This window comes from Parabacteroides faecalis, from assembly GCF_022809355.1.
GTDB classification, from domain to species: Bacteria; Bacteroidota; Bacteroidia; order Bacteroidales; family Tannerellaceae; genus Parabacteroides; species Parabacteroides faecalis.
Window position 1 is genome coordinate 1 of record NZ_JAKZMM010000033.1, and the last position, 49,014, is coordinate 49,014.

47 protein-coding genes and 1 pseudogene are annotated in these 49,014 nt (G+C 43.5%); 20 read left to right on the top strand and 28 right to left on the bottom strand.

Annotated features, from left to right (window positions below; all coding sequences use genetic code 11):
* Window positions 1-370: 370 nt before the first annotated feature.
* Window positions 371-1,417, top strand: coding sequence for an asparaginase (locus MUN53_RS12455; protein WP_243325758.1), 1,047 nt, complete (start codon window positions 371-373; stop codon window positions 1,415-1,417).
* An 84-nt stretch (window positions 1,418-1,501) separates the two neighbouring features.
* Here the strand turns inward: MUN53_RS12455 and rnc are convergent, their stop codons facing one another.
* The 3 genes from rnc to MUN53_RS12470 are packed head-to-tail and all read right to left on the bottom strand — an operon-like array spanning window position 1,502 to window position 3,956.
* The gene (gene rnc / locus MUN53_RS12460) at window positions 1,502-2,428 is read right to left on the bottom strand and encodes a ribonuclease III (protein ID WP_243325761.1); all 927 of its coding nucleotides are present in this window, start codon (window positions 2,426-2,428) and stop codon (window positions 1,502-1,504) included.
* A 1-nt stretch (window position 2,429) separates the two neighbouring features.
* Window positions 2,430-3,695 (bottom strand): beta-ketoacyl-ACP synthase II, encoded by a 1,266-nt coding sequence (gene fabF, locus MUN53_RS12465; RefSeq protein ID WP_243325762.1) that lies wholly within the window; start codon window positions 3,693-3,695, stop codon window positions 2,430-2,432.
* A 24-nt stretch (window positions 3,696-3,719) separates the two neighbouring features.
* On the bottom strand, window positions 3,720-3,956 hold the full coding sequence (locus MUN53_RS12470; protein WP_022454585.1) for an acyl carrier protein: 237 nt from the start codon (window positions 3,954-3,956) through the stop codon (window positions 3,720-3,722).
* A gap of 153 nt (window positions 3,957-4,109) precedes the next feature.
* On the opposite strand from MUN53_RS12470, the gene purN reads away from it, so the two are divergent.
* Window positions 4,110-4,682 (top strand): phosphoribosylglycinamide formyltransferase, encoded by a 573-nt coding sequence (gene purN, locus MUN53_RS12475; protein ID WP_243325764.1) that lies wholly within the window; start codon window positions 4,110-4,112, stop codon window positions 4,680-4,682.
* On the opposite strand, the gene MUN53_RS12480 is transcribed toward purN, so the two are convergent.
* The 3 genes from MUN53_RS12480 to MUN53_RS12490 all read right to left on the bottom strand — a co-directional run bounded on the left by MUN53_RS12480 (window position 4,666) and on the right by MUN53_RS12490 (window position 7,766).
* Window positions 4,666-5,073, bottom strand: a complete 408-nt coding sequence (locus MUN53_RS12480; protein ID WP_022454583.1) for a PaaI family thioesterase — start codon at window positions 5,071-5,073, stop codon at window positions 4,666-4,668. The two genes, purN and MUN53_RS12480, sit on opposite strands and share 17 nt — an antisense overlap.
* A gap of 81 nt (window positions 5,074-5,154) precedes the next feature.
* A complete protein-coding gene (gene cysS / locus MUN53_RS12485; protein WP_243325765.1) occupies window positions 5,155-6,636 on the bottom strand; it encodes a cysteine--tRNA ligase in 1,482 nt (493 codons plus the stop codon).
* Between the two features lie 428 nt (window positions 6,637-7,064).
* Window positions 7,065-7,766 (bottom strand): M48 family metallopeptidase, encoded by a 702-nt coding sequence (locus tag MUN53_RS12490; protein ID WP_243325767.1) that lies wholly within the window; start codon window positions 7,764-7,766, stop codon window positions 7,065-7,067.
* A 211-nt stretch (window positions 7,767-7,977) separates the two neighbouring features.
* Between MUN53_RS12490 and gpmI the strand changes: the two genes are divergently transcribed.
* From gpmI to nadB, 7 genes are all read left to right on the top strand, one after another.
* Entirely contained in the window at window positions 7,978-9,495 is a 1,518-nt protein-coding gene (gene gpmI, locus MUN53_RS12495; RefSeq protein ID WP_243325768.1) for a 2,3-bisphosphoglycerate-independent phosphoglycerate mutase, read from the top strand.
* A 61-nt stretch (window positions 9,496-9,556) separates the two neighbouring features.
* A complete protein-coding gene (locus MUN53_RS12500) occupies window positions 9,557-10,153 on the top strand; it encodes an ORF6N domain-containing protein (protein ID WP_243325770.1) in 597 nt (198 codons plus the stop codon).
* Window positions 10,153-10,752, top strand: a complete 600-nt coding sequence (locus MUN53_RS12505) for a DUF3109 family protein (RefSeq protein WP_243325813.1) — start codon at window positions 10,153-10,155, stop codon at window positions 10,750-10,752. Before MUN53_RS12500 ends, MUN53_RS12505 begins: the two co-directional genes overlap by 1 nt.
* Before the next feature lie 37 nt (window positions 10,753-10,789).
* The gene (gene mtnA, locus MUN53_RS12510) at window positions 10,790-11,860 is read left to right on the top strand and encodes an S-methyl-5-thioribose-1-phosphate isomerase (protein ID WP_394803077.1); all 1,071 of its coding nucleotides are present in this window, start codon (window positions 10,790-10,792) and stop codon (window positions 11,858-11,860) included.
* Between the two features lie 24 nt (window positions 11,861-11,884).
* Window positions 11,885-14,161 (top strand): GH92 family glycosyl hydrolase, encoded by a 2,277-nt coding sequence (locus MUN53_RS12515; RefSeq protein ID WP_243325772.1) that lies wholly within the window; start codon window positions 11,885-11,887, stop codon window positions 14,159-14,161.
* A 192-nt stretch (window positions 14,162-14,353) separates the two neighbouring features.
* Window positions 14,354-15,457, top strand: a complete 1,104-nt coding sequence (gene ychF / locus MUN53_RS12520; protein ID WP_022454609.1) for a redox-regulated ATPase YchF — start codon at window positions 14,354-14,356, stop codon at window positions 15,455-15,457.
* A 58-nt stretch (window positions 15,458-15,515) separates the two neighbouring features.
* Entirely contained in the window at window positions 15,516-17,093 is a 1,578-nt protein-coding gene (nadB, locus tag MUN53_RS12525) for an L-aspartate oxidase (RefSeq protein WP_022454608.1), read from the top strand.
* An 89-nt stretch (window positions 17,094-17,182) separates the two neighbouring features.
* On the opposite strand, the gene MUN53_RS12530 is transcribed toward nadB, so the two are convergent.
* The 6 genes from MUN53_RS12530 to MUN53_RS12555 form a co-directional block, all read right to left on the bottom strand.
* Window positions 17,183-17,416 carry a DUF2442 domain-containing protein gene (locus MUN53_RS12530; RefSeq protein ID WP_022454607.1) on the bottom strand — a complete coding sequence of 78 codons (234 nt, stop codon included), beginning with the start codon at window positions 17,414-17,416 and terminating at the stop codon, window positions 17,183-17,185.
* Between the two features lie 12 nt (window positions 17,417-17,428).
* Window positions 17,429-17,680, bottom strand: a complete 252-nt coding sequence (locus MUN53_RS12535; RefSeq protein ID WP_243325774.1) for a DUF4160 domain-containing protein — start codon at window positions 17,678-17,680, stop codon at window positions 17,429-17,431.
* 79 nt (window positions 17,681-17,759) lie between these two features.
* Window positions 17,760-19,058 (bottom strand): sensor histidine kinase, encoded by a 1,299-nt coding sequence (locus MUN53_RS12540; protein ID WP_243325776.1) that lies wholly within the window; start codon window positions 19,056-19,058, stop codon window positions 17,760-17,762.
* Complete coding sequence (locus MUN53_RS12545) at window positions 19,049-20,419, bottom strand: sigma-54-dependent transcriptional regulator (RefSeq protein ID WP_243325778.1); 1,371 nt, start codon at window positions 20,417-20,419, stop codon at window positions 19,049-19,051. Before MUN53_RS12545 ends, MUN53_RS12540 begins: the two co-directional genes overlap by 10 nt.
* The gene (rhuM, locus tag MUN53_RS12550) at window positions 20,416-21,318 is read right to left on the bottom strand and encodes a virulence RhuM family protein (protein ID WP_243325779.1); all 903 of its coding nucleotides are present in this window, start codon (window positions 21,316-21,318) and stop codon (window positions 20,416-20,418) included. The genes MUN53_RS12545 and rhuM overlap by 4 nt, the downstream gene beginning before the upstream one ends.
* A gap of 12 nt (window positions 21,319-21,330) precedes the next feature.
* A complete protein-coding gene (locus MUN53_RS12555) occupies window positions 21,331-22,818 on the bottom strand; it encodes a TolC family protein (RefSeq protein WP_243325781.1) in 1,488 nt (495 codons plus the stop codon).
* 260 nt (window positions 22,819-23,078) lie between these two features.
* On the opposite strand from MUN53_RS12555, the gene MUN53_RS12560 reads away from it, so the two are divergent.
* Window positions 23,079-23,534: a hypothetical protein gene (locus MUN53_RS12560; RefSeq protein WP_243325782.1), complete on the top strand. Its 456-nt coding sequence runs from the start codon at window positions 23,079-23,081 to the stop codon at window positions 23,532-23,534.
* Window positions 23,535-23,792: 258 nt separating this feature from the next.
* Here MUN53_RS12560 and MUN53_RS12565 read toward each other — a convergent pair whose 3' ends face one another.
* The 10 genes from MUN53_RS12565 to MUN53_RS12610 all read right to left on the bottom strand — a co-directional run bounded on the left by MUN53_RS12565 (window position 23,793) and on the right by MUN53_RS12610 (window position 36,670).
* Window positions 23,793-25,049 (bottom strand): ABC transporter permease, encoded by a 1,257-nt coding sequence (locus tag MUN53_RS12565; protein WP_243325784.1) that lies wholly within the window; start codon window positions 25,047-25,049, stop codon window positions 23,793-23,795.
* Window positions 25,050-25,076: 27 nt separating this feature from the next.
* Window positions 25,077-26,378 carry an ABC transporter permease gene (locus MUN53_RS12570; RefSeq protein WP_243325786.1) on the bottom strand — a complete coding sequence of 434 codons (1,302 nt, stop codon included), beginning with the start codon at window positions 26,376-26,378 and terminating at the stop codon, window positions 25,077-25,079.
* Window positions 26,379-26,475: 97 nt separating this feature from the next.
* The gene (locus tag MUN53_RS12575; protein WP_243325787.1) at window positions 26,476-27,753 is read right to left on the bottom strand and encodes an ABC transporter permease; all 1,278 of its coding nucleotides are present in this window, start codon (window positions 27,751-27,753) and stop codon (window positions 26,476-26,478) included.
* Between the two features lie 4 nt (window positions 27,754-27,757).
* Entirely contained in the window at window positions 27,758-29,026 is a 1,269-nt protein-coding gene (locus MUN53_RS12580) for an ABC transporter permease (protein WP_243325789.1), read from the bottom strand.
* A 105-nt stretch (window positions 29,027-29,131) separates the two neighbouring features.
* Window positions 29,132-29,800 carry an ABC transporter ATP-binding protein gene (locus MUN53_RS12585; protein WP_022454595.1) on the bottom strand — a complete coding sequence of 223 codons (669 nt, stop codon included), beginning with the start codon at window positions 29,798-29,800 and terminating at the stop codon, window positions 29,132-29,134.
* Window positions 29,801-29,818: 18 nt separating this feature from the next.
* The gene (locus tag MUN53_RS12590) at window positions 29,819-31,078 is read right to left on the bottom strand and encodes an ABC transporter permease (RefSeq protein WP_243325791.1); all 1,260 of its coding nucleotides are present in this window, start codon (window positions 31,076-31,078) and stop codon (window positions 29,819-29,821) included.
* Between the two features lie 233 nt (window positions 31,079-31,311).
* Window positions 31,312-32,592, bottom strand: coding sequence for an ABC transporter permease (locus MUN53_RS12595; RefSeq protein WP_243325793.1), 1,281 nt, complete (start codon window positions 32,590-32,592; stop codon window positions 31,312-31,314).
* A gap of 112 nt (window positions 32,593-32,704) precedes the next feature.
* Window positions 32,705-33,898, bottom strand: coding sequence for an efflux RND transporter periplasmic adaptor subunit (locus MUN53_RS12600; RefSeq protein ID WP_394803078.1), 1,194 nt, complete (start codon window positions 33,896-33,898; stop codon window positions 32,705-32,707).
* Between the two features lie 644 nt (window positions 33,899-34,542).
* On the bottom strand, window positions 34,543-35,121 hold the full coding sequence (locus MUN53_RS12605; protein WP_243325797.1) for an FKBP-type peptidyl-prolyl cis-trans isomerase: 579 nt from the start codon (window positions 35,119-35,121) through the stop codon (window positions 34,543-34,545).
* 1 nt (window position 35,122) lies between these two features.
* Complete coding sequence (locus MUN53_RS12610) at window positions 35,123-36,670, bottom strand: glycine--tRNA ligase (protein ID WP_022454590.1); 1,548 nt, start codon at window positions 36,668-36,670, stop codon at window positions 35,123-35,125.
* 180 nt (window positions 36,671-36,850) lie between these two features.
* Between MUN53_RS12610 and MUN53_RS12615 the strand changes: the two genes are divergently transcribed.
* Window positions 36,851-38,287 (top strand): Gfo/Idh/MocA family oxidoreductase, encoded by a 1,437-nt coding sequence (locus tag MUN53_RS12615; protein WP_243325799.1) that lies wholly within the window; start codon window positions 36,851-36,853, stop codon window positions 38,285-38,287.
* Between the two features lie 83 nt (window positions 38,288-38,370).
* On the opposite strand, the gene MUN53_RS12620 is transcribed toward MUN53_RS12615, so the two are convergent.
* The 4 genes from MUN53_RS12620 to MUN53_RS12635 all read right to left on the bottom strand — a co-directional run bounded on the left by MUN53_RS12620 (window position 38,371) and on the right by MUN53_RS12635 (window position 40,219).
* Window positions 38,371-38,781: a type II toxin-antitoxin system VapC family toxin gene (locus tag MUN53_RS12620; protein ID WP_022454580.1), complete on the bottom strand. Its 411-nt coding sequence runs from the start codon at window positions 38,779-38,781 to the stop codon at window positions 38,371-38,373.
* Window positions 38,782-38,785: 4 nt separating this feature from the next.
* Window positions 38,786-39,028, bottom strand: a complete 243-nt coding sequence (locus MUN53_RS12625; RefSeq protein ID WP_022454581.1) for a hypothetical protein — start codon at window positions 39,026-39,028, stop codon at window positions 38,786-38,788.
* 128 nt (window positions 39,029-39,156) lie between these two features.
* Window positions 39,157-39,933 carry a DUF6261 family protein gene (locus tag MUN53_RS12630; protein ID WP_243325801.1) on the bottom strand — a complete coding sequence of 259 codons (777 nt, stop codon included), beginning with the start codon at window positions 39,931-39,933 and terminating at the stop codon, window positions 39,157-39,159.
* A 19-nt stretch (window positions 39,934-39,952) separates the two neighbouring features.
* Window positions 39,953-40,219: a hypothetical protein gene (locus MUN53_RS12635; protein ID WP_243325803.1), complete on the bottom strand. Its 267-nt coding sequence runs from the start codon at window positions 40,217-40,219 to the stop codon at window positions 39,953-39,955.
* A gap of 323 nt (window positions 40,220-40,542) precedes the next feature.
* On the opposite strand from MUN53_RS12635, the gene MUN53_RS12640 reads away from it, so the two are divergent.
* Window positions 40,543-40,923: a hypothetical protein gene (locus tag MUN53_RS12640; protein ID WP_243325805.1), complete on the top strand. Its 381-nt coding sequence runs from the start codon at window positions 40,543-40,545 to the stop codon at window positions 40,921-40,923.
* The gene (locus MUN53_RS12645) at window positions 40,920-41,309 is read left to right on the top strand and encodes an META domain-containing protein (RefSeq protein WP_243325806.1); all 390 of its coding nucleotides are present in this window, start codon (window positions 40,920-40,922) and stop codon (window positions 41,307-41,309) included. Before MUN53_RS12640 ends, MUN53_RS12645 begins: the two co-directional genes overlap by 4 nt.
* A 295-nt stretch (window positions 41,310-41,604) precedes the next feature.
* Here the strand turns inward: MUN53_RS12645 and MUN53_RS12650 are convergent, their stop codons facing one another.
* Window positions 41,605-42,525: a ketopantoate reductase family protein gene (locus MUN53_RS12650; RefSeq protein ID WP_243325815.1), complete on the bottom strand. Its 921-nt coding sequence runs from the start codon at window positions 42,523-42,525 to the stop codon at window positions 41,605-41,607.
* 20 nt (window positions 42,526-42,545) lie between these two features.
* Window positions 42,546-44,659: pseudogene (locus tag MUN53_RS12655) on the bottom strand (DUF4838 domain-containing protein).
* A gap of 84 nt (window positions 44,660-44,743) precedes the next feature.
* Between MUN53_RS12655 and MUN53_RS12660 the strand changes: the two are divergent.
* From MUN53_RS12660 to MUN53_RS12690, 7 genes are all read left to right on the top strand, one after another.
* Window positions 44,744-45,400: a TatD family hydrolase gene (locus MUN53_RS12660; protein ID WP_243325807.1), complete on the top strand. Its 657-nt coding sequence runs from the start codon at window positions 44,744-44,746 to the stop codon at window positions 45,398-45,400.
* A gap of 239 nt (window positions 45,401-45,639) precedes the next feature.
* Window positions 45,640-45,969 carry an ArsR/SmtB family transcription factor gene (locus MUN53_RS12665; protein WP_243325808.1) on the top strand — a complete coding sequence of 110 codons (330 nt, stop codon included), beginning with the start codon at window positions 45,640-45,642 and terminating at the stop codon, window positions 45,967-45,969.
* A 63-nt stretch (window positions 45,970-46,032) separates the two neighbouring features.
* On the top strand, window positions 46,033-46,269 hold the full coding sequence (locus MUN53_RS12670; protein WP_243325809.1) for a thioredoxin family protein: 237 nt from the start codon (window positions 46,033-46,035) through the stop codon (window positions 46,267-46,269).
* A gap of 2 nt (window positions 46,270-46,271) precedes the next feature.
* Entirely contained in the window at window positions 46,272-46,673 is a 402-nt protein-coding gene (locus tag MUN53_RS12675) for a nitrophenyl compound nitroreductase subunit ArsF family protein (protein ID WP_243325810.1), read from the top strand.
* A 2-nt stretch (window positions 46,674-46,675) separates the two neighbouring features.
* Window positions 46,676-47,389: an aromatic aminobenezylarsenical efflux permease ArsG family transporter gene (locus tag MUN53_RS12680; RefSeq protein ID WP_022454847.1), complete on the top strand. Its 714-nt coding sequence runs from the start codon at window positions 46,676-46,678 to the stop codon at window positions 47,387-47,389.
* The gene (locus MUN53_RS12685; protein WP_243325811.1) at window positions 47,386-47,844 is read left to right on the top strand and encodes an arsenate reductase ArsC; all 459 of its coding nucleotides are present in this window, start codon (window positions 47,386-47,388) and stop codon (window positions 47,842-47,844) included. The genes MUN53_RS12680 and MUN53_RS12685 overlap by 4 nt, the downstream gene beginning before the upstream one ends.
* A 13-nt stretch (window positions 47,845-47,857) precedes the next feature.
* Window positions 47,858-48,826 (top strand): permease, encoded by a 969-nt coding sequence (locus tag MUN53_RS12690; protein ID WP_243325812.1) that lies wholly within the window; start codon window positions 47,858-47,860, stop codon window positions 48,824-48,826.
* The last annotated feature ends 188 nt before the right edge of the window (window positions 48,827-49,014 follow it).

Here is a 49,014-nt window from a genome sequence, read left to right on the forward strand (position 1 = left end):
AAATGGCAGGATGGAATTCTGATTTCCTCGTAGAACTACTTGATGCAGACTGGAATCCTCCTTGTAATAAAATTGATTCCAATAAAAAATGATTGTAATGCGTCAGCCCTGTTTGTCGTATCCTCCTATATTTTTGACAAATGTGCTAAAGCTTTTCCATATATATAGTAAAGCTTTTTGACAAATATGGTAAAGCTTTTCGACAGAAGCCAAACAATCCAAACCTAACGAGAAAAACACGACTTTCCAACGGGGAAAAGATCAGAATGAAAGAGCAACATCATAAAATAATGAATTAAAAAGGCCTATATGTTTCAAAATGATAGTTATCTTTGCAGCATTAAACAGTTAAGTGCAGTTTCTTATTGACATGAAAGAGAAAAATAAACCAGCATCCATCCTTTTAATATACACAGGCGGAACTATCGGAATGATACAAAACCAGGAAACAGGCTTACTTGAGCCATTCGATTTCCAGCATTTATCCCGATTTATTCCTGATCTGAATGCTTTGGATTGTTCCATCACAACCATTCAATTCGAAAACCCACTTGATTCTTCAGAGATCGGACCGGAAGTATGGATCAAAACAGCACAAATCATAGCCGAAAACTATGCTTCGTTTGATGGTTTTGTCGTCTTACACGGGACAGATACGATGGCGTTTACTGCTTCTGCCCTAAGTTTCATGCTAGAGAACTTGAGCAAACCGGTTATTCTGACCGGTTCACAACTACCATTAGGTATGCTTCGTACGGATGGAAAGGAAAATCTGATTACAGCCATTGAGATTGCTGCGGCTCACGATGGTGATTCACCGGTAATTCAGGAGGTTTGTATTTTCTTTGAAAACGACTTGATGCGAGGAAACCGGACCAGCAAGACAAGCGCCGACAACTTCAACGCTTTCCATTCCTATAATTACCCGGTACTGGCTCATGCAGGCATCAGTATTCATTATAATCTGCCTCACATTTACCGGTCTAAACTGAAAAAGCCTTTGAAACCACATTATACGTTCGACAACAACATTGCCATACTCAAGCTATTCCCGGGAATGTCGCCATTGGTTGTCGAAAACCTGTTGAAGACTCCGCAATTAAAAGGCGTCGTCATGGAAACTTTTGGTAGCGGTAACGCTCCTTCATCCGAATGGTTTCTGAAACTTATCCGGGAAGCAACCGACAAAGGCATCGTGATTGTCAATATCACCCAATGTCATACCGGAAGTGTAGAAATGGGACGTTATAAAACCGGTCATCACTTATTGGAAAATGGAGTAATCAGTGGTTACGACAGTACAACCGAAAGTGCTGTTACCAAACTGATGTTCTTATTTGGTTCCGGATTAAGTTCGGAAGAAGTAAAAGAATACATGCAATGTTCGTTGATTGGGGAAATCACGGTTGAAGATTAAGAGCGAGAGAAACAAACATAAAAATGGCATACAGAATAAACTACCATTCCGGTATCTGTATGCCATTCCTTTATTGTCAATTATTCAAGAAGCACTTTCTGTCATTGCTTCCTTTTGTTCAGTTGAAATCTCAACTTTATCTGTTTCAGGCACGGTATTATTCACTTCGGTATTTTCCTCGGCTTTCTGCTCATTTTCCTCACGTGCCTTTTTATCTTCCCGAACCTTCTTCTTCAAACTTATAATATATTGTTGAAAACTCCGGTCCGTACGTATTTTCTTCATAGCCATCTGAGCTGCATTTTGCTGCGACTCCTTCTTAGAATATCCAATCCCGATTCCAATATGTTCGCCGGTTTCGAGCAGAACTGCCGCCGTTTGGAATACCGGATTGCATTGTTCATCCTGGAAAGATTCAATAATCTCGAATGATACCGGCAACCGATTCTTCTGTCCCCATTCAATAAGGTTCGACTTGAAGTTGACTTCCGTTTCCGATATTTTATCAATATCAATATGTTTCTTGATCAATACATCCCGGATAAAACGATAACACGCATCAAATCCTTGATCCAGATAAATCGCACCAATCAAAGCCTCCAATGCATTTCCCAACATATTGCTGTTGTGTGACTCATGTAAAGTAGAGGTATTAACCGAATATCTCAACAGAGGTTCAATTCCCAAACTCAAACCAATCCGGTTCATTGAGTCGCGGGAAACAATCTTAGAGCGTGTATTCGTCAGAAATCCTTCTCTTTTATTCTCGAAATGCTTATAAACAATATCGGCCACTACGGCACTCAGTATCGCATCACCCAAGAATTCAAGACGTTCGTTATTCAACCATTTTCCATCATCATCTTCTATCGACTGCGACTTATGCAGAAAAGCCTGCTTATACAAATCCGGATTATTCGGATAAAAGCCAACAAGCTTATAAATAGACGAATAAGGCTCCTTGCCTTTACGCGTAAGGAGCCTTATTTTCTTGTATAGTTGTGATAACACGTTACTTTACAAATTTTTTAACGATGACACTGGCATTATGACCACCAAAACCGAATGTATTTGATAAAGCAGCATTTACCGTACGCTTCTGAGCTTTATTAAATGTAAAGTTCAAATTGTAATCAATTTCCGGATCATTATCACCTTCAACATGGTTAATTGTCGGAGGAACGATATCTTCCTGTACAGCTTTGATACTTACAATCGCTTCTAAAGCACCAGCAGCACCCAGCAAGTGTCCTGTCATTGATTTAGTTGAACTAATATTCAATTTATAGGCGTGTTCACCAAATACTTTCTGGATAGCTTTCACCTCTGAAATGTCTCCTACAGGAGTAGAAGTTCCGTGAACATTGATATAATCGATGTCTTCCGGTTTCATTTCAGCATCTTCCAATGCATTCTTCATTACCAAAATAGCGCCTAAACCTTCCGGATGAGAAGCTGTTAAATGATAAGCATCGGCAGACATTCCAGCACCCACAACTTCAGCATAAATCTTTGCTCCACGAGCTAAAGCATGTTCCATTTCTTCCAATACCAGACAAGCAGCACCTTCACCCATAACAAAACCATCACGGCTTCCGCTAAACGGACGTGAAGCAGTTTCGGGAGAATCATTGCGTGTTGACAAGGCATTCATTGAATTGAAACCACCAACACCCGGAGCAGCAATAGCAGCTTCAGCACCACCCGTTACAATTGCATTCGCTTTTCCTAAACGGATATAATTGAATGCATCTGCAATGGCATTTGTTGAAGATGCACAAGCTGATACAGTTGCGAAATTAGGACCACGGAATCCGTAAATCATAGAAATATGACCTGCTGCAATATCAGCAATCATTTTCGGGATAAAGAACGGATTGAACTTCGGGCCTATTGTATCTTTGGTTTTTGCATAACCCAGCACTTCATCTTCAAATGTCTGGATACCACCGATACCGGCAGCAAAGATAACACCAATACGATCTTTATCTTCGCTCTCCAAATCCATTGCTGCGTCTTCAATTGCTTGCTTGGCAGCACCAATGGCTAACAAACTATAACGATCGCATTTACGTGCTTCTTTACGATCTACATATAAAGAAGCATCGAAGTTTTTCACTTCGCATGCAAATTGCGTCTTAAATTTACTTGCATCAAAATGAGTAATAGGTCCTGCCCCACTCTTCCCATTGAGAAGACCCTCCCAAGTTTCTGTGAGGGTATTTCCAAGAGGAGTAATAGTTCCAAGACCTGTTACTACAACTCGTTTTAATTCCATACCTTTTTATATAAAAAGGGTTGATTACTTCGCGTTAGCTTCGATATAAGCGATAGCGTCACCTACAGTTGTAATCTTTTCTGCTTGATCATCAGGAATAGAGATACCGAATTCTTTTTCAAATTCCATAATCAATTCTACTGTATCAAGAGAGTCTGCTCCTAAATCGTTAGTAAAGCTTGCTTCGTTTGTAACTTCTGATTCTTCTACACTCAGTTTATCAACGATGATATTCTTTACTTTTTCAGCTATTTCAGACATAACTTTTGAATTTAGATTAATAATTACAATATTACTTTTTATTTTTGCACTGCAAAGAAACGAATTTTTTGTGTTACAATACAAATTTAATGACCGAAAAATGAGATAAATTGCACATTTTTTATTTTCTTGTGCACTAAAACTGAGATAATCATGAAGAATATAGCCATTTTTGCCTCCGGAACAGGTACAAACGCGGAAAACATCGCCGAATATTTTTCTAAGAATGAAAAGATTAATGTGGCACTAATCGTGTCTAACAGATTGAAAGCGGGTGTACACGAACGGGCCGCCCGTCTGCACATTCCTTCCATTACGTTATCAAAAGCTGATTTTGAGGCAGGCGATCCGGTTCTCAACGTATTGCAGGAATATCATATTGACTTCATCGTTTTAGCCGGCTTCATGAGTAAGATTTCTGATCCGCTCATTCAGGCTTTCCCGGAAAAGATTGTCAACATTCATCCTTCGTTATTACCTAAATACGGAGGAAAAGGCATGTATGGTATCCATGTACACGAGGCTGTCGTTGCGGCCAGAGAAAAAGAATCAGGCATTACGATACATTATATTAATGAGCATTACGATGAAGGAGCTATCATCTTCCAAACTTCCTGTAAGCTATTGCCGACAGACACAGCTGAAGATGTAGCGACCAAAGTTCACACCTTGGAATATACTCATTATCCTCGGATAATCGAGCAATTGCTTACTCAAGAGGCTTAAAAGGCAATTCGGTATCTTTCCGATAGCCTGTTCCGTTGAAAGTAGCAATCAGTTCGCCGGCTTCGTTGGTAATACGTACTTCACAGTTGGCAAGACGCTTATGACTGAATGCTTCATGGGCTTCGGCATACAGAAAACCTTTGCTTTCTGATTTGAAGAAGTTAATACTGGATGTAATGGAAAAGGTCAGGCGAGCATGACTATTCGTTGCTGCTGCAAAAGCCAAATCGGCCAAGGTAAAAATAGCTCCACCCTGACACACGCCACCACCGTTCAAGTGTTCGGGTTTGATTTCCATGCGGGCTTTTGCATAACCATTACCCGTTTCCAGTAATTCAACACCGGCTAAGAGGGCAAATTTATCCCCTTGTAAAAACTCTTGTATAGTCATAGGAAGTTAACGAGTTAACCAATTAATAAGATGACGAGTTGACAACGTTTGAAATCTTTGTCAACTCGCCCTCTAAAATTCTTATTTATTCAATTTCCATTCGGCACCTTCTTTGGTATCCTTAATTTCAAAGCCCATCGCTGTCAATTCATTCCGGATCTTATCCGAAGTAGCCCAGTCTTTATTGGCTTTAGCCTGCTGGCGGATCGACAACAGTAAATCTACCGCTTTACTGAATGCTTCCACACTGCCGTTATCAGCTCCGCTCCGTGCTTCGTCTTTCAATCCCAGCAGATCAAATACAAACAACTGGAATACTTCCTGCAAATCCTTCAGATCGGCTTCCGAGATCGTATCCTTTCCATCCTTAATCGAATTGATGGCACGGGTAGCATCAAACAAATGAGAGATGACAATCGGAGTATTCAGGTCATCATTCATCGCGTCATAACATTTCTGCTTCAAATCCTTCAAATCGACTGTCGATGTAGCTGCCGGTTTCAACTTCAGCAAACTTGCATAAGCATCAAGCAGACGTGCCAACCCTTTTTCAGAAGCTTGCAAAGCATCGTTACTGAAATCGACTGTACTCCGATAATGAGCCTGCAGAATAAAGAAACGGATTGTCATCGGAGAATAAGCCTGTACCAGCATTGTATGATTACCGTTAAAGAACTCATCCAACGTAATGAAGTTACCCAATGACTTACCCATCTTCTGACCATTAATGGTAATCATATTATTGTGCATCCAATAATGTACCATATCATGTCCTTGAGAAGCGACTGCCTGAGCAATTTCACATTCATGATGCGGGAATATCAAGTCCATACCGCCACCGTGAATATCGAAGTTTTCACCCAGATATTTCTTTCCCATGGCCGTACATTCGCAATGCCATCCGGGGAAACCATCACTCCACGGAGAAGGCCAACGCATGATATGTTCCGGCTGTGCACATTTCCAAAGAGCAAAGTCTATCGGATTGTGTTTCTCTTCCTGTCCGTCAAGAGCACGCGTTGTATTGAGCATATCCTCAATATTCCGTCCCGACAAGATTCCGTACCGATGATCTTTATTATACTTCTCAACATCGAAGTATACCGAACCCTGGCTTTCATAAGCATATCCGTTATCCAGGATTTTCTTTACCAAATCAATTTGTTCGATAATATGACCGGAAGCATGCGGTTCAATACTGGGAGGCAATACGTTCAGTGCGTCCATTGCCTTATGATACCGGTTCAAATAATACTGAACCACTTCCATCGGCTCCAACTGTTCCAGGCGTGCTTTCTTAGCGATCTTGTCTTCTCCACTGTCGGCATCATGCTCCAAGTGACCAACATCCGTAATATTACGTACATAACGCACTTTATATCCCAGATGTTTCAAATACCGAAACAAGACATCAAACGTAATCGCCGGACGCGCATGTCCGAGATGCGCATCTCCATAAACCGTTGGTCCGCAAACATACATGCCGACAAAAGGTTCGTGCAACGGAACAAATTGTTCCTTTCTACGGGTCAACGTGTTGTAAATATGCAAAGGATGTTCCATAATTCAATCATTTAATATCGCAAAGGTAATATTTATCATTTCATTCCCGCCAGAAAGATAGGAATTTCTTTGCTTTTAATTCAACAGTAATGATTTCATCACATTCAATTTATCTTCAAAGGAATCACGCTTTATCCTCTTTACCCAACAGCCTAAACCCACAATCAGCTCTTGCAAAAGCATTGAGAACTATTACAAATCCGTTATAAATTCCTATTTTCATGCCAACAAATTAATTGCATCACTAATATGAATCAATTAATTCACATAGGTAATGTAATCAATTCATTATGGTGATTCAATTACATCACATGGGTGAATTAATTAAAATATAGTAGGGAAAAGAGGAATTGTTCTTTGTAAATACAAGAATAAAAGTAGGCTATTCTGGAGTTAAGAAGGAATTTATTAACAGATGGCCTCAATCCTTATTTCAACATATGATATGATTTCAGTTCTGTTCGCAAGGCTTTTGCCTTCCCGTCTGTCAGTCGGTCCAACAAATTCCAGAAGTGTTCGTTATGACTCATTTCCTTCAGATGACAGAGTTCATGCAAGAGAACATAGTCAATCAGATGCCAGGGAAGAAGCATTAAGTAGAGAGAAAGGTTGATATGCTTGCTTGATGTACATGAGCCCCAATGCGTCTGACTGCTATTGATTTTTACTTGTTTATAAACAAAGCCGTATTTCTGAGCCCAAGCCGATAAACGTCCGGGCAGGTATCGCTTGGCTTCATGGCGGAATGCACTGGCCAGCATTTGTTTGAGGAGTTGTTGGACTTCGTCGTCAGCGAAGTTGGTGACCTGAGGACAGGAGATTTGCAAGACACCATCCTTGAGGGCCATGTAGAAATTATCCCTTTCGGTACGGACAATTCGTACCCGAAAAGTAGCCGTCTGCCAATCGGTCTGTTCATTCAATAAAGGTCTGGCCGGATGTTTCTTCAAAGCCGCCTTGATTTTCTCCCGGTTACCGAGGATAAAAGTCAGCATTTTCTCTTCGCTTCCCCGAACCGGCATGGTTGCAAATACCTGACCGTTGGTTATTTTGAGCGTATAATTACGTGCCCGCTCGCTGTAACGTATAACGACCCGTCCTAATTCCTTATCATCAAAATACTTTTCCATAATTCTTAGGCAAAAGTAATACTTTGAATCTAACAATAATACATCCGAATTTGTTATCTTTGCAGGCGAATTGAAAATAAGGACAAACATATATAAGTAGATAAGTTTGTTAGTTTTCGGGCGACTAAGTTGGATGCTTACAGTTACTTAGAAACGAACAAACTAAAGAAACGAAATAACAGATTACTTATCATATATAAAAATTACAATTATGGCTAAGAAAGCACTTTTAATGATTCTTGACGGTTGGGGTTGTGGCGACCACAAAAAAGATGATGTCATTTTCAACACTCCAACACCGTATTGGGACTCTTTATTGGCAAACTATCCTCACTCTCAGTTACAGGCCAGTGGTGAAAACGTAGGTCTTCCCGACGGCCAGATGGGTAACTCTGAAGTAGGTCACTTGAATATCGGAGCCGGTCGTATTGTTTATCAGGACTTGGTAAAGATCAACCGTGCTTGTGCCGACAATAGCATTATGCAGAACAAAGAAGTGGTTTCAGCTTTCTCGTACGCCAAAGAAAACGGAAAGAATATCCACTTCATGGGTTTGACTTCCAATGGTGGTGTTCACTCTTCTTTCGATCATTTGTTCAAATTGTGTGATATTGCTCAGGAATACGGATTGAACGGACGGACATTCATCCACTGTTTCATGGATGGTCGTGATACAGACCCGAAGAGCGGTAAAGGTTTCATCGAAGAACTGACTGCTCATTGCGAAAAAACAGCCGGTAAGATCGCATCTATCGTAGGTCGTTTCTATGCAATGGACCGCGACAAACGTTGGGAACGTGTGAAGGAAGCATACGACTTGCTGATCGAAGGTAAAGGCAAGCAAGCAGATGACATGGTAAAGGCTATGCAGGAATCGTATGACGAAGGCGTTACCGACGAGTTCATCAAACCGATCAACAACTCAACCGTAGACGGAACCATCAAAGAAGGTGATGTAGTTATCTTCTTCAACTACCGTAACGACCGTGCTAAGGAATTGACAATCGTACTGACACAGCAGGATATGCCGGAACAGGGCATGAAGACAATCCCGGGCTTGCAGTATTATTGCATGACTCCGTATGATGCTTCATTCAAAGGCGTACATATCTTGTTCGACAAGGAAAACGTACAGAACACACTGGGCGAATACCTGGCAAACAATGGCAAGACTCAGTTGCACATTGCCGAAACAGAAAAATATGCACACGTAACCTTCTTCTTCAACGGTGGTCGCGAAACTCCGTATGAAAACGAAGACCGTATTCTGGTTCCGTCTCCGAAAGTAGCAACTTACGACTTAAAACCGGAGATGAGCGCTTACGAAGTAAAAGACAAACTGGTAGAAGCTATCGGTACACAGAAATACGACTTCATCGTTGTCAACTATGCTAACGGAGATATGGTTGGTCATACAGGTATTTACGAAGCGATCGAAAAAGCAGTCGTTGCTATCGACAACTGCGTAAAAGATACTGTTGAAGCAGCCAAGGCAAACGGTTACGAAGTAATCATCATTGCCGATCATGGTAACGCTGATCATGCCCTGAATGCAGACGGTACTCCGAATACAGCTCACTCACTGAATCCGGTTCCGTTTGTTTACGTAACAGAAAACAAAGCTGCCCAAGTAGAAAATGGAGTATTGGCAGACGTAGCTCCTTCTATCCTGCACATTTTAGGTATGGCACAGCCGGCTGAGATGACAGGAAAGGATCTGATTAAATAATCATTCATCAAAACCATAAAGGGGCGTGCCGAATTCCCTTTGGCGCGCCTTTATTTTATCTATGGAAATACAAGTCATCCAACATAAAATCTACGAGATCAGGGGCTATAAGGTTATGTTAGACTTTGATCTTGCCAGTTTATACGGAACAGAAACAAAAGTATTAAAGCAAGCTGTCAGACGAAATCTCAGGCGTTTCCCTTCCGACTTCATGTTTGAACTGACACCTGAAGAGTTTGATAGTTTGAGGTCACAAATTGTGACCTCAAACAAAAGAGGAGGTACGCGATACATGCCTTTCGCTTTTACCGAACAAGGAGTAGCCATGCTCTCCTCCGTATTAAACAATGAAACAGCCATCGAGATTAACATCTCTATCATGCGTGCCTTTGTTTCCGTACGTCAATATGTCTTATCGGCAGATACAACCATTCAGGAAATCCGCGAATTAAAACAACGGATGAAAGCCTTAGAAGAAGGTAATGAAGATACAATGGCTACCGTTAATGATCTGAGTGAGGATTTCCGTAAAGAGTTGGATGATATTTACCTGGCATTATCTCAGTTGGCCGACCAACACAAGAGACAAGCCGAGCAAAAAGAACGTCGGCCCGTAGGATTCATTCATTATAATAAACCGAAAGAAAAAGAATTATGATGATTCAAATAGAGGACATCGTTGTTTCAAGCGATATCCTGACAGAAAAATTTATATGTAACCTGGAGGCTTGCCAAGGTGAATGCTGTATCGAAGGCGACGCCGGCGCTCCCGTCGAGAAAAACGAAGTTGCCGAACTGGAAAAGGTTCTTCCGGTTGTCTGGGACGAACTTTCTCCGGAAGCACAAGCGGTCATCAAGAAGCAAGGAGTTGTTTATACCGATCAGGATGGTGATCTGGTAACTTCCATCGTGGGTAACAAGAATTGTGTCTTTACTTGCTACGACGAGAAAGGCTGCTGTTATTGCGCCATCGAGAAAGCCTACCGTGAAGGGAAATGTAACTTCTATAAGCCTATTTCCTGCCATTTATATCCGATACGGATTGAGAATTACGGTCCTTATACGGCTGTCAATTATCACCGTTGGGATGTATGCAAAGCTGCCGTCATTTTAGGAAAGATGAAAGGTGTTCCGGTCTATCAGTTCTTGAAAGAACCTTTAATCCGGAAATTTGGTGCAGACTGGTATCAGATGCTCTCGGACTGTGCTGAGGAATGGACGAAGCAGAACCGAGGCGAGGATGAAGAAAAATATTGATAGCATGGAGAACTTCAAAGAAATAGGATTAGAGAAACTGGAACAGACATTTTCCTTGCCCGATGTGGTTTCTTTATGTGAGGAAGAAGACAGCTTGGTCATCCTCGACCAGACCCAGCTTCCTGCCCGAGAAGTCTTCCTCAAAATCGACAACGAAGAAGAACTCATCGATGCCATTGTCCGTTTGAAGGTCAGAGGAGCACCGGCAATTGGAGTAGCTGCTGCTGCCGGACTATATGTTTGTTTTGCCCGTACGTTGGCGAATATAACTTCTGCCCAACTTATGCAAACAGAATTCCAAGCTTTGGCCAACCGGATTCGCGCCAGCCGACCGACAGCCGTTAATCTTTCGTGGGCACTTGATCGGATGACCGTTCTATTCAAGCAATGGATAGCTGGTAAAGACAAGATAAGTTCAACCGATTTCCAAGAGATAAAAACGCTTTTACGGGTAGAAGCTGTCCGTATCAAAGAAGAAGACATCGAGATGTGTAAACAGATTGCCCAGCATGGTGTCGGATTAATTGCTTCAGGAAGTCGCATTCTGACACATTGTAATGCCGGACATTTGGCTGTCTCCCGCTATGGAACAGCCTTGGCTCCGATTTATCTGGCTCAGGCTTGCGGACTGAATCCCAAAGTCTATGCCGACGAGACAAGGCCTTTACTCCAAGGCGCCCGTCTAACCGCCTACGAATTAATGAGATTCGGAGTTGATACCACATTGGTCTGTGATAATATGGCAGCTTCGTTAATGAGTCAGGGAATGATCGACATGATCATGGTGGGTTGCGATCGGATCGCTGCCAATGGAGACGTAGCCAACAAGATTGGTACTTGCGGCTTGGCTGTTCTGGCCCATTATTATAAAATTCCCTTCTATGTATTAGGACCGACCAGTACTTTTGATCCGCACACACCGACAGGAAAAGATATTGTTATCGAACAACGGTCGGCTTCAGAAGTAACCGATTTGCATTATATACACCGGATGGCACCCGAGCATGTTGGAGTTTATAATCCGGCATTCGATGTTACACCGGCAGCCTTGGTAACGGCTTATGTTACAGAAAAAGGCGTATTCCGACAAATTCAAGATTTTCAGTAGAACAACGTTTTAATACCTTATACAATGAACACATTCACAAAACTTTCAATGGCAGTCCTCATCGGATGCCAGGCTTTATGGGCCGTTTCCTGCGCTTCAGGAGAAAAGAAGGCAGAAACTAGCAGCCCAGTTGTAGATTACACAGCGTATGTCGATCCGTATATCGGATCCGGAGAACACGGACATGTATTTGTGGGAGCCAGCGTTCCTTTCGGTATGATTCAGGCTGGTCCGCAGAATATCCACAAAGGATGGGACTGGTGCTCGGGTTATCATTATTCGGATAGCGTAATTATCGGTTTTAGCCATACACACCTGAGCGGAACGGGTTGTGCCGACTTAGGCGATGTGCTGGTTATGCCGTTCATGGGCGAAGTCCGTACCAAACGTGGAGAACAGGATAATATCGAAGGAGCTTGTTCTTCTTACTATTCACACGCGAATGAAAAGGTAGCACCGGGTTATTACTCTTTGCTGATGGATAACGGTGTGAAAGCCGAATTATCAGCTACCGAACGTGTAGCGATCCATCGTTATACCTATCCGGAAGGCGAAAGTCATTTACTGGTCAATCTGAAGGAAGGTAACGGCGACCGGGCATACGATACCTATCTGAAAAAGGTAGACGACAATACCGTCGAAGGTTATCGTTTCTCCAAAGGATGGAGCCCGCAGCACAAGGTATTCTTCGTGATGAAGTTCGAACAACCGATCCAGTCGCTGCAAATATTCAACGATGATACACCGGCAGGTAATGATGAATTAACAGGAGAATCCGTAAAAGGTGTATTGACTTTCAAGGATGCCCCGAAAGAAGTAAAATGCAAGATTGCCATTTCGTCCGTTAGTTGTGCCAATGCACAAGCCAATATGAATGCAGAACTCGCAGGATGGGATTTCGACCAAGTCTGCCAACAGGCAAAAGAAAAATGGAACGACCAGCTGGCCTGTGTTGATATCAATACCAACGACGAGCGGGCAAAGAAAATATTCTACACCAGCATGTTCCATGCCTTCATTGCTCCGACTTTATATTGCGACGTAAACGGTGAGTTCCGCGGACATGATGATAAAGTCTATAAGGCTGATTCTTGGAAGAACTACTCTACCTTCTCTTTATGGGATACCTACCGTACGTTGAATCCGTTGTTCACCATCATCAAACCGCAGTATGTTCCTGACTTCGTCAATTCTATGCTGAGCATTTACGACCAGCAGGGCAAATTGCCAATCTGGCCATTGGTTGGTGGAGAAACTGAATGTATGCCGGGTTATAGTGCCATACCTATCATTGCGGATGCTTATCTGAAAGGAATCAAAGGATTTGATGCAGAACGTGCTTTCAAAGCGATGACTTCTTCAGCTACATACGATAAGCAGAAAGGAGTTCCTTTCGTGATGGAAAAAGGATATATTCCTTGTGATAAAGTACACGAAGCAACTTCTATCGCCATGGAATATGCCGTTGGCGACTGGGGTATTGCCATGATGGCAAAGCAAATGGGTAAAGAGGCCGACTATCAGGAATTCTTCAAGCGCGGCCATTATTATGAACAGTATTTCGACAAGAGCATCAACTTCATCCGTCCGAAGATGGACGACGGTTCTTGGCGTACACCGTATGATCCGTTCCGTTCAGTACACGGCGTAGGTGATTTCTGCGAAGGCAACGGTTGGCATTATACTTTCTTCGTGCCCCAGAATCCGGAAGGACTGATTGCCTTGATGGGTGGCGACGATGCATTCAATGCCAAACTGGATTCTTTGTTCGTAGCCAATGGAGATATGGGTGAAGGAGCATCGGCCGACATCAGCGGACTGATTGGTATGTATGCACACGGAAATGAACCGAGCCACCATGTAGCCTATCTGTATCCGTATGCCGGACAACAATGGAAAACAGCCGAGAAAGTCCGTTACATCCAGGATGAGTTCTATACCGACAAACCGGAAGGTGTGATTGGAAACGAGGACTGCGGTCAGATGTCGGCTTGGCACATCATGTCGGCCTTGGGATTCTATCAGGTCAACCCGTCACACGGTATTCTGGTGTTCGGTAGTCCGCAGTTCAACGAAGCCACGATCCAGTTGCCCGAAGGCAAGACATTCGAGATCGTCGCTCACAACAATAGCCACGACAATATCTACATCCAGTCGGCTACCTTGAACGGACAACCTTACACAAAATCATACATCACCTACGAGGATGTCATGAAAGGCGGTAACCTGACCTTCGAAATGGGCAGCACACCAAACAAGGAGTTCGGAGCAGCTCCGGCTGACCGGCCGAAGTCTCTCTAATCGACTACCAAGACTTTCTATATTAAATCCCCAGAATCAGAATCTCTGCAATCCTGATACTGGGGATTGTTTCATTTATTGGATTATTAAACCGTGTCCAGCAAACAATCCTTAAACAAAAGAAGGTATTCCCAAAGAATTTGTATCTTTGCGATTTAAATCAACGGATCATAAAACGAATCATATCATACTATGGCATTACAATGTGGCATTGTCGGACTTCCGAATGTCGGGAAGTCCACTCTTTTTAACTGTTTATCGAACGCGAAAGCACAATCGGCCAACTTTCCGTTCTGTACGATCGAGCCGAACGTAGGTGTTATCACCGTGCCGGACGAACGCCTGAACAAACTGGCAGAAATTGAACACCCGCAGCGTGTCATCCCAACTACGGTCGAAATCGTAGACATCGCCGGACTGGTGAAAGGCGCCAGCAAAGGAGAAGGATTGGGAAACAAGTTCCTCGCCAATATCCGAGAGACAGACGCCATCCTGCATGTGCTGCGCTGCTTCGACGACGATAACATCGTTCATGTGGACGGTTCCGTAGATCCGGTAAGGGATAAGGAAATCATTGACATGGAACTTCAGATCAAAGACCTGGAAACAGTAGACAGCCGTATCGCCAAAGTACAGAAACAAGCTCAGACAGGTGGAGACAAGCAGGCAAAAATAGCCTATGAAGTATTATGCAAATACAAGGAAGCCTTGGAACAAGGCAAGAGTGCCCGTACCGTTTCATTCGAGACCAAAGAAGAAGAAAGAGTGGCACACGATCTCTTTCTCCTGACCAATAAGCCAGTGCTCTATGTCTGCAACGTGGATGAAGCCAGTGCCGTAAGCGGTAATAAATACGTAGAAGCTGTTCGCGAAGCTGTCAAAGAAGAGAATGCCGAAATCCTGGTGGTTGCCGCTAAAATAGAAAGCGAAATCGCCGAACTGGAAACTTACGACGAACGCCAGATGTTCCTGCAGGAAATCGGTCTCGAGGAATCGGGAGTAAACCGTCTGATCAAGTCGGCCTACAAACTGCTGAATCTGCAAACCTTCCTGACTGCCGGACCCGATGAAGTCCGTGCCTGGACCTTCCACAAAGGCTGGAAAGCTCCGCAATGTGCCGGTGTGATCCATACAGATTTCGAGAAAGGATTTATCCGCGCTGAAGTCATCAAATACGACGATTATATTTCATATGGTTCAGAAGCGGCTGTCAAAGAAGCCGGCAAGATGAGCGTCGAAGGAAAGGAATACATCGTACAAGACGGTGACATCATGCACTTCCGTTTCAACGTATAACAAACATACATCCCGTGTGTGCTTCACCAGCACCACGGGATTTCTTAAATATACATATATGGTACAGCGATTTGATTTCTTAGTTATTGGTTCCGGTATCGCCGGAATGAGTTTTGCCCTGAAAGTGGCACATAAAGGAAAAGTAGCCCTCGTCTGCAAATCCGGCCTCGAAGAAGCAAATACGTATTTTGCCCAAGGAGGCGTAGCGTCTGTTACCAACCTGCTTGTTGACAACTTCGACAAGCACATTCAAGACACCATGATCGCGGGTGACTGGTTGAGTGACCGGGCTGCCGTCGAACAAGTTGTCCGTAATGCTCCACAACAAATCAAGGAACTGATCAGTTGGGGTGTAGATTTCGATAAAGATGCAGAAGGGAACTTCGACCTGCACCGTGAAGGCGGTCACTCCGAATTCCGCATCTTGCACCACAAAGACAATACGGGAGCCGAGATTCAGGACAGTCTGATCCGCGCCGTACAGACACATCCTAACATCACAGTTTTCGAGAACCATTTTGCCATCGAGATTCTGACACAACACCACTTGGGTGTAACCGTTACCCGCCAGACACCCGACATTGAATGTTATGGTGCCTACATCATGGATATGAAAACGGGTAAGATTGATACCTTCCTATCCAAAGTTACCTTAATGGCTACCGGAGGTATTGGAGCCGTTTACCAGACAACTACCAATCCGCTGGTAGCAACCGGTGACGGTATTGCCATGGTTTACCGTGCAAAAGGAACCGTGAAAGATATGGAATTTGTTCAATTCCACCCAACGGCCTTATATCATCCGGGTGATCGTCCTTCATTCCTGATTACCGAAGCTATGCGTGGTTATGGAGGTGTTCTGCGTACAATGGATGGAAAAGAATTCATGCAGAAATACGACAAACGTCTCTCTTTGGCTCCGCGTGATATCGTAGCACGTGCAATCGACACGGAAATGAAGAATCGTGGTGACGACCACGTCTATCTGGATGTGACGCACAAAGATCCGGAAGAGACCAAGAAGCACTTTCCGAACATCTACGAAAAGTGCCTGAGCTTGGGTATTGACATCACGAAAGATTATATTCCAGTTGCGCCTGCCGCACATTATCTGTGTGGTGGTATTAAAGTCGATCTGAATGCCCGTTCGTCAATCAATCGTCTGTATGCCGTTGGTGAATGTTCTTGTACCGGATTACACGGAGGTAATCGTCTTGCTTCCAATTCCCTGATCGAAGCCGTAGTTTATGCAGATGCTGCAGCTAAACACAGTTTGAGTATCCTCGACTCACTTTCTTATCAGGAAAACATTCCGGAATGGGACGACGAAGGAACTCGCCTGCCGGAAGAGATGGTCTTGATCACCCAAAGCTTGAAGGAAGTCGGGCAGATTATGAGTACCTATGTAGGTATCGTCCGTTCAGACTTACGCCTGAAGCGTGCTTGGGATCGTCTGGATTTATTGTACGAAGAAACAGAAAGTCTGTTTAAACGGTCTATTGCTTCCCGTGAAATCTGTGAATTACGTAATATGATCAATGTAGGATATCTGATCACACGTCAAGCTATCGAACGTAAGGAAAGTCGTGGTTTGCATTATACACTGGATTATCCTCCTGTTCCTCACGAACATTAAGAGATTAAAGCAAGGAAATAAAAAGAGGCACGAAATCAGCTTTCCACATTACTGATTTCGTGCCTCATCCTTAAGATATTCAATCATATTTATGCCGTAATACCATTCTCATAAAGATACTCAGGAGCAATATCAGCCCCATTCGACCAAAAGATCGTATCTTGCAAACCAAACTGGATAAATTGGGCTTTGTCTTTTAATTCTTCAAATGCCGGATATTTCAATAAAGGAGCCAGGTCTACCTTTTTTCTTACACCATCATTGAAGGTACAAAGCAACACGTAATCACCCAAATATTCCACATCTGTAACTGTCAATAACATAAGCTATCATTTTTATCGTCTCACTTTTTCTATTTTCTCTCCTCGCTGAGCCTTATCCCAAATATCAAATAACTCAGCTTCGTGTTCATCAATAAATCGATTGATTAATTGAATAGCACTCGATTTTGCACGTCCTTCTACAATTCGATCTTTCAACGTAATTGTAAAATCACCGCTACCACTCCTAACATGAATATGTGGAGGATTATGATCAAACGCATAAATATAGATCAATAACCCTTGAATAACAAATATTGAACCCATAAGCTTATTTGCTGAATCACAAAAACAAAGATAGTACAAATATTTTCTAATAAGAGCTTTCCTCTGTTATGAAAATCTCCTAAAACCAAATCTTAAAACGAGTCACAGCATCCGAATAGGTTTTAAGAGAGAATGAACAACCATGCTTCTGCAATACTTCACGGATAAATATCAATCCGATACCTTGCCCGTTGGGTTTTGTCGAGAAGAAAGGACTAAAGAGTTTTGCTTCCGTCTCTTTTGAGATGCCTTCACCCGTATCTCCTATCTCCAGACAAAGCGGCTGTTTAGTTGTACGAATGAAAATGTCTCCATCTTCCCCTATGGCTTCTACGGCATTCTTGATGATATTAACCAATACTTGTTCAAATAGAATCGGATCCAGTTTAACCAAAGGCAAATCTTTTTCCAGTTCAATATGAATCCGGATCTGTTTACCAACACACTGATTTTCCATGAAACGCTTACAGGAAGAAACCAGCTCATTCAAGGAAACGGATTTAACTTGTGGCTCTGGAATACGGACTACATCAGCAAAATTCGTAATGAAACGGCTCATTCCATAACAACGTTCGATCAGCACCCGCAAGACATCGCTTACTTCTTCCATGTCGTCCATTCCACGAAATGACGATTCCAACGTATCCAGCGTAGAAGTAATCCCGGCAGTTGTGTTGTTCACCTCATGCGAAATCATGCGAATCACCTTTTCATACGCCTTTTTCTCTGCCTTAAATACCTCATGTGTTAATACTTCTATCAGATAGAATTCATGTCGCAGTCCCCGATCCATAAAGAAAGAATGCGAACATTTATAAATATTGGCATCATTCAACCGGATGCTCCGGGAGCTGTCAAGCGGTATGTTCCGGATTTCTTCCAATAAAGGCTGTGTACACAAAGCCAAGGGTAAACCAAGCAAATCTTTCTCATCAGCCAGATGCAGTACGCGGCAAACAGCCGGATTAACCGACAAGATCCGACCGTCAAAATCGAGGATCAGGACACCCATCGGAGAAGCTTGTATCAGCAAATCCAGGAAATGATTCTGTTCACGCACATGGAGGCGTTCGTTCTTCAGCTGTTCCATCATCCGGTTGAAGACATCCACAATACGATCGGTTTCCTTTTGCCCCACATGCCCCAATCGCGAACTAAAGTCCTGCTCTTTCAGCAGGTCCATACCATTACTCAAAGTATAAAGTGGTTTGATGATGCGACGATAGAAATAGTACAGATAAACCAATAGCAAGATAATCCACCCTTCGAGGGCAAAGAAAATCCACTCAGCGTTTTCCCCGCTCCATAGGAAGAAGATCAAGGCAAACAAGACTGCCAGCAACAGCAGGAATCCGAGGAAGATATTCTTTAATCGCATACCTTAATGCCATATTTTTCCAGCCGCCGATACAATGCAGCCCGACTGATGCCTAAGGCTTCAGCGGTTCGCGACAGGTTGTGTTCATATTTATCCAAAGCCTGGAGGATACTTTTTCGCTCCAGCTCTTCAAGCGTCAATCCTTCCAGTGAGGTAGAAGCGGATAAAGAAGATTGCGGCATTCCGAACTGCTCAAAGTCGGAAGCATCGATCCGCTGCCGTCCGGATACCAGCAACGTCCGTTCTACCAGATTCTTCAACTCGCGGATATTACCCGGGAAAGGCAATTGCTGTAAATAGGTAAATGCTTCGGAAGTAAATTCAACTGGCGGCAGGCCATTCGTCTCTGCCAGCTTTTGGGCAAAATGACGTACCAAAAGCGGAATGTCTTCCCGCCGTTCACGCAAAGCCGGTAAATGGACGGTGATCAGGTTAATACGATAGAGCAGATCTTCACGGAACGTATGTTCGCGTACCATAGCCGACAAATCCCGATTCGTAGCACTGACAACCCGCACATCCACTTTCCGTGGACGACTATCGCCCAACACCTCAAAGGTCTGGTCTTGCAATACCCGCAATAGCTTCACCTGACTGGACAATTCCAGGTCTCCGATCTCATCCAGAAAGATTGTTCCTTTATCAGCCATCTCAAAACGGCCGGTCCGATCCATGTAGGCATCGGTAAATGCTCCCTTCTTATGTCCGAACATCTCACTCTCGAACAGGCTTTGCGACAGACCGCCTAAGTTTACTTTCACAAAAGGCTCTTTTGCCCGGCGACTGTGTGTATGGACGGCTTCGGCAATCAGTTCCTTTCCCGTTCCGCTTTCTCCGGTAATCAAGACAGAGGCTGTTGTCGGAGCAATACGCGCCACGGTATCCAGCAGGCTTAGCAACGCCGGACTTTTCCCTATGATTTTATCAAAACACGGATGAGCACGCCCAGCATCCGATTCTGATGCTGCCGGTTCTGCCGGCGCATATAAATCCAAAGCATTACGGATCGCCTTCAGTAATACCAGATTATTCCATGGTTTCGTGATGAAATCGAAAGCGCCGGCCTGCATGCCTTGTACGGCCAAAGAGATAGAGCCCCATGCCGTCATCAGGATAACCGGCAAATCCGGGCGCAGCACTTTGACCTGCCTCAGCAGATGAATACCTTCTTCCCCGGTTGTTGTCAAGGTAAAATTCATATCCATCAGTACCAACCGGAATTCTTCTTCGCGAACCAGACGAAGTGCGTCCTTAGGTCCATCCACCGTTACTGGCAGATAACCTGCCCGCTTCAGCAGAAACGTCAGCGAAGAACGTACCACGGCATCATCATCAACTACCAGAATTTTAGTATCTGTCATATTATCTTTTCTTCTTTATTTATAACTTCTTCCTTTTCCTCGTCAGCTGCCAGCAAATCTGTAATAACTTTCGCCGGAATAGATAACCTGGAGAAAGCAAACATCCGCTTCCCCAAATCTTTCAACGACGCGCCGATGTGATAAACTGCCTGACCGTCGATCAGAAGGAAACGATCATGGCAACCCCGGTACGTCTTCACTTCAACCGGCGGATACTGGCTGTTATGCTTTTCCAAATCCAACTGCATCTGGGGCATGATCCGTTGTGTATAAATCACAGCCGATACATCCGTCCGGCGCTTACTCAACATCAACAGCACCGATTCATCTACATAATTGTCGATCAGTATCAGCGAATGCCTGGCCGACCGGATCAGATCTACAGCGAATTTATACGCATCAAAGATCTGACCATTATAGAAAATCCCTTCTACCGGAGGCAGGGAAGTCCGTACAAAGAAATCTACTTTATCAGTCAGTTCCCGGATCTGCCGGTCATGATCATTCAATCTTTCTTCTATCCGACGATGAGAATACGGGCTCATCGCATAACCTTTCAGTACGTAATCTTTCAGTATCTGATTGGCCCACTGACGGAAGCGGGTGCCCTGCTTGCTCTTTACCCGGTAACCCACCGAGATAATCACATCCAGATTATAATAATCCACCCGATATGTCTTTCCGTCTGACGCAGTATAGGCAAATTTTGCCCAAACTGAATCTTTTACCAGCTCTTCTTCCTTGAATATATTACGAATATGTTTTCCTATCACACTGATGTCTCGTCCAAAAAGTTGAGACATCTCTTCAATAGATAACCAGACGGTCTCATTTTTCAAATGAACTTCCAGTTTTATTATCTCATCCGGCTGATATAATACAATCTCCCCTTCATCCATGTAATATTCCGTTTATCTGACGATCTTCTCAAATTCTGCATCTAATGTACAATTATTCAGAAAATCATACAACGTCAGACTACGGATATTATAGAAATAACGCCAATAATAGTACAGCTCTTCAATGTGTTTCTGCTTGGCACTGTCCTTTGACGTTTGGGCATCATTTAATTCAAGAATATCTATTTTCCCTACCATAAAAGTCTCTATAGAAGTTTTATATCGGCTTTCTGCCAGAGAATCTACTTCCGAGGCAATTTCCAATTGGGCAGCCTGGTTATTGAAATTCTCTACCAAAAGGAAAATATTCTGATTGAAATCCATCTGTTCCTGACGGATTTTCGAAAGCACGACTTCCCGGTTCGATTCGGCAACTTTTACTTTTCCTTTCCGCTTGCCCCAATCCAGTATCGGAATCGAAACGCCTACTTGCACCACCTGATTATCTTTCAGCGGATTATAGGCTCCCGAAAAGGAAAGATCTTTCCCTGTATAACCAACCGAGGCAAACAAATTGATGCTTCGCTGGTTTCCTTTGGCCGTAGCTACATCATAATCGGCCTCCAACTGACGACGCAGAATATTCTTGGAGAAGGAATTATTCTCTTGAGCCCGTGCCAATACCTGCTGATAATCCAGACGCACACCGGTAATGGCTTCGGGTAAAACCGGCTCAATACGGTCCCGTTCACTTAATCCCAAGAAAGAGCGCAGCTGGAACATCATCGAATTCAGATTCGACTGTGCCTCCGTTACCTTTGCCTTTGCCTGCAAAGCCGACTGTTTGAGCTGCATCAGTTCGATTTCCGAGATATGGCCGATCTTCCGTTTGGCAATTGCTATCTCATAAAGCTTATTGGCATTCTCTAAATTCTGTTTACAAACGGCCAGGTTATCTTCCGCCAGCAGCAGATTAAAGTAATGCGTAATGGTTGTAATGGTCACCGTTTCTACACTTTCCATAAAAGCAGCCTTCGCTTCTTCATAACGGACCGGCTCAATACGCCGCTTCCATTTCTGATCGTTCACTCCGAATATCGGCTGCGTCAATGTGAGGCTGACCGGAACACTCATGAATTCATTGTAAGCACTTTTCCCCAATTGACGGGTAAAATCCAATGATGTATTCAAGGCAATCTTACCTCCTGTCAGGGCGATATTCTGCTCTATCGAAATTTCTCCATTAAGACCTAAGACATTATTCTGTACATACGTATAAGATCCGTCCGACTGCTGGTATTTGGAGTATTGCTTGCTGTACGAAGGCAATGTGCCGGTGAAGATAATCTCCGGCAATTGCTCCGCTTTGTGTGTCCGGTATTCCCAATAAGCCGTCTTCAATTCATTTAAGGCGACTGCCGCATCGACCGACTGCAATTGCGCTAACCGAATAGCATCTGTCAATGAAAGAGAGACAGTCCGAGTCTCCACGTCATCAGCATAGCCGTTATCACACATTCCTATGATATAAATTAAACACAAAATCCAAATTCGTTTCATATCCATTTCATTTTCCAAGATAGAAGCAAATGCTATGCCATAAATATATCTAACTGATTATCAATCCAAGGCGGAAAATCATAGTGTTCGGTTTCGGACAGTTGGTTCACTTTCGGACGACAGAGGATTTTTTTAAATATACTCATTAGATATATATAGTTAGTTTTATATCTTTGTATAATCCTAAGGATATTTATTCACAAATACACATCTCAAGCATTGACATGTCTCACATTTAAAGGATATGAGGAGATAAAAAAATGAATGGACGAGAAGATAAACAATTAAACGATTTGTTTTTTGTATGTAGCTTAATTGAGTATGTGGGGCGACAAACAAACAATGAACGGAAAACCATCGTAAACGCGTTAGGTCCAAAAGGGATAAAACATTATTACGAACTTGCAGAAGTCTATCACTGCGAAAATATAGACAAAGTAACCCACGAGATTGTAACAAAATATGGTATTACAAACGGCAATTACAACAACATTGCTGATGCTGAAGACAATATTCCGACTTATTGGGATATTGGAAAAGTAATGCAACGGCTTATCTCTGAAGTTGCCCGCAGGTCTCATAAAGATATTATCACTACTCTTATTGAGGTTTATAATTCATGGATTGTTCCTAAAATTGACAATTACAACAGCTCCATGTATTACGAAAATACCAGTTATCAATACGCATCTTATCAAGCAGGACATGCTTTATAACTTGAATCACATCATCTATCAGTCTTACAAAAAGATAGATAAAAGACGAAAGATGATTTGACAAACTGAAAGTAAAGTCACTTCCGGGATGATAAGAATACATAAAAATAAAAGTAACGAATATCCATTCCGATTCTCGTTACTTTCATTTTTGATTCTCGCGAGCTTTCAAAACAAAGGCTTAGTGTTTTGATTATTTCCCGGCGTATTTTCATCAAAAGCCGGCGTAAATTGACAAAAATACGCCGGCTTTTTACACTACTCTGCCCGCAAGGCATCGGCAGGTGCTATATGTGCTGCCTTTTGTGCTGGATACCAGACTCCTAAGACAATGATAAAGGTTAATAACAACCAGGTGATCAACGAGACTTCAAAGAAGCGGAGAAGTCGATCGTCGGCTGTCGAGGCTGATACCAAATCGGCATACACCAAGTTACCACAAATGAAGAGGGCGGGTAGCGCAGCCAGTGTAAGAAGTAGCAAACTTTCGGTGATGGTAAACCGAAGCAAACCGATACGCGACGAGCCCATCGCCATACGTAATCCCAATTCTTCCTTCCGGCGATTCACACGAAACCAGAATGAACCGATAACTGCCAGGAATACATTAACCAACAAGAAGAGCATCACCGACGAAATCACCTGTTGTCCGCTCGAATTGGAAGTCCTCTCCAGAAACTGCTCCCGAATATTGTTATAACTCTGTACATCAGACACCCAGAAATTCCCCGCCTGTAACTGATGACGCATCTCTTTCATAAAGCGTTCCTCAAAACCTGCCGTCTCGACATTCGGGCGGATACGGAAAGTGATTTGCATTTGAATGCATGTACTTTCCGGAACAATACCATCACGAGGAAACTCTATTTGGCTAAACGAAGCATAAGGTAACCTTTCATTGTATTCATCATTGCGGACAGATTCCGTGACAGCTACAATTTTAAGTGTATCCTCTCCTTGTATTAACTCTTCACCCACGACATTGGTCCGACCGAAAAAGGTTTCAGCCAAGTTTGCCGAGATAACCAATCCCGGTTGAACAAGTCGTTGCGCCAGTTCATCCGGAGAACCGCCTGCCGCCGGACGAATATCGAAGACACGGAAATAATCCGGACTGATATTATACCGCCGAATATTCCATAACTCTACACTGTCTTTCCGAAAGCCATACGTAGTATTGGAATGTGTATAGGGCAACGAGAACATCGATAAAGCCACAGCTTCCACATCCGGATGCTGCCGGATACGTTCCACAATACGATCAAAATTTTGTCTCGGCTCTTCACTGTTTTCCGGATAAACGATAAACTGAGGAGCATCAACAGATCTTTTGGATACGGTCACTTGATATACACGGTCTGTATCGAATCCAACCGGACGATGATAAAGAGTATATTGGGTGATGAAATAATCAGTCATAATCCATAAAGCGACAAACACCACCATCAACTCAGCCAATATCCACAGATTACTACGGAATTGTGCCTGTATAATCTTCAAAATATGTCTTATCATACGTTTTTAGAGTTTATGAGTTTGTTTTCATTTATTCAATGCGCTTACTATATTCTCCCTTATGGCATTCCAGACCGGAACCATCGACGAAAGCAGATTCAGTAAAAGGCATACAGTAACTGCATAAAGAAAAACCTGCCAGTTCATCAGCATTCCTGCTGACAATGTAATTACATCTGCATCTTCCGTTATAAATTGCTGGTAACTGTTTGCAAGTAATATATTCTTATACAGATCTACCAATCCATAAGAAAACAGCAAACCGGCAAGACTTCCCGGAAACATCAGGATCAGATTCTCCACAAAGATTTGCATAAACAAAGTTCCACGTGGAGCACCAAAGGCCTTACGGATACCAATCTCTTCCAGACGGTCCTGAATATGCGAAGCATTCAGTCCGGAAATATTCAGTGCCGGAACCAACAGAAAGAGTAAAAGGAAAAGAATAATCGCCAGATACGCCTTGGAACTACTCACTCCCATAATGGTCAGTGTAGCCGGTTTGATTTTAGGATCAGTAACCTGTCCCCCAACCAATGTTGTATTATACCTTTTTACAGCCTCTTCCAATTCTGCCTGCACGGCTGTAATATCATGCTTGTCGCGAAGCAAGATATTTGCCTGTAATTTACCTACCGTGTTTTCTCTTTCATCTACTGATTCTGTAATAACATTCGACATGGAAGTATAAGGCATCCATGCTTGTGAATAAGTATGCTCCAAAGTACCAGACACATCTTCTACCACACCACAAACACGATATTCCACCTCATTCAGCATTACTGTTTGCCCTATAACATCTTCTTTTCCGAACAATTTTCTCGCCATTGAACGACAAAGAACAACCGTTTTCAATCCTGATTCAAAATCAGACTCAGTAAAAGGTTTGCCATAGAGAAAATGAAATTCATAAACTTTCCAGAATACATCATTACAACCCATATATGAAATCTTCGCCTCATCATCATTTCCAGCTACAGAAGCAAACATTTCACCACCTTGGAAATACTGATATATTGGAGAAGTTGTTATGGCAATCGCTTCAGGTTTTTTCAATGTAAGAACCACATCTTTTACATAACGTATACCTAATGAGCTGCTGTATGAGCCATTACCTTCATTATACTTGTAGATGACAAAATCCAGATAGCACATCCTGTCCCGATGTATTTCCGGCGCTATATTAGCAGTACGAATATAATACACTACCGCCAGCACCATCACCATCGAAATCGCCAGTCCGGTTCCGATGATATAAACGGCACTGAAGAAACGGTTTTGTTTCATCAGTTGCCAGGCTTGTTTGAAATACAGATTTATGGTTATCATTTTAGTCCGTTTATTTAATTGTTTTATGTTTTCGAGGTAGCAAGCCAACAAAGTGACAAGTTTTTTATAACCTTGTTAACTTGCTCTCTTGTCAACCTTATTCATCTTTCAAGGCTTCTGTCGGATTTAACCGAGCTGCCTGTTTTGCTGGAAATACGATACCCGCTACAATCATCATGGCCAATGTCAGGAAAGCCATCAGGAAACTATACACAAGACGATCTACCATAGAAAGATCCATCGAAGTAGCAGTCAGTACATCCAATTGAGCCAAATTAGCATAAATCAACAAGGCCGGTAGAGTGACAACAGCCAGCAGCATCAAACCTTCTCCTATCAATTGGATAAAGATAACGGATCTGGAAGCTCCTACCGCCATGCGCAAACCAATCTCCGGAATACGCTGCCGAGCACGGAACCAGAATGTTCCGACAACACCCAGCAAGACATTAAACAACAGGAAACATACACCAACCACATACAAACGGATATTATCCAAAGCAGAGCGCAGTACTTCTTCCCGATAATAACTCATAGGAGTGACATCTGACAGATATATGTTTCCCAGCCTCAGTTGCTGTTCCATATCTTTCCTGAACTGCTGCATAAGCTCAGGTTTGTCTGCCGAAGGTTTCATACGCACGAACAAGTTTATATTCCCTGAAAGTATTTCAATACCGTATTTCTTCAACTCATCCCGTCCGCCGAGATTCCGGTAATAAGCATAATCGTAAGAGGAAAATTCCTGATACCGCTGAGGTTCGCAAACCTCACCAATGTGATAGACGATACTATCTGCATCACCCTGATTGGTAATCCAGATATCTTTTCCTCGTCCTTCAACCGGACTACCATAATAAGCCTTGGCTACAGAAGAGGTGACAACGATGCCATTGTTCTCCAAGGTTTTCTCAAGTTTCTCCCACGATTGTCCGTCGGCAGTCTTTACCTTGAAAACACGGAAATACGAAGGATCCACGTCACGTACATAACCATAACGCTTTAGACCTTTGCCATGAAAAGTAGCGAACCGGTTGAAATACATATAATGGAAATGATTACCGGAAGTATAACCTACAGTTTCCACACGCGAATCCTTCTCCAAACGGTCTACGATTGTGAAGAAATCATCCATTCCATTCGTCGTGTGCACGGCGGTTGTATCATAATCCGCACTCGTTTCCGGCACAACACCCAACCAGACTTTATACACATGCGAAATGTCAAATCCCAAAGGCTGTTTGTATTCCTTGTATTTCACATACAGATAATCTGCCGCATAGAGCAGACAACTGAAGACAACCAGCAGTTCCAGCAGAATCAGCACATTGGCTTTCCGCTCGTTCCACATCTGTCGAATCATTGAAGCGATCATACCATTAACTGTTTAAAGCCTCGGAGATTTGCTGCCGAGTCGCTTTCCAGGCCGGGAATACAGCCGAAAGCAGGTTTAACAATAGACAAAGAATAAAGACGGCGATAAATACCCAACCGTTTACCATCTGGAGCGAAAGCTGTTCCTGTCCTAACGAAGTAATCATCAGCCAGTCGCCCATGCAGGCAAGAGCAAGATACGAAAGTATAAATCCCAACAAGCCGCCAATCAATGTCACTAACAGATTCTCTAGCAGGACTTGCGACATAATACGTTGTCTCGTTGCTCCATAAGCTTGTCGTAAGGCAAATTCAGGAATCCGTTTACGTGTCCATGCCAGAATAATACCGGAAATATTCAATGCCGGCACCAACAGGATGATAAACGCGATCACCCCAAACCGCAGAAACACTTTTCCTACCGATACTTCCGAATTTTCTCCACCCATCCACTTCTCCAGATGAGAGAAAGGCTGATGCAGGATGTTGGCCCGCACATCCGAAAGACCGGCATTGAAGTTATCAATACGCTTCAGCAGTTCCTGCTGCAAATCTTCCCGGTTATGTCCTTTCTTCAAGAGCATATAGCATTCGAAAGATCCTCCTATTCCTTCCATGTTATAAAACAGATGCGTTCCGGCTGTATAAGGAATCCACACATCTGCCCAGGCTTTGTCGGCAAAGCGCGATACATCTTTCACCACACCACACACCCGATACACTTGGAAGTTAATCTTCAGCTCTTTTCCTACTACCTGTTCGGTGCCGAATATGGAACGGGCCATTTTTTCACTGATAACAGCCTCGTGCAACCCACTCTCAAAAGTAGCTTTCGAGAAAGGATTTCCTGCTACAAAGTCAAAATTATATACATGCCAGAAAGCCGTATCAGTTTCCAGAATAGAGGCAGTAACTGTATTCCTTCCATCCATCGACAGCAAGATTTGTTTCTGCCAGATGTCACGCACCACTGCCGTGACAGCTTCGGCTGATTGCAACGGATAAAAGCATTCTTTGATAAAAGGCAAACCTAAGCCCGTCATGGCGATGCGTCGCCCGTCAGCTTTTCCTTCCGTCTTTACATACGTGACGTAATAGGTATCCGCACGGTGGCTTTCCGGCTTAAAGGCTGCTGTATTGGCTATAAACAAGATCACAAAGACCATGATCATGCAAATCGCCAAAGCTGTTCCTAAGATGGAAAGCAAGGCCGCCAGCCGATTTTGCCGCAGCAACCGCCAGGATTGTTTGATATATGAGTTTATGCTTGGCATACTTGGTAAGTTTTTAAGTTTGTCAGTTTGTTAGTTTATCCGTTAACAAGAAGGCACTTTATCCGATAGCTTGTATCCTTGTCAACTCGTCAACTTCTACCTCAGTTATTGAATCTGACGTCCATCAAAGAAATGCACAATACGTGAAGTCTGCTTTGCCTGGTTTTCATTGTGTGTTACCATGACAATGGTACGCCCGTCTTCCTGATTCAGCTTATGCAGAATTTCCATAACTTCCGCTCCCATCTTGGAGTCCAAGTTACCAGTCGGCTCATCGGCCAGGATGATTTCCGGATTCCCGATAATGGCACGGGCAATAGCGACACGCTGGCACTGACCTCCGGAAAGCTGTGTCGGGAAGTGACGCATACGGTGTGACAGACCGACTTTCTCCAAGACGGCGATGGCTGCTTCCCGGCGTTCCTTGGCTGATACATGCGGCCGGTACAAAAGCGGCAGCTCTACGTTATCCAGTACATTGAGGGAATTGATCAGATGGAAAGACTGGAAGACAAAGCCCAGTGTCTTGTTACGGAAGGCCGCCAGTTGCTTATCGTCCATCGATGCGGTTTGTACACCGGCAATCTCTACCGTTCCGCGCGTTGGCTGATCAAGCAATCCCATAATATTCAGCAGGGTTGACTTTCCGCAACCGGATGGTCCCATAATACTCAGGAATTCACCTTTATCTACTGTCAGGTTTACATTTTCCAATGCTACAGTTTCAATCTCTTTTGTCCGATATACTTTCTCTAAGTTTGTTAATGTGATCATATTGTTTAAGTTTTAAAGTTATTCATAATGCAATGTTTCTGCCGGATTCATCCGGGTTATCTTGTTGGCCGGAATGCGGATACCCAAGTAAATCATACCGCCCATCAACAGATAGGAAACCGATAAGGTAATCAGGAAGCGCCACCAGGTATAAGCCAGCCGATACGTATCGGGCATATCCAGATACAACATATTTATCAAGAAGATCAGCAGGAAAGGTAAAGTCAGCGCCAACAGGAAAAGCCCTTCGAGGAATAATTCCCGGCGTAACTGTGCTTTTGAGGCACCGACAGCTGCCCGCAACCCGATTTCTGCCCGCCGTGACTGCGTGCGTAACCAGAAGGTACCGACAATCCCAAAGAAGATATTCACCAGCATGAACCCGACCATGGCAATCTTTTTCTTCTGATTGTCCAAACGAGGCTTCAACATATCAGCCCGATATTCACTGATGGGTTTTACGCTCGACACATATACATTTCCTACTTGCAAACGCTCGCTTTCTTGTTGCAAGAAGGCTTCCATTTCTTGTTGTGAATAATCCTTTTTCATGCGGAACAAACAATTATAAAATCGAATATCATTTTCCGCAACCTCATCCAAAAAGTCCTGTTCTGTTCTCCACACGTAATAATAAGTAGGTTGATAAGTGTCAAAATCCATTTCTTTCAGTGGTGCTGAAACAGCGGAGACTTTCATGCTCTCCGTAGATTTCGGACCCCATTTCACTTCTCTTTGAGTACGCCCCGAACCTTCCGGAAAGAAGATCTCATCCAAGGTTTCAGAGAGCACAACCTCTCCGGGATTCTTCAGAACTTGGTCATAAAGTGGACGACCCTCTTTATCCCTGACCTTAAATACACGAAAATACTCCAAATCAACATACCGTACCCTATATGCATATGAGGCACTGGCTGTATCCTCAACCGGCATCAAACCAGACCAACCACGATTATAGGTATAAGGTGTTGCTATTTTGGAAAGACAAACCGCTTCTACCTCCGAGCATTGCCGTAAATTTCCAATTAATTGTAACAAATCTTGGGTTGCTTGGTTATTTCGTTCTATGTCCATTTCAGTCACATCATCTGTCAATCCAAAAGAAAGAAGATACGTGTGCTGCGTATCCACACCTATCGGTTGCCGGTAAGTGTACGTATCAACCAATAAGGAATCGGCCATTACCCACAACATGGCCGTTACCAATAGTAATTCCAGGAAGATCCAAACATTCCCGTTTCGTTGGTTCCAAATCAAAGTCAAAAGATGCTTTATCATATATACTGTTTGTTCTAATTGTTTACTACATGTGTTACTCTTTCTCCTTCTCTGTCGATACTTATTATTCCAAGAAAGATATAGAATTATTCTTAGAAGGATATTTATTTATTCTAAGAAGAATATTTATTTATTCTAAGAAGAATATTTAATTATCTTTAGAAGGATACTTACTTATCCTAAGTGGAATATGAAGTATAGACAGATCGGGAGAACCTGTTTGATACAGGGCTTTACTTGTTGGTCTCCTCTCCATTCTTCAAGGCCTCACAAATTGGCTTACGCGAAATCCACCAAGCGGGTAATCCTGCCGAAAGCAGATTGATCAACAGACAAAAGAGCAAGGCAAGGACGAAAGCCTCGGGGCGGAACAACATTTCGGCACGTAATGTTGTATCGCTTGCCTTGAGCAGGAAATCCTTACATAACGGGAATAACGACCATGAGAGAACCAATCCGATCATACCTCCCAGCAAAGACATTAACCCATTCTCGTATAAAACCTGCCGGACAATATTCCCACTTGTAGCTCCAAAGGCTTTACGGACTCCAATTTCCGCCTGCCGCTTCCGGATGGACGATTGCGTCACGCCCAACAGGTTCAGTACCGGAACAAGCAACAAGAAAAGCATCGCTCCGCCTGTTTCCAGCCAAAAGTCTTTCCAGTCCACAAAGTTCTGTCCATCTGTTCCCATCGCCTTGTCCCATTGCGTGATGGGATTCTCGAAGAAGGAGATTTCATACTTTTCTTTGGTAGCATTGTAACGAGTGATCTGCTGCTTCAACTCCTGTCGGATCACGTCAAAATCCCCCTGTGCTTTGGCCAATAGAAGAACCCTAAATGAACCTACCATATTTTCATTAAAGGAAGATTGACAAGATTCGTTCGTAGTATAAGGAATCCAAACATCGGCAAAAGCAGATGCAGCCGCTTTACTGACTTCTTCCACGACTCCACATACCCGGTAAGGTTTCACATCCAAGCGAATTTCTTTTCCGATAATATTATCAATCGTACCAAACAGTCGCCGTGCCAAAGGTTCCGTAATAACAGCCTGCGGAACTCCAGAAGCTACATCGGCTTCCGTAAAAGGCGCACCTGCCACAAAATGAAAAGAGAAGACTTTCCAAAAACCCGTGTCAGTCAGTTTCACCGGATGCGCCATGTAATTCCGCTTGTCCGGCAGCGACACCGTGAATTCCGATATCGCATAAGCAGTCACAAACTCAGGGGACTGTAGCGTATAGAAACATTCCTTCACGGCTTCTATCGACATATTACCGGAATTCCAATTACCCGTATTCTCCTTCATCCTCACCAGCGTTCCATTCTCCACATAAAGCATCCGGTCGCGGTGTTCCTCCGGATAATAATTGGCCACCTGTACTTGCAACACCAGCACGACCATCATGATCATCGTAACGGAAATGGCCGTTCCCGTAATCGAGATCGTACTCACCAGCCGGTTCTCTTTCAGCATCTGAAATGCCTGTTTGATGTATTGTTTAAGCATATATGTTAAGTTGATAAGTTTATAAGTTTATAAGTTAACCAGTTGACGAGTTGACAAGGTTTTGAATACCTTTCTGACCTTGTTAACTTGTCAACTTGTTTCTTTGTTTCCTCTATTTCTCCAATTTCATCTTTCTCTTATTCTTATAATTGCTCATGTCTGAAACAACGACCTGATCGCCGGGCTTCAGTCCGCCAACGACTTCTACCAGTTCATAATTGCTGTCGCCCAGCTGGACTTTCCGCTTCAACAACTCATTTCCTGAACGGACAAACAGTTCGTATTCACCCGGACCAACGTAATAACTGCCGTTGGCAACACGCATCACCGAATCCTTCACGGCCGTCAGGACATACACATCCGTTTTCAAGCCCGAACGAAGCCGCTTGTGATTATCCTGTTCCAAACGGACTGAGAAAGACATCACGCCATTCTTTGACAACGGAGTAACATCCGTTACCGTACCCGCCAATTCTTCCTTCCCGACTTTCACCACAGCCCGGCTGCCGGCAGCAATCCGGTCGCCATACGTATCCGCAATCTCGCCTTCAATCTTGAAATGCGACAAATCCGATACAATCGCCACTTTCTCTCCTTGCGCTACCTGCGCCCCGATTTCCGTATTGACATACGTCAGAATCGCTTTCCGAGGCGCTTTGATCCGGGCATCGTCGAGGGTTCGTTTGGTTTCTGCCAACGTCTTGCGGGCAATATTCAGTTCCAGTTCTTTCACCTTGAGGTCGGCATCTGCTGTCGCCTGTTCGTTGATAAACTTCTGTTCATCCTCTTCCAGTTTCAGTTTACTCACATTATAATCCAGTTCTACCTGACGAACCTTGTCGGTCGTTCCGGCACCCAGACTATCCAAGTACTGTTCGTTACGCAGTTCCACCGCTTTCCGGTTCAGTTCCATCCGAGAGACTTTCAACTGCATTTCCATTTCCGACAACTTGCTCCGGTTCTGGATTCGCAGCTGTTCCAACTTCAGCTCATTCATCTGTACTTCATCCAACTGCTTCTTATAATCTGTTTCCGCACTCAGTAAATCCAGACGTAAGATCGGTGTTCCGATCTCTACCGAATCTCCTCCTTTCTTATACACTTCCAATATGCGGGAATTGATGGGGGAATTGATAATCTCCTCGAATGCCGGAACAACCTTACCCGAAGCACTCACCGACACATCGATACTGCCCTCATCCACTACCGAGAAGACAATATCCCGTTCGTGCAGACTTTCCTGCATCAGCTGCATCAAGGCAATCACGGCTACTATACCAACTACCACGGTTCCGCCCCATTTCATCCACATCCGACGTTTCTCCCGATTCCGTTGTTCTTTTGATATTTCTCTATCCATACGACTTTCTTCTTAACTGATCTTGTTTGCCAACCATGAGGCAAAAGCCGTGCCAAAAAGATAAAGCACTGATATACAAGAGGAGCATTTCCAACAAGTGTTCGGAAACGGACAATGTTCAATTGAGAATGGACAATGAACAACCAAGAATCATGAATTTTCAATCTACATATTGATCATTTTTCGCGCGGGCGCGCTACTCTCTCTCTCAATAATAAATATACTTTTCTCTTCTTTACTTTACTATACTTTACTTTGTGCACTTTTCACGGTTAAAATCGAAGTTTTAACTGCGCAAATGAGGATTTCAGCAGTGATAATATGGATGTTGAAAAAAGCCGGCGTGTTTTGATAAAAAGGTAGGCATAAAATGATGAAAACATAGGCATGAATTCATCAAAAGATAGGCATGAATTTTTAGGTTATCGTAATCGCTTATTTTATAGCTAATCAAACTTCATTTCTTAATCATCTACCAAGGTGACTAGATGAAGGGTAGTATATAAAGAAAAAGCTTCCACCTCATAAGTACTGAGGTAGAAGCTCTCTATTTTTAGATATTGCCGTTCTCTGACTTAATTCAAATATCGTTATTGCTCAACAATATCTGTTACTTCTATTTGGAACACCAACGTAGTATAAGGTTTGATATCATCATAGCCAGAAACACCATATCCCAATTGATAAGGCATCCAAACTTCCCAAATATCACCTTCGTGCATGTGTTGTAAAGCGGTTGCAAATCCATCCCGCAATCCGGAATCATCCACTTCAAACAAGACTTTATCATCACCGTTTTCTCGCAAACGAGAATCAAATACTTCGCCTTGAGTCAAAACACTGTCTCGGTCTGCAACGACTTCACCATCCTCATTGGTCACAAAACAACCTTTATAATAGCAATTGACTTTGCTTGTATAATAGATCGTCTCCGTACCTTCGCCTTTCTTCAGGATCTTACAGATGATTTGTCCGTTGCCACTTTCAGAATTGATCGTGAACAAAGACGTATCTGTCTTTGCATCCTGCAAACGGGCATCGAAGGCAGCTAGATTTATTTCTTTCCAAGCCTCATCAATTACAATTTCATTTTCATCATCATCACTACATGCCGCCAATGTGAACAGCATGACAACCAACATCCATGTAATGTGCCAATACTTCTTCATGTTATTCTTCTACTATTTTCTTCAACAAACTTCTCATGCTCACTTTCTCAGAGATAATGCTATGCAACTGATCGATGCTGACACGTTCCTGTTCCATTGTATCACGGAAACGGATCGTTACGCAATTATCTTTCAATGTATCGTGATCGACAGTGATACAATAAGGAGTACCAATAGCATCCTGACGACGATAACGCTTACCGATTGAATCCTTTTCGTCGTACTGGCAACGGAAATCGAAACGCAACATCTGCATGATTTCTTCTGCTTTTTCAGGCAGACCGTCTTTCTTCACCAACGGAAGAACAGCCAGCTTGATCGGAGCCAACGCTGCCGGCAACTTCAAAACAACACGTGTTTCGCCATTTTCCAACGTTTCTTCGCAATAAGAACCGGCCATCACACTCAAGAACATACGGTCCACACCGATAGAAGTTTCGATGACGTACGGAGTATAGCTCTGGTTCAATTCCGGATCGAAATATTGGATCTTCTTTCCAGAGAATTTCTCATGCTGGCTCAAGTCGAAGTTAGTACGGCTGTGAATACCTTCCACTTCCTTGAAACCGAACGGCATTTCAAATTCGATATCAGTAGCGGCATTCGCATAGTGAGCCAACTTTTCATGATCATGATAACGATATTTCTCGTTACCCAAGCCCAATGCCTGGTGCCATTTCAAACGAGTAGCCTTCCATTTCTTGAACCATTCCATTTCTTCGCCCGGACGAACAAAGAACTGCATTTCCATCTGTTCGAACTCACGCATACGGAAAATAAACTGACGGGCAACGATCTCGTTACGGAAAGCCTTACCGATCTGAGCAATACCGAACGGAATCTTCATACGGCCTGTCTTTTGTACGTTCAGGAAGTTCACAAAGATACCCTGAGCTGTTTCCGGACGCAGGTAAACCTTCATTGAACCATCAGCTGTTGAACCCATTTCTGTAGAGAACATCAGGTTAAACTGACGAACATCCGTCCAGTTACGAGTACCTGAAATCGGACAAACGATTTCGCAATCCAGAATCAGCTGACGCAAATCCTCGAAGTTCGAATCGTTCATATCCTTTGAATAGCGTTCGTGGATTTCGTTCCACTTTGCCTGGTGTTCCAACACACGCGGATTGGTTGCACGGAACTGAGCCTCATCAAAAGCATCGCCAAACTTCTTGGCAGCCTTGGCTACTTCCTTATTTATCTTTTCTTCTATCTTAGCCAGATGATCTTCGATCAGGACATCGGCACGATAACGTTTTTTGGAGTCTTTGTTATCGATCAACGGATCATTGAAAGCATCCACATGGCCGGAAGCTTTCCAGATTGTCGGGTGCATAAAGATAGCCGAGTCAATACCCACTACATTCTCATGCAGCAAAGTCATGCTATCCCACCAGTATTTCTTAATGTTGTTCTTCAACTCCACACCGTATTGTCCGTAATCATAAACAGCGCCCAGGCCATCATAAATTTCGGATGAAGGGAATACAAAACCGTATTCTTTACAGTGCGATACTAATTTCTTAAAAACATCTTCTTGTGCCATATCGAATCTTTTAATAATCTTTTCTTGCTTGATTTATCAGCTTGCAAAGTAAGCGATTTTTTCACAATCTTTTATCACTTCTTTCTGTAATTTGTTGGAAAGCATAATGAATCTTCCATAAAAATGCTATCTTTACGACAAAATTATCTATAATAGTTGACTTAAATCATTCCTTTAATCATGATGCATTCAGAAATATCCCGCAGAAAGTTCCTGAAGAGTGCGCTGGCATTATCGGCCGCTTCAGTGATTCCTTCCTTCTGGATTCCGGCAAAAGCGAGTACCATGCCTAAGAATCCGTTCGTCAGTGCCAACGACCGAGTAAACATAGCCTTTATCGGTATCGGAAACCGCGGTGGCGAAATTGCCAAAGAGTTATACAATACCGGACTGTGTAACGTAGTCGCTCTCTGTGATGTGGATATGGGAGCCAAGCATACGCAGGAACTGATCTCGATGTTCCCGAAAGTTCCCCGTTTCCAAGACTTCCGGCAGATGTTTGACCAGATGGCAGACAAGATCGATGCCGTTACAGTGGGTGTTCCCGACCATTCACACTTCCCGATTACCATTGAAGCCATGGCACACGGCAAACACGTGTATGTAGAGAAACCAATGGCACGTACTTTCAATGAGATCGAAGTGATGATGCGTGCCGCCAAGAAATACGGAGTAGTCACCCAGATGGGTAACCAAGGCCACTCCGAAGCCAATTATTTCCAGTTTAAAGCCTGGAAAGAAGCTGGTATCATCAAAGATGTGACAGCCATTACGGCACACATGAACAGCTCACGCCGCTGGCACGGCTGGAACCCGCATATCAAACACATGCCAATGGGCGAGCCTGTTCCGGAAACGATGGACTGGGATACCTGGCTGGGGGTTTGTCAATATCACGACTATAACCACGATTATCATTTAGGACAATGGCGCTGCTGGTATGATTTCGGTATGGGAGCGTTGGGCGACTGGGGCGCACATATTTTGGATACAGCCCACGAGTTCCTCGACTTAGGATTACCTACAGAAGTCAATCCGCTTTATCTGAAAGATCATAATCCGTTCTTCTACCCGATGTCTTCTACACTGTTGTTCCGCTTCCCCGAACGCGGCAACATGCCGGCTGTAGATGTTACCTGGTACGACGGACTGGATAATATTCCGGCTGTGCCCGAAGGTTACGGCGTTTCGGAAATCGATCCGAACATCCCGACCGTAGCCGGTGGAAAGATACAACCCGCCAAGTTGAATCCGGGTAAAGAAATCTATTCAAAGACATTGACCTTCAAAGGTGGTTCACATGGCAGCACGTTGTCGATCATTCCGGAAGAAAAGGCAAAAGAAATGGCTTCTAAATTGCCGGAAGTTCCGAAGAGCCCATCAAACCATTATGCCAACTTCCTGCTGGCTTGTCAAGGAAAAGAAAAGACCCGTTCGCCGTTCGAGATCGCCGGTCCGTTAAGTCAGGTATTCTGCCTGGGTGTTTTGGCGCAGCGACTGAACCGCAAGCTGGTATTCGACCGCGATACCAAACAGATCACCAACGATCCGTTTGCCAACCAGATGCTCGTAGGCGAACCGCCGCGTAAAGGCTGGGAACAGTATTATAATGTATAAGGTCTTAATATTATAAACAAACAAGGTTTCAGATCATCTTCCATCGATATGTCTGAAACCTTGTTTATTTGTACTTACGCTGATTATCGTTTTATCCAGTTCTCAAGTCTGATACCTGAGAAGTTCTTAAAGTCTTGTAAATTTTCTGTTACCATTACCAAGTCGTACACAATAGCAGTACAACCTATCAGCAAATCAAAATTGTCATCCGCAGGTGTTCCAGCCAAACGCAAGCGTGCTTTTTCTTTGGCAAAAAGATCAAGCGTTTCGCTAATTGGCAACACTCGTACGGATGCAATAAATTCATCCAAGCTTTGCATACGGCGTACTAACCCCTGTCTATTACCCAATTCCGCACCATACTTCAGTTCTGCCACAGTTATCTCTGAGATATAACAGTTTTCCAAACCTACTTCATCCATTTTCTTGTCCACATTATATTTTCCACGCAGCAAGAAGATACAGATATTTGTGTCAAGCAGATATTTTTCCATATTCTCAGAAAGCCATTATATCATCTTTGAAGTTCCGCGCTTTTTTCACTTCTTCAGCCAGCTTGTCGGCATCCAAGCTATCCATATCACGCCAAGCACCATAAAATCGACTTGCTGATACGGAATGATCCTTTTTCTCTTGCCGCATTGAATTACTAAGTCGGGCTATCAAATCCAACTTCATTTCATTGCTCAAATCTTTCAGCAGATTCCAATAACGATCTGCATTACTAACAGATACTTCCATATTGCTATCTCTATTGGTTTAGTTGCGAAGATAAGGATTATTCTGACAACGTCAACAAAAACAAACAAGGTTTCAGATCATCTTCCATCGATATGTCTGAAACCTTGTTTGCTGATATATCCGTTCGTTTAGAACTTGATCGCGTTCTCGTCTTCTTTCTTCGCGCTGTTTGTGGCACGGGTTTTCAGTTTCGTACGTTGTTGTTCGACGAGGGCATTCACATTGCCGATGAAGGTCGCGAATTTCTCATCGCCGTGCATCGCAGCCAGCATATTGACGATATCCACCAACTTCCGATAAGCATCGTCGGCAGCTTGGCGAGCCTGCTTCGAAAGTCCCACTTCGCGGGCAGCCTCTTCCTGCACTTTGGCATCCGTAGCGTTCAAGAATGAAGTTTCCGCATTTTCCAAGCGAGTCAACCACGGTTCGATATCCAGGTCGGTGAAATCGCCCATCTCTTTCGCGGCTTTCAATTCCTGCAACAAATTATGCAAGATACCACTTTCCTCGAGTTGCGGCTTGGCTGTCGGATTCCCGTATTTATCCAAAATAGCCAACGCTTTCTCGGCAGCGGCGGCAATCGAAGCGTCCGGATGGGCAGTCATCGCCTTGACGTAATTATACAATCCCGTCCACGCAAAATCGCGCGCCGCGTCGGCTTCCGTCACCCTTTTAGCCGAGGGCACTGTATTAGAGGCCTTCAACGCACTGTCCAAACCGTCCACCGCCGTTTTGTGCGTATCCACGCCCGTCGTCAGGAAAGTAACCGATGTTTCCGGCAAACCTTCGGCAATCAAAGCCCCGGTCGTAGGCAATTCTTCGGCATATTGCTGAACACGTTGGTGGAAAGCGAAGTCTTCTTCGATGCGAAGTCGAGTAAGGTCAAAAGCACTTATCTTTTTCATAGTAAATACATTTAAATAATTATTCGAGGAAAAGGTAGGCATTCTTTCTTTTAAACGAAAGAATTTCGACAAAAATTTTCCCCGAAACTACATTTTTCTCATCAAAAGCCCTTTCGGGAAGTCCGAAAGCCGATTTTTCCCCCAAAAAGTACCGTCGGGAGTCCCGAAAGCCAATTTTTTCAGAAAAAAGCCTTGTCGGGGCTTCCGAAAGCCAAGTTTTTCTCAAAAATGTATTTTCGGGAGATTTTGAAACCAATTTTTCTTCCGGTAAAATCTTTAACTTCAAAGATTATGAGATTAAATTTTGAAAACTACGAAGTTTTGACCTAACTTTGCAACGCATCTGAAAAACAGATGCGTTTTTTTGACATATCGTAGCTCAATCGCTGTCTGAATCACCACCTCGGAAATGCAAAACGAGCTATTACAATTCTTGTTGGGAGCCCGCGCTATAGCGCAGACTTTCCCATAAAGAATTGTGGCTTGTGGTGAGCCCAGACAGCGTATGGTGATTGTCTGCGCTTTTCTTTTTTATGGTTAAACGTATGACGTTGCTAAATAGATGAATCATTACAGTCATTATATGTTTAATCTAAAAAAGTTTGTAAAATGAAAAAAGCATTATTTAGCGCAATCATTATGATTACTACGCTATCTTCTTGTTCTACCCTTTTTACAAGTTCTAAACAAAACATCACGTTTGTAGGAGATGCTGGAACAAAAATTTATGACAATGGGATGAAAATTGCCACAATTGGAGAGAATGGAGAAGCGAGTGTAAGAATGAGGAAAAAAATCTCTTCTAAAGAACTTATCGCCAAAAAAGAAGGATTCAAACCGACACCGTTATTACTCCAAGCGACCTTTAATCCTATTTCATGTATCAATTTATTAAATGTTCTTGCCTGGGGTATTGATTTAGCGACACAAAAAGTATGTAAATGGGAAAATACACATATTGAAGTTGAATTAGAAAAAGAAAGCAAATGATGAAAAAGATAATTGTATTTATGCTGGTTCTGTTATCCAGCACATTGTGTTTATCATCTTGTTCTAAGGATGATGATATTAACCTGTCAAAAGAATCTGTTATCGGAACATGGGATGTAACTTGGGCAGAAATGGATGGAGAATCGTTAGATGTACCTGCTGGATATGTCTATATTACTTTAAATAATGATGGCACTTATAAAGTTGTCATGTTCTCAGACAGATATTCAGGGACATACAAAATTGAAGGCAATACGGTTATCGGTACGACATTAGATCCTATAACTGAATATTTCAAATTCACGAAACTGGAAGGTGATAATGCGGAAATCGATTATTCAAATAGTGAAGAAGATTTCTACAAATTCAAAGCTACTAAACGATAATTTACCAGCTTTATTTATACTATAAAATGCAGCTATATATCACAAATAAGTATATAGCTGCATTTCTTCATATAGTTTATATCGAAAGCACACTAAACCTCAAAAGGCTTATTGGAAAGATATAAGGTTACAGCAATTCTACCGGCTATCATTACAAGTCGGTGCACTCAAAAGCAGTAATAGGGTGCACACGACATTTTTTTTACAGACTTCTATATTTCATTGTAGACAAGAAAACTCTTTTTTATTCAATTGTCTAAATCTAGAGAACACTGATCAATCCGGATTATTATTTCTATTTCCGAAACTTCCCGGCTACCCGCTGATAGGTGGGCATCTCTACACCGAGGCGGTCGCCCAGCGCGATCATATCGAACAGGATTCCCTGGATTTCCGATTCATGGCCGTGAGCCAGGTCTTTCTGCATCGAGGCGGTCGAACTCGGGTCCAGCTTATCGACTACCATCAAATTATAGGCGACCTGATCTTGTGGGAAAGTAATCCCCAGACGACGGCCGATCTCCGTACTCTCGCGAGACAGTCCGGCGAACACATCGCGCACTTCACCGGCATGTTGCACCTCACCCATCGGCACATCGAAGTAGGCACCGGTACAAGCCATGGCCGAAATAAACGACCACTTGATAAACGTGTCGCAGTTGATATCCTCCGAAACATCCACCTTGATACCGCATCCGCGGAGCTCTTCTCCCAAGGCTTCCAACCGTTCGCGGGCGACAGGCTGGCTACTGCGGGCACCATAGACCAACCGGAAGACTGAACCCGACTGCGTGATCTCGCCCGGGCCGGAAATAAAGCCTACAATATAGATACAACCATCGAGCACGGTTACTTCGGGCACGAGGCGTGCCAACCGCTCGCCGGTTCCATACACATTCAGAATCGGTACCACCAAGGTGTCCGGCGTGGCCGCCTTGCGCAATAAATCCTGAATCGAGTCGAGGGCATATCCTTTCACACACACGAAGATCACATCCGCTTTCCCCTCGTATGCATCTGCCGTACAGGCCGGGACTTTCAGCCAATGTTCACCTTTCAAATCCGACTTCAGGTGTAATCCATGCTGGCGAATAGCTTCCAACTGCGCACCACGGGCGATACAAGTGACTTGCTTTCCGCCCAATGCCAGGAAACCGGCAATCGATCCGCCTACGCCGCCGGTCCCTACAATCAGATAATTCTTTTCTTTTTCCATATGAAAACTATACAAATACGTTACAACACCGTTACTTCATCCATAAAGAACCAAGCAGGATGACCTACGCCATAGTGCCAAGCCGGACACATCCCGATGGCATCGACTTCCACTTTGATATAACGCGCCTTGACAGGCTTGTCGGAAGTAACTTTCCCACCGACGAACTTAACTTGGGGGGCACGGTCTTCGGCAAACGAGAAGGAACCGAAAGGCTGATAGGTCTGGTTGTCCGTCGAAATCGAATAAGTCACCTTTTCGGGAAGAAGAATCCATTGTCCCAACTGATGAAGGAAGTCGGCTTCCACACTGCTGAATTCTTTCTCTTCGCCCAGATCGAGGATGAACGAGCCGTCCACGCCTTCCCAGCCGACCCAGCTCTCTACGAAGGTCGTGCCACCAAACAGGCCGTCGGTCAATGCCGTATCAGCAATCTTCTGATAACGTTCGCCCGGCTTTTGCAACCAGATCACCTTTGCACCCAACGCCTTGCTCTTTTCGGCTTGCGGCAAGAAGCGTTTTTCGTACAGATCACAATAATCCTCGGGCGCATTGCTACGTTCGTTCAGCGACTTGATGCCGAACTTACGGCACTGCTGACGGAAATAATCCAACTGCTGACGTACCTTGGCCACATCCTGATTCGTTTTAGTACGAGCTATTTCCAACTCAGAATAAATCAATGACAAACGAGACAGCTGGACACGGTCCAAACGAACCGGATCAGAAGCCACGGCCGCCTCAGCCTGGTCGAACAACTCATCATACGTCTTACAAAGCTGATCGTTCAACATTCCGTTCTTATGTGTTACCGGCGAATCGTAAATCCACAAGTTGGTACCGCTTGCCAGCAATCCACCCTGCATGATCTTCTGATATTGATACAGATAAGGAGCCGCCGCCCCATAATAACCATCCATGAAGCTACGCATCAACGAATCGGCATTCTGATACGGATTCCACATCAGCTTTCCAATCATATAAGCACGCATTTCCGAAAAGTCGGTTCCTTTAGAACCATTGACTTGCGAGAAGTGCATCGTCACATGGTTCTTCTTGAACAACTGGATATTCTTCTGCAAGACATGGAAATTGGGGAAACACGATACCATGTTGTCGAAGTTAATTCCATAATCCCATACAAAAATATTGTTGGAGATAGCCGACCAGCCTTCGAGCGCTTTCACGAAATCACGTCCCGACGCATTATCAGTCAGCGGTACTTCGCGCATACAGTCAATATCGCACAACATGATATTCACGTTCGGCAGTGGCTTTACCTTCTTGGGTGGATGCATGGTAAAGAGATAAGCCAGGGTAGAAATCTCCTTGTCGGGGAAACGTTCTGCCAACTTGTTCATGAAACGGATATAGGCACCTGCCGGAGAACCTTCTTCCTCATACACCTTACGGCAATTCTCACATGTACAGAAGGTATTGTTTCCGTCGTTCTGACTGACCGAGATCAATTTCTTATCCGGGTTCGCCTTGAAAACAGAATCCAATATGAATAATATTCGGGATGTTCCTTTCCATACACTTCCGAAGGCATCAGGCGGTCGAATGTATGTACCCACATATTGTCGATGAAGACTTCATTCGGTTCTTCCAGGCGGAACCACATCTTGTAAATCGGATCATCACAACCGTAACTAAACGACTGGCGATACCGGAAAGCCGGTGTCTCCGACAAATGAATCTCCGGCAAGGTAATTGTCTTCGAAGGCGTCAATGTATAGGCTTTGTAGGCATAATACGAAACACCCATGTATTTTTCCAATAAAGTCACCACGCCATAGATCGAGCCTTTGTCTCCTCCACTCGTAATCCGCAACTGGTTCTGTTCGGTACAAAGGGTAAAACCATCTTCTCCTGCCTCTTCCGATTTTCCACCGATCACGACATCACCCGATTTCGCTTCTCCTTCCACAATCGGCAACGAAGCCCCGCTGATCCGCTGCACAAAGTCTTGTAACAAATCAGCTGCCTGACGGTTTATTTCACTCTTCTCGCTCACGACAATCCGCGAAACCGCCTTCCCGTCTTTCACTAATGTCAATTGAGCCGAAGCATCCGCCATCCATAAAAAAGCTGAAAGGGCCACCATGCCCCATTTCTTGTAATTCAGTTTCATGTAATTTGTTTTTGTGTTTTCTAAATTTCTCCGTTTAACTTGCACACAATATTAGTACTTTTGTTCCATTCAAACAAGAAGAAGATGAAATACATCGATATTCATACGCATACAGTGATTCCCAAAACCCAGGAAAACCGAATCTCTTTTTACAACCGGATCGTCGGCCAAGAAACCCTGGGTGATTTATCCCATATAGAAATGTTTTCGGTTGGAATCCATCCGTGGTTTATCCATTCCGACAAAAGTAATGACCAGCTTCTCGAACAGCTGTGGGAAAAAGCCAAGCAACCGGAAGTCTGGATGATCGGTGAAGCCGGACTTGACAAACTTCACGAAGCACCGCTCGAACGACAACTTTATCTGTTCGAACAACAAGCCTTGCTGGCTGAAGAACTCCACAAGCCACTTATCATCCATTGTGTAAAAGCCTGGAGTGAACTGCTAGCCTTACGGAAGAAAATTCGCCCGCTCTCGCCTTGGCTCATTCACGGTTTCCGTGGGAAAAGAGAATTAGCAGAACAGCTGCTGAAAGAAAACATCTATCTTTCGTTCGGTGAACAATTCCAATTGGCAGCCCTGCAAATAGCCTGGCCAAGTCATCTTTTCTTAGAAACCGACGAATCAAAACTGGACATACAGGAGATATACGAAAAAGCAGCGGCAGCCTTATCCGTTCCAACAGAGATGTTAATGGAACAAATCGAACAGAACTTTTCTCTGCTCTTCTCAGGTGAGTAAAGGGCACAAAAAAAGGCTATCTTCACAGACAGCCAATTTCCATTGTTAACCTTAAATCTAATACCATGAAAAACACGATGCAAATATAGACATTTTATGTTATGTAACATAGCTCGTCAATACTTTTTCTTCTAAAATCGGCCTATTTTAACTACATTTAACTAATTCATCCAAAAATCAGGCAGAAAAGTTGGAAATATTCCTAGTTATTCGTACTTTTGCGAACAACAAACAAGGATATGGAAGAGAAAAAGGAATATACAGCAACCCAAGAACAGCTGGCACGCTTTGCCAAGGCATTGGGACATCCGGCAAGAATTGCCATCATGCACTTTCTAGCCAAACAGGAAACCTGTTACTTTGGCGACATTCATGAAGAATTACCCATAGCCAAAGCGACCGTTTCCCAACACCTGAAAGAGTTGAAAGATGCTGGTTTGATACAGGGAGAAGTCGAAACCCCGAAAGTAAAATACTGTATCAATCAGGAAAACTGGAAACTGGCAAGCCGACTCTTTACCGATTTCTTCGGCCAGGCTATATGCAAATCAAAGGGTTGCTGTGAATAACAGTCCCTTTTTTTCTCTTTATTGTTCGTTGTTTTGCGAATTACATATATAATATACGATACAATGGAAATTAAAGTTTTAGGAACAGGTTGCGCCAACTGCAAGGCATTGTACGCAACCGTCGAGAAAGTTGTCAATGAGTTAGGTATTCAGGCTGAGATCATCAAAGAGGAAGATCTGATGAAAATCATGGAATACAATGTCATGACTTTACCGGCTTTGGTAATCAATGACAAAGTTGTAGCCAAAGGTCGGATCAACGCCGGTGAAGTAAAGGAATTAATCGCTTCAAACCAATAATTATGACACGGATCCTATTTTTTCTTATCAGTAGTTTGTTTTGGATAGCCGGTGAACTGCAAGCACAAACAGATTCATACGTGGAAGTTTTGTACTTCCATGGGAAACAACGGTGCATCACTTGTAAATCAATCGAGAAGTATACCCGTGAAGTCGTTTTTACCGACTTTGCAGACTTGGCTAAAAAAGGGAAAATCCGTTTCAAAGAAATAGACATATCCACGCCCGAAGGAGAAGAACTGGCCAATGCATATCAGGTCAGTTGGTCTTCATTGTATATCAATCAATGGAAAGATGGAAAAGAACAACGGAACGATATGACACGTTTGGGCTTTCAATATGCCAAGAATAAAACAGATTATTTCAAACAAGAGATCCGCAAGAAAATAAATCAGTTACTTTAAGAATGGACTACTTACAGACTCTTTTGGATAGCAGTGAAATACCTGTTATCACGGCTCTTCTGTTGGGTTTACTCACGACCATCAGTCCTTGTCCGCTGGCTACTCATATAACAGCGATCGGATTTATCAGTAAAGATGTAAACAACCGGAACCAGATTTTTCTGAACGGTATCTTTTACACCTTGGGCCGTATTCTCTCTTATTCCGTCTTAGGAGCCATACTGATTACTTTATTGCGGAACGGTTCCGAAATGTTCTTTATACAAAAGGCGATCAGCCGATGGAGCGAGTTATTACTTGCTCCGGCACTGATCTTGATCGGTCTGTTCATGTTGTTTGGAGATAAACTGGCCTTGCCCCGATGGGGATTTTCGGCAACCGAGAAAACCGAAAGACTTCGAGGTAACTGGGGCAGTATGGCATTGGGACTACTGTTTGCCTTAGCTTTCTGTCCTACCAGCGGATTATTCTACTTCGGCATGTTAATACCTATGTCTGCCATGGAAAGTGGCGGATATTTATTACCCGTAGTATATGCTTTCGCTACCGGATTTCCGATCGTTCTGATAGCTTGGGTACTGGCATACAGTGTGGCTGGTATCGGAAAATTCTACAACCGCATTCAGGTATTCCAGAAATGGTTCAACCGGGTCGTAGCACTGACATTTATTCTTATCGGTATTTATTACGGACTTATTAATTGGAACATTATATGAAGATTTTGATTTTATGTACGGGAAACAGTTGCCGCAGTCAGATGGCGCATGGTTTCCTTCAATCGTTTGACCCGAATTTAGAAGTATTTTCGGCTGGAACCCATCCGGCAGAAAAAGTAAATCCCATGGCTATCGAAGTCATGCAAGAAGCAGGTATAGACATTAGTCATCACATACCGACGAATGTATATGAATATATCAACGAATCTTGGGACTATGTGATTACCGTTTGTGATCATGCCCGCGAGACTTGTCCGGTATTTCAGGGAAATGTAAAGAAGCAATTGCATATTGGCTTCGATGATCCTTCGGAAGCACAAGGTACGGATGAATGGATCAAAAGTGAATTTATCCGTGTCCGGAAAGAGATCAAAAATGCGTTCTTTGCTTTCTATCTGACCGAAATCAAGAAGTTGCATATCCCGACTTGTACATGTCAGCAATCTAACCATTAATCCACTTATAATCATGATACAGACTTTTGCCGACTGGCTGGTTTATGGTGTTATGGGACTTCAGGCAGACAGCGCACTGGGAACAGCCGTCAACTTTTTCTTTTATGATACGATCAAGATTCTGATCCTATTATTCTTCATCAGTATCATCATGGGAATTATCAACGCATACTTTCCGATCGAACGTCTGCGTCATTATCTGACATCCCACCGGCTTTATGGGTTACAATATTTCCTGGCTTCTCTATTCGGAGCCATTACCCCATTTTGTTCCTGCTCTTCTATCCCGTTATTCATCGGATTCGTAAAAGGCGGTATTCCGCTGGGTGTGACTTTCGCCTACCTGATTACTTCGCCACTGGTCAATGAAGTAGCCGTTGCGATGTTTATCGGAACATTTGGACTGCGGATCACAGTCATTTATGTTGTCAGCGGTATCTTACTGGGAATGATTGGTGGATATGTTTTGGGCAAGATGAAACTGGAACCGTATCTGAGTGATTGGGTAAAGCAAATCCAGCAAGGGGCCACAAACGAATCCAATCTGTGGGAAAAAGAACATACTCCCTTTTTCCATCGTTTGCCGTCTATTATCCGGGAAGCCTGGAACATCGTTAAAGGTGTGCTGGTATATATTCTGATCGGAATCGGGATCGGAGCTTTCATGCACGGATATGTACCCGAAGGATTCTTCGAGCATTACATGGCAAAAGACAACTGGTTGGCAGTTCCTATTTCTGTCCTGTTGGCCATTCCGATGTATGCCAATGCCGCCGGAATCGTTCCCGTCATTGAAGTCTTTGTTTCCAAAGGTATTCCTATCGGGACAGCCTTAGCCTTCATGATGGCAGTAGTAGGATTATCACTTCCCGAAGCAACACTTCTCAAGAAAGTCATGACTTGGCGCCTGATTGCTATCTTCTTTGGAGTGATCACGCTGTTTATCATCTTCTTAGGTTATCTGTTCAACATCGTCTTATAAAGATGCCTATCTTTTGATCAATTCATGCCTACCTTTTGGTGAAAATACGCCGGCTTTTTATCAAAAGGTAGGCATGAATTGACTATGCCTAAATTTACTTTACACTTTTTTGATACGTTACTAAAAAACTCTACAGATAAAATAAGTCTTACTAAAAGGCTTTACATATTACCTTTGCAAAGATAAAA

What these genes read in the sequence shown, in the direction of transcription:
- ychF (WP_022454609.1), top strand. Translation starts at nt 14,354, where the DNA reads ATGGCATTACAATGTGGCATTGTCGGACTTCCGAATGTCGGGAAGTCC.
- MUN53_RS12660 (WP_243325807.1), top strand. Translation starts at nt 44,744, where the DNA reads ATGAAATACATCGATATTCATACGCATACAGTGATTCCCAAAACCCAG.
- rhuM (WP_243325779.1), bottom strand. Translation starts at nt 21,318, where the DNA reads ATGGATGAAGGGGAGATTGTATTATATCAGCCGGATGAGATAATAAAA.
- MUN53_RS12565 (WP_243325784.1), bottom strand. Translation starts at nt 25,049, where the DNA reads ATGATAAGACATATTTTGAAGATTATACAGGCACAATTCCGTAGTAAT.
- MUN53_RS12560 (WP_243325782.1), top strand. Translation starts at nt 23,079, where the DNA reads ATGAATGGACGAGAAGATAAACAATTAAACGATTTGTTTTTTGTATGT.
- MUN53_RS12555 (WP_243325781.1), bottom strand. Translation starts at nt 22,818, where the DNA reads ATGAAACGAATTTGGATTTTGTGTTTAATTTATATCATAGGAATGTGT.
- MUN53_RS12685 (WP_243325811.1), top strand. Translation starts at nt 47,386, where the DNA reads ATGAAGATTTTGATTTTATGTACGGGAAACAGTTGCCGCAGTCAGATG.
- MUN53_RS12540 (WP_243325776.1), bottom strand. Translation starts at nt 19,058, where the DNA reads ATGCGATTAAAGAATATCTTCCTCGGATTCCTGCTGTTGCTGGCAGTC.
- MUN53_RS12640 (WP_243325805.1), top strand. Translation starts at nt 40,543, where the DNA reads ATGAAAAAAGCATTATTTAGCGCAATCATTATGATTACTACGCTATCT.
- MUN53_RS12680 (WP_022454847.1), top strand. Translation starts at nt 46,676, where the DNA reads ATGGACTACTTACAGACTCTTTTGGATAGCAGTGAAATACCTGTTATC.
- MUN53_RS12650 (WP_243325815.1), bottom strand. Translation starts at nt 42,525, where the DNA reads ATGGAAAAAGAAAAGAATTATCTGATTGTAGGGACCGGCGGCGTAGGC.
- fabF (WP_243325762.1), bottom strand. Translation starts at nt 3,695, where the DNA reads ATGGAATTAAAACGAGTTGTAGTAACAGGTCTTGGAACTATTACTCCT.
- MUN53_RS12500 (WP_243325770.1), top strand. Translation starts at nt 9,557, where the DNA reads ATGGAAATACAAGTCATCCAACATAAAATCTACGAGATCAGGGGCTAT.
- MUN53_RS12690 (WP_243325812.1), top strand. Translation starts at nt 47,858, where the DNA reads ATGATACAGACTTTTGCCGACTGGCTGGTTTATGGTGTTATGGGACTT.
- nadB (WP_022454608.1), top strand. Translation starts at nt 15,516, where the DNA reads ATGGTACAGCGATTTGATTTCTTAGTTATTGGTTCCGGTATCGCCGGA.
- MUN53_RS12675 (WP_243325810.1), top strand. Translation starts at nt 46,272, where the DNA reads ATGACACGGATCCTATTTTTTCTTATCAGTAGTTTGTTTTGGATAGCC.
- MUN53_RS12535 (WP_243325774.1), bottom strand. Translation starts at nt 17,680, where the DNA reads ATGGGTTCAATATTTGTTATTCAAGGGTTATTGATCTATATTTATGCG.
- MUN53_RS12490 (WP_243325767.1), bottom strand. Translation starts at nt 7,766, where the DNA reads ATGGAAAAGTATTTTGATGATAAGGAATTAGGACGGGTCGTTATACGT.
- purN (WP_243325764.1), top strand. Translation starts at nt 4,110, where the DNA reads ATGAAGAATATAGCCATTTTTGCCTCCGGAACAGGTACAAACGCGGAA.
- MUN53_RS12545 (WP_243325778.1), bottom strand. Translation starts at nt 20,419, where the DNA reads ATGACAGATACTAAAATTCTGGTAGTTGATGATGATGCCGTGGTACGT.
- MUN53_RS12630 (WP_243325801.1), bottom strand. Translation starts at nt 39,933, where the DNA reads ATGAAAAAGATAAGTGCTTTTGACCTTACTCGACTTCGCATCGAAGAA.
- MUN53_RS12665 (WP_243325808.1), top strand. Translation starts at nt 45,640, where the DNA reads ATGGAAGAGAAAAAGGAATATACAGCAACCCAAGAACAGCTGGCACGC.
- MUN53_RS12625 (WP_022454581.1), bottom strand. Translation starts at nt 39,028, where the DNA reads ATGGAAGTATCTGTTAGTAATGCAGATCGTTATTGGAATCTGCTGAAA.
- MUN53_RS12580 (WP_243325789.1), bottom strand. Translation starts at nt 29,026, where the DNA reads ATGCCAAGCATAAACTCATATATCAAACAATCCTGGCGGTTGCTGCGG.
- MUN53_RS12615 (WP_243325799.1), top strand. Translation starts at nt 36,851, where the DNA reads ATGATGCATTCAGAAATATCCCGCAGAAAGTTCCTGAAGAGTGCGCTG.
- MUN53_RS12610 (WP_022454590.1), bottom strand. Translation starts at nt 36,670, where the DNA reads ATGGCACAAGAAGATGTTTTTAAGAAATTAGTATCGCACTGTAAAGAA.
- MUN53_RS12530 (WP_022454607.1), bottom strand. Translation starts at nt 17,416, where the DNA reads ATGTTATTGACAGTTACAGATGTGGAATATTTGGGTGATTACGTGTTG.
- MUN53_RS12480 (WP_022454583.1), bottom strand. Translation starts at nt 5,073, where the DNA reads ATGACTATACAAGAGTTTTTACAAGGGGATAAATTTGCCCTCTTAGCC.
- MUN53_RS12470 (WP_022454585.1), bottom strand. Translation starts at nt 3,956, where the DNA reads ATGTCTGAAATAGCTGAAAAAGTAAAGAATATCATCGTTGATAAACTG.
- MUN53_RS12505 (WP_243325813.1), top strand. Translation starts at nt 10,153, where the DNA reads ATGATTCAAATAGAGGACATCGTTGTTTCAAGCGATATCCTGACAGAA.
- MUN53_RS12605 (WP_243325797.1), bottom strand. Translation starts at nt 35,121, where the DNA reads ATGAAGAAGTATTGGCACATTACATGGATGTTGGTTGTCATGCTGTTC.
- MUN53_RS12670 (WP_243325809.1), top strand. Translation starts at nt 46,033, where the DNA reads ATGGAAATTAAAGTTTTAGGAACAGGTTGCGCCAACTGCAAGGCATTG.
- MUN53_RS12575 (WP_243325787.1), bottom strand. Translation starts at nt 27,753, where the DNA reads ATGATCGCTTCAATGATTCGACAGATGTGGAACGAGCGGAAAGCCAAT.
- cysS (WP_243325765.1), bottom strand. Translation starts at nt 6,636, where the DNA reads ATGGAACATCCTTTGCATATTTACAACACGTTGACCCGTAGAAAGGAA.
- MUN53_RS12595 (WP_243325793.1), bottom strand. Translation starts at nt 32,592, where the DNA reads ATGCTTAAACAATACATCAAACAGGCATTTCAGATGCTGAAAGAGAAC.
- MUN53_RS12645 (WP_243325806.1), top strand. Translation starts at nt 40,920, where the DNA reads ATGATGAAAAAGATAATTGTATTTATGCTGGTTCTGTTATCCAGCACA.
- MUN53_RS12590 (WP_243325791.1), bottom strand. Translation starts at nt 31,078, where the DNA reads ATGATAAAGCATCTTTTGACTTTGATTTGGAACCAACGAAACGGGAAT.
- MUN53_RS12600 (WP_394803078.1), bottom strand. Translation starts at nt 33,898, where the DNA reads ATGAAATGGGGCGGAACCGTGGTAGTTGGTATAGTAGCCGTGATTGCC.
- MUN53_RS12585 (WP_022454595.1), bottom strand. Translation starts at nt 29,800, where the DNA reads ATGATCACATTAACAAACTTAGAGAAAGTATATCGGACAAAAGAGATT.
- MUN53_RS12455 (WP_243325758.1), top strand. Translation starts at nt 371, where the DNA reads ATGAAAGAGAAAAATAAACCAGCATCCATCCTTTTAATATACACAGGC.
- MUN53_RS12620 (WP_022454580.1), bottom strand. Translation starts at nt 38,781, where the DNA reads ATGGAAAAATATCTGCTTGACACAAATATCTGTATCTTCTTGCTGCGT.
- MUN53_RS12515 (WP_243325772.1), top strand. Translation starts at nt 11,885, where the DNA reads ATGAACACATTCACAAAACTTTCAATGGCAGTCCTCATCGGATGCCAG.
- MUN53_RS12570 (WP_243325786.1), bottom strand. Translation starts at nt 26,378, where the DNA reads ATGATAACCATAAATCTGTATTTCAAACAAGCCTGGCAACTGATGAAA.
- gpmI (WP_243325768.1), top strand. Translation starts at nt 7,978, where the DNA reads ATGGCTAAGAAAGCACTTTTAATGATTCTTGACGGTTGGGGTTGTGGC.